Source organism: Nocardia brasiliensis NBRC 14402, assembly GCF_000308475.2.
GTDB lineage: Bacteria > Actinomycetota > Actinomycetes > Mycobacteriales > Mycobacteriaceae > Nocardia > Nocardia brasiliensis.
In genome coordinates this window covers 1-52,303 of the sequence record NZ_BAFT02000071.1, presented here as the reverse complement: position 1 = coordinate 52,303, position 52,303 = coordinate 1, and the positions used below count along the sequence as shown (strand labels likewise).

The 52,303-nt window shown below is 68.8% G+C and carries 52 protein-coding genes and 1 riboswitch; of the genes, 22 read left to right on the top strand and 30 right to left on the bottom strand.

Translation table 11 applies throughout. The features are described from left to right. Positions 1–174 precede the first annotated feature (174 nt). The 5 genes from TY25_RS26435 to TY25_RS26415 all read left to right on the top strand — a co-directional run bounded on the left by TY25_RS26435 (position 175) and on the right by TY25_RS26415 (position 5,473). Positions 175–1,026: an enoyl-CoA hydratase family protein gene (locus tag TY25_RS26435; RefSeq protein ID WP_042260343.1), complete on the top strand. Its 852-nt coding sequence runs from the start codon at positions 175–177 to the stop codon at positions 1,024–1,026. Positions 1,027–1,030: 4 nt separating this feature from the next. Beyond that, positions 1,031–2,203, top strand: coding sequence for an acyl-CoA dehydrogenase family protein (locus TY25_RS26430; protein WP_042260340.1), 1,173 nt, complete (start codon positions 1,031–1,033; stop codon positions 2,201–2,203). Positions 2,204–2,237: 34 nt separating this feature from the next. Continuing rightward, a complete protein-coding gene (locus TY25_RS26425; RefSeq protein ID WP_042260338.1) occupies positions 2,238–3,881 on the top strand; it encodes an AMP-binding protein in 1,644 nt (547 codons plus the stop codon). Next, positions 3,878–4,276 carry a RidA family protein gene (locus TY25_RS26420; RefSeq protein ID WP_042260336.1) on the top strand — a complete coding sequence of 133 codons (399 nt, stop codon included), beginning with the start codon at positions 3,878–3,880 and terminating at the stop codon, positions 4,274–4,276. Before TY25_RS26425 ends, TY25_RS26420 begins: the two co-directional genes overlap by 4 nt. A gap of 288 nt (positions 4,277–4,564) precedes the next feature. Next, a complete protein-coding gene (locus TY25_RS26415) occupies positions 4,565–5,473 on the top strand; it encodes a cutinase family protein (protein WP_081869118.1) in 909 nt (302 codons plus the stop codon). 44 nt (positions 5,474–5,517) lie between these two features. Here the strand turns inward: TY25_RS26415 and TY25_RS26410 are convergent, their stop codons facing one another. Then, positions 5,518–6,261 carry a copper homeostasis protein CutC gene (locus TY25_RS26410; protein ID WP_052383202.1) on the bottom strand — a complete coding sequence of 248 codons (744 nt, stop codon included), beginning with the start codon at positions 6,259–6,261 and terminating at the stop codon, positions 5,518–5,520. Between the two features lie 27 nt (positions 6,262–6,288). After that, positions 6,289–7,521, bottom strand: a complete 1,233-nt coding sequence (locus TY25_RS26405) for an FAD-dependent oxidoreductase (RefSeq protein WP_201773707.1) — start codon at positions 7,519–7,521, stop codon at positions 6,289–6,291. A 383-nt stretch (positions 7,522–7,904) separates the two neighbouring features. Here TY25_RS26405 and TY25_RS41910 point away from each other — a divergent pair, with 383 nt between their 5' ends. Continuing rightward, on the top strand, positions 7,905–8,573 hold the full coding sequence (locus TY25_RS41910) for a TerD family protein (RefSeq protein WP_052383201.1): 669 nt from the start codon (positions 7,905–7,907) through the stop codon (positions 8,571–8,573). A gap of 12 nt (positions 8,574–8,585) precedes the next feature. Here the strand turns inward: TY25_RS41910 and TY25_RS26395 are convergent, their stop codons facing one another. Continuing rightward, positions 8,586–10,700: an acyltransferase family protein gene (locus tag TY25_RS26395; protein WP_042260334.1), complete on the bottom strand. Its 2,115-nt coding sequence runs from the start codon at positions 10,698–10,700 to the stop codon at positions 8,586–8,588. A gap of 213 nt (positions 10,701–10,913) precedes the next feature. Here TY25_RS26395 and TY25_RS26390 point away from each other — a divergent pair, with 213 nt between their 5' ends. After that, on the top strand, positions 10,914–12,074 hold the full coding sequence (locus TY25_RS26390) for an AbrB family transcriptional regulator (protein ID WP_052383200.1): 1,161 nt from the start codon (positions 10,914–10,916) through the stop codon (positions 12,072–12,074). Between the two features lie 10 nt (positions 12,075–12,084). Here the strand turns inward: TY25_RS26390 and TY25_RS26385 are convergent, their stop codons facing one another. Then, positions 12,085–13,104 carry an ABC transporter substrate-binding protein gene (locus tag TY25_RS26385; protein ID WP_226887303.1) on the bottom strand — a complete coding sequence of 340 codons (1,020 nt, stop codon included), beginning with the start codon at positions 13,102–13,104 and terminating at the stop codon, positions 12,085–12,087. A 140-nt stretch (positions 13,105–13,244) separates the two neighbouring features. On the opposite strand from TY25_RS26385, the gene TY25_RS26380 reads away from it, so the two are divergent. Further along, complete coding sequence (locus TY25_RS26380; RefSeq protein WP_042260331.1) at positions 13,245–14,750, top strand: endoglycoceramidase I; 1,506 nt, start codon at positions 13,245–13,247, stop codon at positions 14,748–14,750. Positions 14,751–14,764: 14 nt separating this feature from the next. On the opposite strand, the gene TY25_RS26375 is transcribed toward TY25_RS26380, so the two are convergent. The 15 genes from TY25_RS26375 to TY25_RS26305 all read right to left on the bottom strand — a co-directional run bounded on the left by TY25_RS26375 (position 14,765) and on the right by TY25_RS26305 (position 29,296). After that, positions 14,765–15,601, bottom strand: coding sequence for a siderophore-interacting protein (locus TY25_RS26375; RefSeq protein WP_042260328.1), 837 nt, complete (start codon positions 15,599–15,601; stop codon positions 14,765–14,767). A 37-nt stretch (positions 15,602–15,638) separates the two neighbouring features. After that, positions 15,639–16,634 (bottom strand): Fe2+-enterobactin ABC transporter substrate-binding protein, encoded by a 996-nt coding sequence (locus tag TY25_RS26370; RefSeq protein ID WP_042260326.1) that lies wholly within the window; start codon positions 16,632–16,634, stop codon positions 15,639–15,641. A 48-nt stretch (positions 16,635–16,682) separates the two neighbouring features. Next, positions 16,683–17,531 carry an ABC transporter ATP-binding protein gene (locus tag TY25_RS26365; protein ID WP_014985890.1) on the bottom strand — a complete coding sequence of 283 codons (849 nt, stop codon included), beginning with the start codon at positions 17,529–17,531 and terminating at the stop codon, positions 16,683–16,685. 29 nt (positions 17,532–17,560) lie between these two features. Further along, positions 17,561–18,583 carry a FecCD family ABC transporter permease gene (locus tag TY25_RS26360; protein WP_042260358.1) on the bottom strand — a complete coding sequence of 341 codons (1,023 nt, stop codon included), beginning with the start codon at positions 18,581–18,583 and terminating at the stop codon, positions 17,561–17,563. 26 nt (positions 18,584–18,609) lie between these two features. Further along, positions 18,610–19,620 (bottom strand): FecCD family ABC transporter permease, encoded by a 1,011-nt coding sequence (locus tag TY25_RS26355; protein ID WP_042260324.1) that lies wholly within the window; start codon positions 19,618–19,620, stop codon positions 18,610–18,612. 107 nt (positions 19,621–19,727) lie between these two features. Further along, the gene (locus TY25_RS26350) at positions 19,728–20,684 is read right to left on the bottom strand and encodes an alpha/beta fold hydrolase (RefSeq protein ID WP_042260322.1); all 957 of its coding nucleotides are present in this window, start codon (positions 20,682–20,684) and stop codon (positions 19,728–19,730) included. Positions 20,685–20,915: 231 nt separating this feature from the next. Further along, positions 20,916–21,728 carry an MBL fold metallo-hydrolase gene (locus TY25_RS26345; protein WP_042260320.1) on the bottom strand — a complete coding sequence of 271 codons (813 nt, stop codon included), beginning with the start codon at positions 21,726–21,728 and terminating at the stop codon, positions 20,916–20,918. A 126-nt stretch (positions 21,729–21,854) separates the two neighbouring features. Beyond that, positions 21,855–23,297: an MFS transporter gene (locus TY25_RS26340; RefSeq protein WP_042260318.1), complete on the bottom strand. Its 1,443-nt coding sequence runs from the start codon at positions 23,295–23,297 to the stop codon at positions 21,855–21,857. Next, on the bottom strand, positions 23,294–24,013 hold the full coding sequence (locus TY25_RS26335) for a tRNA-dependent cyclodipeptide synthase (RefSeq protein ID WP_042260316.1): 720 nt from the start codon (positions 24,011–24,013) through the stop codon (positions 23,294–23,296). The genes TY25_RS26340 and TY25_RS26335 overlap by 4 nt, the downstream gene beginning before the upstream one ends. Before the next feature lie 2 nt (positions 24,014–24,015). Then, entirely contained in the window at positions 24,016–24,789 is a 774-nt protein-coding gene (locus tag TY25_RS26330) for a 2OG-Fe(II) oxygenase (protein WP_042260314.1), read from the bottom strand. Between the two features lie 153 nt (positions 24,790–24,942). Then, a riboswitch (SAM riboswitch) is annotated at positions 24,943–25,061 on the bottom strand. An 82-nt stretch (positions 25,062–25,143) separates the two neighbouring features. Then, positions 25,144–25,914, bottom strand: a complete 771-nt coding sequence (locus tag TY25_RS26325) for a phytanoyl-CoA dioxygenase family protein (protein ID WP_042260313.1) — start codon at positions 25,912–25,914, stop codon at positions 25,144–25,146. A gap of 93 nt (positions 25,915–26,007) precedes the next feature. Next, a complete protein-coding gene (locus tag TY25_RS26320) occupies positions 26,008–26,436 on the bottom strand; it encodes a TetR family transcriptional regulator C-terminal domain-containing protein (protein ID WP_146153943.1) in 429 nt (142 codons plus the stop codon). Positions 26,437–27,264: 828 nt separating this feature from the next. Beyond that, positions 27,265–27,453: a hypothetical protein gene (locus TY25_RS26315; protein WP_042260310.1), complete on the bottom strand. Its 189-nt coding sequence runs from the start codon at positions 27,451–27,453 to the stop codon at positions 27,265–27,267. 47 nt (positions 27,454–27,500) lie between these two features. Further along, a complete protein-coding gene (locus TY25_RS26310) occupies positions 27,501–28,439 on the bottom strand; it encodes a hypothetical protein (RefSeq protein WP_146153942.1) in 939 nt (312 codons plus the stop codon). A 77-nt stretch (positions 28,440–28,516) separates the two neighbouring features. Continuing rightward, positions 28,517–29,296: a bestrophin-like domain gene (locus tag TY25_RS26305; RefSeq protein ID WP_042260303.1), complete on the bottom strand. Its 780-nt coding sequence runs from the start codon at positions 29,294–29,296 to the stop codon at positions 28,517–28,519. Between the two features lie 483 nt (positions 29,297–29,779). Between TY25_RS26305 and TY25_RS26300 the strand changes: the two genes are divergently transcribed. Genes TY25_RS26300 through TY25_RS26285 form a run of 4 tightly spaced genes read left to right on the top strand, consistent with a single transcriptional unit; the run spans position 29,780 to position 34,399 of the window. Continuing rightward, positions 29,780–31,168 (top strand): extracellular solute-binding protein, encoded by a 1,389-nt coding sequence (locus tag TY25_RS26300; protein ID WP_226887302.1) that lies wholly within the window; start codon positions 29,780–29,782, stop codon positions 31,166–31,168. Positions 31,169–31,174: 6 nt separating this feature from the next. After that, positions 31,175–32,134, top strand: coding sequence for a carbohydrate ABC transporter permease (locus TY25_RS26295; protein ID WP_042260296.1), 960 nt, complete (start codon positions 31,175–31,177; stop codon positions 32,132–32,134). Then, positions 32,125–32,997, top strand: coding sequence for a carbohydrate ABC transporter permease (locus TY25_RS26290; protein ID WP_029901015.1), 873 nt, complete (start codon positions 32,125–32,127; stop codon positions 32,995–32,997). Before TY25_RS26295 ends, TY25_RS26290 begins: the two co-directional genes overlap by 10 nt. 1 nt (position 32,998) lies before the next feature. Further along, the gene (locus tag TY25_RS26285; protein ID WP_042260294.1) at positions 32,999–34,399 is read left to right on the top strand and encodes a beta-N-acetylhexosaminidase; all 1,401 of its coding nucleotides are present in this window, start codon (positions 32,999–33,001) and stop codon (positions 34,397–34,399) included. 4 nt (positions 34,400–34,403) lie between these two features. On the opposite strand, the gene TY25_RS26280 is transcribed toward TY25_RS26285, so the two are convergent. After that, positions 34,404–35,285 carry a phosphotransferase enzyme family protein gene (locus TY25_RS26280; RefSeq protein ID WP_042260292.1) on the bottom strand — a complete coding sequence of 294 codons (882 nt, stop codon included), beginning with the start codon at positions 35,283–35,285 and terminating at the stop codon, positions 34,404–34,406. Positions 35,286–35,396: 111 nt separating this feature from the next. On the opposite strand from TY25_RS26280, the gene TY25_RS26275 reads away from it, so the two are divergent. The 3 genes from TY25_RS26275 to TY25_RS40770 all read left to right on the top strand — a co-directional run bounded on the left by TY25_RS26275 (position 35,397) and on the right by TY25_RS40770 (position 36,976). After that, positions 35,397–36,296: an SAM-dependent methyltransferase gene (locus tag TY25_RS26275; RefSeq protein ID WP_042260356.1), complete on the top strand. Its 900-nt coding sequence runs from the start codon at positions 35,397–35,399 to the stop codon at positions 36,294–36,296. A gap of 69 nt (positions 36,297–36,365) precedes the next feature. Beyond that, positions 36,366–36,644, top strand: a complete 279-nt coding sequence (locus TY25_RS26270; protein ID WP_014985908.1) for a hypothetical protein — start codon at positions 36,366–36,368, stop codon at positions 36,642–36,644. Next, positions 36,644–36,976: a ribbon-helix-helix protein, CopG family gene (locus TY25_RS40770; protein ID WP_052383199.1), complete on the top strand. Its 333-nt coding sequence runs from the start codon at positions 36,644–36,646 to the stop codon at positions 36,974–36,976. The genes TY25_RS26270 and TY25_RS40770 overlap by 1 nt, the downstream gene beginning before the upstream one ends. Here TY25_RS40770 and TY25_RS26260 read toward each other — a convergent pair whose 3' ends face one another. From TY25_RS26260 to TY25_RS26245, 4 genes are all read right to left on the bottom strand, one after another. Continuing rightward, positions 36,977–37,912, bottom strand: coding sequence for a phosphotransferase family protein (locus TY25_RS26260; RefSeq protein WP_081869114.1), 936 nt, complete (start codon positions 37,910–37,912; stop codon positions 36,977–36,979). 56 nt (positions 37,913–37,968) lie between these two features. Beyond that, positions 37,969–38,532 (bottom strand): PadR family transcriptional regulator, encoded by a 564-nt coding sequence (locus TY25_RS26255; protein WP_042260288.1) that lies wholly within the window; start codon positions 38,530–38,532, stop codon positions 37,969–37,971. A gap of 28 nt (positions 38,533–38,560) precedes the next feature. Beyond that, positions 38,561–39,289 carry a DUF8817 family protein gene (locus TY25_RS26250; protein ID WP_042260286.1) on the bottom strand — a complete coding sequence of 243 codons (729 nt, stop codon included), beginning with the start codon at positions 39,287–39,289 and terminating at the stop codon, positions 38,561–38,563. 119 nt (positions 39,290–39,408) lie between these two features. After that, a complete protein-coding gene (locus tag TY25_RS26245) occupies positions 39,409–40,251 on the bottom strand; it encodes an EamA family transporter (RefSeq protein WP_042260284.1) in 843 nt (280 codons plus the stop codon). Positions 40,252–40,379: 128 nt separating this feature from the next. Between TY25_RS26245 and TY25_RS26240 the strand changes: the two genes are divergently transcribed. The 5 genes from TY25_RS26240 to TY25_RS26215 all read left to right on the top strand — a co-directional run bounded on the left by TY25_RS26240 (position 40,380) and on the right by TY25_RS26215 (position 46,266). Next, positions 40,380–41,252: a LysR family transcriptional regulator gene (locus TY25_RS26240; RefSeq protein WP_042260282.1), complete on the top strand. Its 873-nt coding sequence runs from the start codon at positions 40,380–40,382 to the stop codon at positions 41,250–41,252. A 106-nt stretch (positions 41,253–41,358) separates the two neighbouring features. Beyond that, the gene (locus TY25_RS26235; protein WP_042260280.1) at positions 41,359–41,541 is read left to right on the top strand and encodes a tautomerase family protein; all 183 of its coding nucleotides are present in this window, start codon (positions 41,359–41,361) and stop codon (positions 41,539–41,541) included. Between the two features lie 157 nt (positions 41,542–41,698). Then, positions 41,699–43,999, top strand: coding sequence for a GH92 family glycosyl hydrolase (locus TY25_RS26230; protein ID WP_042260277.1), 2,301 nt, complete (start codon positions 41,699–41,701; stop codon positions 43,997–43,999). A 93-nt stretch (positions 44,000–44,092) separates the two neighbouring features. Continuing rightward, positions 44,093–45,454: a M14 family zinc carboxypeptidase gene (locus TY25_RS40765; RefSeq protein WP_052383198.1), complete on the top strand. Its 1,362-nt coding sequence runs from the start codon at positions 44,093–44,095 to the stop codon at positions 45,452–45,454. Between the two features lie 365 nt (positions 45,455–45,819). After that, the gene (locus TY25_RS26215; RefSeq protein WP_042260275.1) at positions 45,820–46,266 is read left to right on the top strand and encodes a nuclear transport factor 2 family protein; all 447 of its coding nucleotides are present in this window, start codon (positions 45,820–45,822) and stop codon (positions 46,264–46,266) included. On the opposite strand, the gene TY25_RS26210 is transcribed toward TY25_RS26215, so the two are convergent. From TY25_RS26210 to TY25_RS26195, 4 genes are all read right to left on the bottom strand, one after another. Further along, positions 46,263–47,138, bottom strand: coding sequence for a lysophospholipid acyltransferase family protein (locus TY25_RS26210; protein WP_042260273.1), 876 nt, complete (start codon positions 47,136–47,138; stop codon positions 46,263–46,265). The genes TY25_RS26215 and TY25_RS26210 overlap by 4 nt on opposite strands. A gap of 25 nt (positions 47,139–47,163) precedes the next feature. Next, on the bottom strand, positions 47,164–47,889 hold the full coding sequence (locus TY25_RS41905; RefSeq protein ID WP_052383197.1) for a hypothetical protein: 726 nt from the start codon (positions 47,887–47,889) through the stop codon (positions 47,164–47,166). Further along, positions 47,886–48,536, bottom strand: a complete 651-nt coding sequence (locus TY25_RS26200) for a hypothetical protein (RefSeq protein WP_226887301.1) — start codon at positions 48,534–48,536, stop codon at positions 47,886–47,888. Before TY25_RS26200 ends, TY25_RS41905 begins: the two co-directional genes overlap by 4 nt. Before the next feature lie 104 nt (positions 48,537–48,640). Then, entirely contained in the window at positions 48,641–49,525 is an 885-nt protein-coding gene (locus tag TY25_RS26195) for an NAD(P)-dependent oxidoreductase (protein ID WP_042260272.1), read from the bottom strand. A 49-nt stretch (positions 49,526–49,574) separates the two neighbouring features. Between TY25_RS26195 and TY25_RS26190 the strand changes: the two genes are divergently transcribed. Continuing rightward, positions 49,575–49,967 (top strand): MerR family transcriptional regulator, encoded by a 393-nt coding sequence (locus tag TY25_RS26190; RefSeq protein WP_042260269.1) that lies wholly within the window; start codon positions 49,575–49,577, stop codon positions 49,965–49,967. 69 nt (positions 49,968–50,036) lie between these two features. On the opposite strand, the gene TY25_RS26185 is transcribed toward TY25_RS26190, so the two are convergent. Then, positions 50,037–50,228 carry a ferredoxin gene (locus TY25_RS26185; RefSeq protein WP_081869113.1) on the bottom strand — a complete coding sequence of 64 codons (192 nt, stop codon included), beginning with the start codon at positions 50,226–50,228 and terminating at the stop codon, positions 50,037–50,039. After that, a complete protein-coding gene (locus tag TY25_RS26180) occupies positions 50,225–51,658 on the bottom strand; it encodes a cytochrome P450 (RefSeq protein WP_081869112.1) in 1,434 nt (477 codons plus the stop codon). Before TY25_RS26180 ends, TY25_RS26185 begins: the two co-directional genes overlap by 4 nt. A gap of 134 nt (positions 51,659–51,792) precedes the next feature. Between TY25_RS26180 and TY25_RS26175 the strand changes: the two genes are divergently transcribed. Next, a partial coding sequence (locus tag TY25_RS26175; protein ID WP_042260345.1) for a TetR/AcrR family transcriptional regulator occupies positions 51,793–52,303 on the top strand: 511 nt, incomplete at its 3' end.

The following is a 52,303-nucleotide window of genomic DNA, read 5'->3' as shown; positions in this document are numbered from 1 at the left end:
CCGCACGCGCTTCGAGGAGATGGCCGCCGAACACGAAGGCTGGCTCACCGAGATGTTCGCCGGTTTCGGCCGCGCCAACGAGCAAGCGTTGTTCGACCTGCTCGGCAAGCTCCGCATCCACCTCGCCACCACGGCCGAGCTCGACACCGATCCATCGACCCCACGGGACCTCGCATGACCCAGCACCTCGATCCCGCCCTGCGCGCGGCGAACCGCAGCACGCTCGCCGACTACACCGGCGAACACTTCCGCTGGCAGGTCGAAGCCGGTGTCGGCACGATCGTGCTCGACCGCCCCGCACGGAAGAACCCGTTGACCTTCGACTCCTACGCCGAGCTGCGAGATCTGTTCCGCTGCTTGGCCTATGCCGAGGACGTCAGCGTGATCGTGCTGTCCGGCGCCGGGGAGAACTTCTGCTCCGGCGGCGACGTGCACGACATCATCGGCCCGTTGATCGCGCTGCCCGCACCCGAGCTGCTGATGTTCACCCGGATGACCGGCGATCTGGTCAAGGCGATGCGCGCGTGCCCGCAACCGATCGTCGCGGCGATCGACGGGGTGTGCGCGGGCGCCGGCGCGATCCTGGCCATGGCCGCGGATCTGCGCGTCGGCACCGCGCGCAGCAAGACCGCGTTCCTGTTCACCCGGGTGGGCCTCGCCGGGTGCGATATGGGCGCCTGCGCGATCCTGCCGCGGATCATCGGGCAGGGCCGCGCGTCCGAACTGCTGTACACCGGTCGGACGATGACCGGGGCCGAAGCGTACGCGTGGGGCTTCTTCAACCAGCTGACCGAGCCGGAACAGGTACTCGGCGCGGCCGGCGAGCTGGCGCGCCGCCTGGCCGAGGGGCCGACCTTCGCCCAGGGCATCACGAAAACCATGCTGCACCAGGAGTGGTCGATGACGGTGGACCAGGCCATCGAGGCCGAAGCGCAGGCCCAAGCCCTCTGCATGCTCACCCAGGATTTCGCCCGCGCGTACCACGCGTTCCGGGACAAAGCGCGGCCGAAGTTCGAAGGGAACTAGTCCGATGCACGCCGACCATTGGGACTGGCCGTTCTTCGCGGACGAGCACCGCAAACACGGTGCCGCCCTGAGTGATTGGGCAGCGGAACGGCTGGGCGGGGACACCGAAACCGACCTCGACGACCGGTGCCGCCGACTGGTCCGGGAACTCGGGGACGCGGGCTGGTTGCGGCAGGCCGTCGCGGGCACCGACTTCGGCGGCAGTCACGACCGGATCGACACGCGCGCCCTGTGTCTCACCCGCGAGATCCTGGCCGAGCGCGACGCATTGGCCGACTTCGCTTTCGCGATGCAGGGACTCGGTTCCGGGGCGATCAGCCTGGCGGGCACCGACGAACAGAAGCGGCGCTACCTGCCGCGGGTAGCGACCGGCACGGCGATCGCGGCCTTCGCCCTGTCGGAAACCGCCGCGGGCTCCGATGCCGCCGCATTGTCCTGCGCCGCGCGTGCCGACGGCGGCGATATCGTGCTCGACGGCGAGAAGACCTGGATCTCCAACGGCGGTATCGCGGACTTCTACGTCGTGTTCGCCCGCACCGGCGAAGCCCCTGGCGCGAAAGGCATTTCGGCTTTCCTGGTCGACGCCGACAATCCGGGCCTGCACATCGCCGAACGCCTGGACGTGATCTCCCCGCACCCGCTCGCCCGTCTGCGCTTCGACGGGTGCCGGATACCGGCGACACAGCGGATCGGCGCCGCGGGCGGTGGTTTCGGTGTCGCGATGCGCACCCTCGACGTCTTCCGGACCTCGGTGGCGGCCGCCGCGCTCGGCTTCGCCAGGCGCGCACTGGCCGCAGCGCTGGAACGCACCACCTCGCGACGGATGTTCGGCGGCGTGCTGGCCGACTTCCAGCTCACCCGAGCCGAACTCGCGCGCATGGCGACCACGATCGACTCGACCGCGCTGCTCACCTATCGGGCCGCGTGGCAACGCGATCAGAGCCGTCCGGTCACCAGGGAGGCCGCCATGGCCAAGATGGCCGCGACCGAAGGCGCCCAGCAGGTCATCGACGCCGCCGTACAGATGTGGGGTGCGCTCGGGGTGGTCCGCGACCAACCGGTCGAGCGGCTCTACCGCGATATCCGCGCCCTGCGCATCTACGAGGGCGCCACCGAGGTGCAGCAGTTGATCATCGCCCGCGAACTGCTGCGCGGCATCCCACCCGATCCGTCCTGATCTCCGATCACCCTCTCCCCCACAAGGTTCGACCATGACAAGCGCCCACATCGACACCTTCGCCCGCGACCACCTGCCGCCGCTGGACCAGTGGCCCGACCTCGTGTTCGATCGGCCGGAACTCCGCTTCCCCAGCCGACTCAATTGCGCCACCGAACTACTCGACCGGCATGTGCTCGACGGCAACGGCGACCGGCTCTGCATCCAGGCCCCCGGTGGACCTCGCTGGACCTATGCCGAACTACACGACCAGGCCAACCGAATCGCGGCGGTGCTGGTGCACGACATGGGTCTGGTGCCGGGCAACCGGGTACTCCTGGACGCCCCCAACAATCCGATGCTCGCGGCCTGCTGGTTCGCGGTGATGAAGGCCGGCGGCATCGCCGTGACGGCCATGCCGCTGCTGCGCGTCAAAGAACTCACCCAGATCGTCGACAAGGCGCAGATCACCCACGCGCTGTGCGATGTGGCACTGGCCGGTCAGCTCGCGGCGGTCGCGGCCGCCTGCCCCACCCTCGACCGGATCCGCTACTTCCACAGCAGTTCCGGCGACGGACTGGAAGCGCTGATGGCCCGCCACGACGGCTGGTTCGACACCGTGGCGACCGCGGCCGACGACGTCTGCCTCATCGCCTTCACCTCCGGCACCACCGGAGTTCCGAAGGCCACCGCGCACTTTCACCGCGACGTGCTGGCGATCTGCCACACCTTCCCGCGGCACATCCTGCGGCCCGAACCCGACGACGTGTTCATCGGCAGCCCGCCACTGGCTTTCACGTTCGGGCTCGGCGGACTGCTGTTGTTCCCCATGACGGTCGGGGCGTCGACAGTGCTGGTCGAGCAGGCGAGTCCGGCCCGATTGCTGGAGGCCATCACCGAATTCGGGGCGACGGTGCTGTTCACCGCGCCCACCTCCTATCGGATTCTCGCCCGGCACGGGGTCGGACTGCGCGGCACCACACTGCGCAAATGCGTTTCCGCGGGTGAACCGTTGCCGCCGTCGACCCGCACCCGCTGGCGCGAGGCCACGGGGATCGAGCTGATCGACGGTATCGGCGCCACCGAACTGCTGCACATCTTCATCTCGGCCGACGAGGCGCACGCGCGACCGGGCGCGACCGGGTTGCCGGTGCCGGGATATCAGGCCCGGGTGGTGGACGCGGACGGAAACACGGTGGGGCCCGGGGAAGTCGGGCTGCTCGCGGTGCGCGGGCCGACGGGTTGCCGCTATCTCGCCGACGAGCGGCAGACGTCCTATGTGCGCGACGGCTGGAACTACACCGGCGACGCGTACTGGGTCGACGCCGACGGCTATTTCCACTATCAGGCCCGCTCCGACGACATGATCGTGTCGTCCGGTTACAACATCGCCGCGCCCGAGGTGGAAGATGCCCTGGCGGGACATGCCGCCGTGGCCGACTGCGCGGTGGTCGGCGTGCCCGACGAGGATCGTGGTCAGATCGTCAAAGCCTATGTGGTGCTTCGTCCGGAGATCGACGCCACCGACGGGATGGTCGAGGAATTGCAGGACTTCGTGAAACGTACTGTGGCCCCGTACAAGTACCCGCGGGCCATCGCCTTCGTCGCGGATCTGCCGCGCACCCCGACCGGCAAGCTGCAGCGCTTCCGCTTACGCGAAACCGGTGCGATGCACGGTGATTCGGCGGCGACGGCATGAGGGTGCTGCAACCGCCGGGGTGGCCGCGGCCGCGCGGTTACGCGAACGGCGTCGTCGCGCGCGGCGAGCTGGTGTTCGTGGCGGGCATGGTCGGCTGGGACAGCGACGGCGTGTTCCGCGCCCACGACCTCGCCGGCCAGGTCCGGCAAGCGCTGCGCAATGTCGTCGCGGTGCTGGCCGAGGCGGGCGCCGAGCCCGCGCATATCGTCCGGATGACGTGGTACGTCACCGACGCCGACGCCTACATCGCGGCCCAGCGCGATATCGGCACCGCCTTCCGGGAGATCATCGGCACCTTCGACGCCGCGATGACCGCCATCGAGGTCAGCCGGCTCATCGAAAAGGAAGCGATGGTGGAAATCGAGGTCACCGCCGTGATCCCCGACCGCGCGTAGGACCGGACCCCTGCTTGTGCGTACGCCGCATAACCGCAGGCAGGAGCCGTGCATATGGCCGAAATGCGGTCGCCGTGCACAGGATCCGAGCCGATGATCGGCCGAATTTCCGAAGGAAGTGGCCGAACCCGCTGGCGTCGGGCGAACATTCTGGAGACACTGTTCGGACCTCCGGAAAATTCTGGAGGTGGGGGAACACCTGAAGAGAGACAGTCAACGGCGCTCGAAACGGACACCGGGCGCCTTCGCCGACCGGGCCGCGCCCCGGCAGTGCACACGGAGTACACGATGTTTTCGCGATGGAAGAACACCGCCGCCTGCGCGGCCGCCATGGTCACCGCAGTCCTGCCGGTCGGCGCGGCGACGACCGCACAAGCCGCCCCGCAACACTGCCCCGAAATGTACGTGGTCGCGGTGCCCGGCACCTGGGAGACCTCGAACGCCGAGCCGGGCAAGGGGATGCTCGCCGCCGTCGCCGACAACTTGCCCGGCGATGTCGCGACCGACTACGTCGCCTACCCGGCGACCGCGTTCCCGTGGGAAGGCGACGTCTACGGACGTTCCAAGCAGGAAGCCATCAACGGCACCCGCGCACTGCTCACCGGCATGGCCCAGCGCTGCGACTCGACCCGGTTCGCGCTGCTCGGCTACAGCCAGGGCGCGGACGCGGCCGGTGACGTGGCCGCCGAGATCGGCACCGGGCTCGGCGTCGTGCGCCCCGAGCGCGTCGCCCTGGTCGGGCTCATCTCCGATCCGCGCCGCTCGCCCACCGACACGCTGATCGGCCCGCCGGTCCTCGGTGCGGGCGCGGGCGGTCCGCGCCTGGGTGGCTTCGGCTGGCTCACCCCGCAGACCTACACCTTCTGCGCCGCGGGCGATCTGTACTGCGCGATCCCCGACGGTGATTTCGCGGCCCGCATCGCCGGCTTCTTCGCCCAGGTCTCGAACCCCAACCCCGCGCTGCTCGACGTCTACCAGCAGCAGGCCAACGCGCTCATCGCCGACGCGCTCGCCGCCGGTGGTCTCGGGCTGCTGTCCGACCAGCTGAACAACTCGGCCTACGAAGAGCGCAAGCAGCAGATCGACGACTTCCTGAAGTCCGGCATCCACCAGAGCTACCCGCACTACGCGGTCGGCGGCGGGGACACCCCGCTGACCTGGCTGCGTGAGCGGTTGATCGAGGTGTCCAGGGGCTGAGCCCGGCGCGGCGGTCCGGCGCTGAACGCCGGACCGCCGCAACACTATTCGGCTTGCCGCCGACCGTGCACGAGGCGGCAGAGTTCGGCGGCCTCTGCGGGGTCGGTGTCGAAGCGGTCGAAGCCTTGCGGCACACCGGCTCCCGCGAACAACACCGCGCTGCCCTCGGCTCCCGGCACCGGGGTGCGCATCGCCGCGTGCAGATCGGCGACACCGGTGGCGTCCAGCGCCGCGACGGCATTCGACGGGCGGACACCGCCGCACGCCATCACGTCGAGCGCACCCGCGGCCCGCCCCACCAGATCCCTGATCACCGCCGCCCCTTCGAGAACCGCCCGCTGCCTGCCTGCGGTGAGCACCCTGGTGAAACCGAGTTCGATCACCTGATCCAGAGTCCGCTGCGAAGACGCACTGACGTCGATCGCCCGGTGAAAGGTGATGTCCAGGTGTTCGGCCGCCGCGACGAACGCCTCGCAAACCGGATCGACCGCGCCCGACCCGTCGAGCGCCCCGACGACGACTCCGTCGGCGCCGGCCACCCGCGCCGCGGCGATATCGCGGACCATCAGCTCGATCTCGTCGCGCGTGTACACGAAGTCACCCGGCCTGGGCCGGATCAGCACGTGCACTTGGGTTTTCGCGGTGGCGGCGATCGCGTGCTCGAGCAGGCCGAGGCTGGGCGTGAGCCCGCCGTCGGACAACCCGCCGCACAACTCGATCCGATCCGCACCCACCTGTTCGGCGATTCGCACCCCGTTGACCGACTCCACACAGATCTCTACGCGCACAGCAGCGAGTATCCCCCGCCAGTCTGTTCAACTCGGCAGTGGATCCGCACCGAGGGTTTTCGTCCCGTTCGCCGCGGAAAGCCGCACCATCGCGAACCCCTCGTCGAGCATGTCCCGCTCGTAGTCGCGGATCGCGTCGAGTAGTGAGTCCTGATCTGTCGCGGCGGCCAGCGCCGTGGCGAGGGCCGCGGCGTCCCGCAGCGCCATGTTCGCGCCCGCACCGGCCGCGGGGCTCATGGCGTGGATCGCGTCACCGAGCAACGTCACGGTCGAACTCGGCCAAGGTGCGACGGGCACGCTGCTGCGCACGACGATCGGGCGAACGCTCGACGGGATCCAGCTCCCGACGATGCAGGTGACCAGCGGATGCCAGCCGGACAGCTGGCCGAGCACCAGGTTTCGCAGCTGTGCGCCATCCGCCGAGTGAAGGTCGTTGTCGCCCAGGGGGAGTCGGTCGGCGTGGTAACCGAACAGCACGGCGAGAGTGTCCGTCACCGCTCCCAGCCGGAGTCCGGGGGCCAGCCGCGCGGCGGCCGTCGCCGGAGGTTCGCGGTATTGCACGGGCGCGATACCGACGAAGCGCCGGTCCGGATCCACCACGGAATTGAACACGCTGAACATCGTCGGCGGGAGGGCACGTCGTAGTTCGGGCGTGAGCGGCACCCGGCCGTAGATCAGCCGCGTTCGTGTATCGACCACGCGGGCCTGTGGCAGCCGCACCCCTCGAATCGCCGACCCGACACCGTCCGCGGCGACCAGCACCGTGCCGCGCGCCTGTCCACCGTCCGCGAATCGCGCTGTCACACCGCCTTTTTCACTGACGTATCCCACGCAACGTCGCCCGAAATGCACGACGTCGCCGAGACCGGACAGGAGGATGCTCCGTAATATCCGCCGGTCGATCACCGTGTGCGCGGGCATGACCTCGGCCCCGGCGCTCTGCTCAGGTGCCGGTTCGTCCAGAGCGAACACCCCCGTCGGACTCAGCTGCGCATCGAAGCCGTGCACCAGGGGCGCAGGGCGTCCGGCAATCGCACCGATGAGCGAGAACAGCTGCGGCGGAAGGCTTTCCGCCAGTGCCCGCCGCCCGCGCCAGTCGAGGTGCAGCCGATGCCCCTGCGCCCTGACAGCTACCGCAGCATCCCGTTCGTACACGGCGACACCGATCCCGGCCCGCCGCAATCCTTGGGCCAGACAGAGCCCACCCAGCCCCGCGCCGATCACGATGACATCCGGACACACCGAATCGAGCTTGCGCACAACACACCTCACCGAAGTCGATTACGACTCCCACCTCCCCGATGCCGTCGGACATCGAGAAACCGTGCAGTGAGGCCGAAGCCCGCGAGCGTCCACAGGACCCTCCGGTGAGAAGACCAGCCCAGCCTACCATCGGTCGGACGAATACCGCCGCGCCCGTTGGTTGCTCGAGGTATACTGCGGGTACGCGGATGATTGTGCGAGACGAAACCCATTGCGGCGCAAGCACGGTGCGTCACGGGTGGTATCGAGATCGAATCCCTTCGCGGAGAACATGTTCGGCCTCGGGTCGAATTCTGCTGATAGATCGCCACACTGGCTGTTCGGGGGAACTGCCCACTGCATCGGGGTCCGAGTCGGCACGCGGAGAAAAGGAGTTGCCCATGCAGCGAACGAGCAACGATGCGACCACCCGGCTGATGAGTGACCACGGCGTCCGGATCGGACGTTCCCATCAACGGCAGCAAAGGATTTCGCGGATAGCGCACACCGGCGCGTACGCGTCCGGATCCGCGCCGGTCCGCCACATCGAACCACCCGCCGGCCGCAGTGCGACCCTGCGTTACGTTCGCTTGGGGCTCGGCTGGGCAACGTTCGACGGCACGCACCTCGCCGCCGACCTCGACGCCACCGCCCTGCTCTTCGACGGCCGCCGCCTGCTCGACGCCGTCTATTTCGCCCAGCTCACCTCCGGTGACAACGCGGTCCGCCACCACGGCACCGGCCACCTCGGCAGCGGTCCCGGCGACAGCGAGATCATCACCGCCGATCTGTCGCGCGCCCACCCGCGCGTCAGCACGGTCCTGTTCGTCGTCACCTCGTACCTGCGCCACACCTTCGACCGCGTTCCCGACGCCTACTGCCGGGTCGTGGACGGCGTCAGCCGGACCGAGCTCGCCTACCTCGACCTGACCCGCACTGCACACACCGGCATGGTGGTCGCCGCCGTGCACCGCACCGGTCACGGCTGGAAGCTGCGTCGCATCGCCCGTCCGATCACCGCCACCCACCCGCTCGAGGCGGTCCCGCTGATCGGCGCCCACCTCGTGTGAGCTACGGACCGATCACCACCAGCCGAGGATCGGTTGCAGCCGGCGGCCGAGTTCCGGTGCGAGCGAACGGGAATAGCTGGCGGTCAGGTGATGCTCGTCGTGATAGATCAGGATGTTGCCCTCCGCGATCGGGCAGACCTCCGGCTCGCACACCGCGTCGGTGAGGTCGAGCGGGAACACATTCGGATACGAGGCGGCGGGCGCGGCGGCCGGATCGACGGCGTCCAGCGCGTCCGCCCGCTTCATGCCGCAGCTGACCCGGTCGCCACCGTGCGCGAGGCAATCGATGCCGCGGTAGCGAATCCCGTTGCGCCGCAACCACGGGGTGTCCCGCATGGCGAGCAGGTTCAGGTTGCGCTCGGACAGCGCCGACCACACGTCGAGATACTCGGGCGGCGTCTCGTCGCCGATATCGTCGCGCGGGCGGGTGCTGGTGGTGAAGACCCAGTCGGGGCGGTCCGCCCCCAGCCGGTCGAGCACGTCCCGGGACCAGTCGCGGCAGTCCGGGTTCGGTTCCCCTTTGTAGCTCACCTCTTCGGCGATCGTCAGCGGGCACCCCATCTTCAGATACACCTCGACGCGGAACTGGTGTTCCTTCCCGAGCAGGTCGAGCGCGGGCACCCAGTGTTCGGCGTGCGAACTGCCGGTCACCGCGATGGTCCGGGACGCGGCGACATCGCCGTAGCTACAGGTGATCACGTCCCGAGTCAGCCAGTCCGCGATGCACCCGTCGACGCTCGGGTAGGCGGCTTCGGCGGGCGCCTCGAACACCGTCGGCCGCATCCGCGCGGCGGGCACCTCGGCGCCCGAGACCAGCGCTTCGGCCCCCGGATAGTGCAGGGGGTCGAGCAGCGCGGCGGGTTTCGGCGGATTCGCCCGGACCACGATGTGCCAGCCGAATCCGACACCGACCACGCAGAAGCCCACCAGCCCAACGGCGACGCCCGCGGTCCGGCGATAGACCAGCGCGGCACGCAGTGCCGGCGCGCGCCCGGACCGCGTGCGCAACGGCTCTTCGATCAAGTGGTGCGTGAGGTAGGCGAGGACCAGTGACACCACGATGACCAGCGCGCCGTCGGTGAGGCCGATCGCGCTGGTCCCGCGCTCGGTGAGCACGAAGATCAGGATCGGCCAATGCCACAGATACAGCGGGTAGGCGAGTTCCCCCAGCGCGACCATGGGACGGGTGGCGAGCAACCTGCTCGGCAGCGGACGCGCCGCGGGCGGAACTCCGTTGCCCGCCATGATCAGAGCCGCGGCGGCGGCCACCGGGAACAGGGCGGCCGGACCGGGGAAAGAATTCGCGCCGTCGAAGAGCAGCCCGCACAGCAATACCGCAGCGGTCCCGAACGCGGCGAGCAGCAGCCGCACCCACCGACGCGCACGCAACCACGGCACAGCGATCGCGAGCAGACCGCCGGCCAGCAGTTCCCACGCCCGCGCGCCGCTGTCGTAGTAGTTCCAGCCCTGCCGGTGCGCGACGCCCAGGGTGGCGTAGACCAGCGACATCGCCGCGAGCCCGCCCAGCACCGAGGCGAGCACGACGCGTAGGTGCGCGGCGTGCCCGAAGGTTCGGCACGCCGCCGCGACCAGCGCGATCACCAGCAGAATCGCCAGATAGAACTGGCTCTGCACCGACATCGACCACAGATGCTGCAGCGGACTCACCGACGGATCCGCGGCGAGGTAATCCGCCCACGAGAGCGCCAGATCCCAATTCTGGTAGTACAGCACCGAGGCCAGCGTCTGGTCGGCGATATCGGACCACTGGGTGTAGGGCCGCAGCACGACGGTGGCCACCAGGACCGCCGCCAGCACCACCAGCAGCGCGGGATACAACCGCCGTGCGGTCCGGCGCACCGTCCACACCACGCCGAGCGCGCCGGACTCCGCGCGGCGCAACACCATTCCGGTGAAGAAGAATCCCGACAGCACCAGGAATACGTCGACTCCGCCCGACACCTTCCCGAACCACACGTGGAACACCACGACCAGGGCGATCGCGACACCGCGCAATCCGTCGAGGTCACGGCGGTAACGCGGGTCGTCGGCGCGGGCAGGTGCGGGATGGGCCGGCTCGCTCCGCGGCGCACCGGTGACCGTAGGCGCCGCTTCGGATTCCGTCATCGGCGCCGCACGTACCGCTGCGAGGCCGGCGCTGCCGGTCCGGGCGAATCAGGTTTGCGACGCACCCTATTCTCCTATCACGTCGGTCGGACTCCGGTCATATCCGCGATAGCGACGAGTGTGCCCATCGTCTCATTCGCGCGGTGCCAAACGTAGCCTGCCGGAACCATTGATTTGCGAGTTGTTAACTCTACGTCGGTATCGTCCGCACATATGAGTCGTCGACAGGCGTGCACGTGGCTGTTTCTCACCGCGGTAACCGTCGGCGCCGCTTGGCTTTTGGGCAAGGTCGGCTTTCCCGCGCCGCAGATGATCCTCGCGTTGCTGGTCGGCGCGGTGCTGGCGCTGGCAGCCAGACTGCCCGCGCCACTGCCCGCGAATGTGTCGCTCGGCACGCAGGCGATGCTCGGCGTGTTGATGGGCAGCTATCTGCAGGTGAAGCTGCTCGCCCGGATCGGCTGGGCGATCGTGCCGGTCACCGCGGTCGCCGCGGGGAGTCTGGTCGCCAGCTGCGCGGCGGCGTATGTGTTCGCCCGGGTGACCAAGGTCGACCTCGCCACCTCGACGCTGGGCATGATCGCCGGCGGTTCCGCGGCCGTGGTGGCCGCGGCCGACGAAGCGGGCGCGGATTCCCGGATCGTCGCGTTCATGCAGTACCTGCGAGTCGGGATCGTCGTGCTGACCGCGCCGCTGGTCGCCACCGTGATCCGGGACGGCGATCTCTCCGCCGACGGCCCGCACGTCGACGGGCACGCGGCGGTCGACGCGGCCCTGCCGGGCTGGGTGATGGTCGGGCGCGGCGATCAGGTGGCCGGACTATCGATCGCGATCGTGCTGGCCATCGCCGGTATCTGGCTCGGTCGCCGATTGCGCCTGCCCAACGCCCCGCTGATCGGCCCGATGCTGATCACGGCGGTGCTCACCACCACGGGCGTGACGCACGGTTTCGCGCCGGCCAACCTGTTCCGGGATGTGCTGTTCGTGCTCATCGGTTTCGAGGTCGGCGCGCGCTTCACCAAACCGGTGGTGCGGCAGATGTTCCGGATGATCCCGGCGATGGTGGCGGCCATCGTCGCGTTGTGCGCGACCGTCGGCGGGGTCGCCGCGGTGGTCTCGGTCCTGGCCGGTCTGGAGTATTCCGACGTCTACCTGGCCACCACACCGGGCGGCATCAATGCCGTGCTCGGCATCGCGGAGTCACTGAACAGCGACCTCACGCTCATCGCCGGCGCGCAAAGCCTGCGCCTGTTCGCGATGGTGCTGGCGCTGCCGCTGGTCCTGCGGCTGCTGCGGGGCCGGGAGCCGCGCGCCGAGCCGGAGGTCGAATGCCCGGTCACCGCCGAGGCGCAGGCGACGGTGCCAGAGCAGCGCTGAGCGCCGAGCCTCAGGTGACCTTCGCGGAGCGCCGGATGGCCGCGGCCAGATCCTCCAGCAGCGGTGCGGCGCCCGCGTGCGAGAACCGGAACACCGGCTGCCAGTCGGCGACCTGACCCGCGCGCACCGCGGGCAGGCTGCGCCACACCGGATTCGCGTTGAGCGCGTCCAGTGACAGCGCGGCCGCGCGGTGATCGAGCAGGATCAGGTCGGCGGGGTATTTGTCGGTGCGTTCCCAGCTCAACTCCTCGAAGAAGCCGTCACCCGCGACGTTGTCGGGCACCACCATGTGCACGCCGAGTTCCGCGAAATAGCTCAGGTCGGCCGACACCCTCGGGTCGGACACGTAGAAGATGCCGGGCGCGGCCGAGGCAGCCATCACACGCAAACCCGGGCGCTCGGCCAGCGCGTCGCGGACCGCCTGTACGGCGGCGTCGAAACGAGCCTTGGCCTGCGCCGACCGGGGTGCGTTCAGATCCGCGCCCAGCGCCGTGGCCAGCTCGCCGTAGCGGGTGATGAGCTGCGGCAACGTCTTCCGGGCGATCCGCACCGCGACGACGTTCGGATTGATCGCCAGGATCTTGTCCTTGCTCGAATCCGGGACGTACCACAGCCGATCCGGCACGTATTCGTCGGTGATCAGCAGGTCGGGTTCGAGGCTCGCGTATTTCTCCAGATTGAAATCGCCCCAGTTGTTGCCGAGGACGGTCACCTTCTGTACATCCAAGTCGCCGGCCAGCGCGGAGGCCTGTCCGGTGGGGGTCACCGCTTCACCGAACACGCCGACGACCCGATCCTGCAGGCCGTAATCGGCGAGCAGTCCGGCGGAACCGCCGAAGGCGACGATCCGGCTCGGGATTCCGTCGGTGCGGACCGTACTGCCGCGATCGTCGGTGAAGCTCCAGCTGCCGCCTGCCGCGGACGGATCGTCCGCGGGCGACCGGCCGGTGCACGCGGTGACGACGGCACCGAGTCCGGCTGCGCAAGCGGTGGCGAGCAGACGGCGGCGAGATAGCTGGATTGTGTCCATGACGGCCATTAGAACATATCGGTTAGGCAAGCCTTACCTGGATCGAGGACCTGAGCGGCCCGTTCCCCAGCGCGCAACTGGGGAAATCGCCACTAGGACCAGTCGAACTGGACATGTGACCATCAAGCATGCGCACAGCGATGACACGGACACTGGCCACGGCACGAACGCACGGCCGACGATGGGTGGCCGGTGCCGCCGTCGCGATGATCGGATGTTCGACGTTGGTCGGCTTGCCCGCGCAAGCCGCGCCGACCCCGGATGCACCGGCGCTCAGCCGGATTCAAGCCCAAGGCGCCTACCTCGTCGACGCGCAGGGCCGAAAAGTGCTGCTGCACGGCGTCAACAACGTCGACAAGGACGCGCCGTACGTCGAGCCGGGCGACGGTTTCACCGTGACCGACGAAGACGCCGCCCTGCTAGCCCGCCACGGGTTCAACACGGTGCGGCTCGGCGTGAACTTCGCCGGGCTGATGCCCACCCGCGGCGTGGTCGACACCGCTTATCTCGACCGTGTTGCGAAAGTTGTCGATACCCTTGCGGCACAAGGCATATACACCTTGCTCGACAACCATCAGGACGGACTGTCGAAGATCTGGGGCGGCAATGGTTTCCCGGAGTGGTCGCTGCGCGCCCGCCCGGGCAAGCTGGAACCGAATCCCGGCTTCCCGCTGTACTACCTGATGCCGAGCATGAACCGCGGCTGGGACGAGGTGTGGGACAACAGCAATGGCGTGCTGGACCAGCTCGGCACGGCGCTCGCCGCGTTGGCGGAGAAGGTCAAGGGCCGCACCGGCGTGCTCGGCCTCGAACTGCTGAACGAACCGTGGCCCGGCTCGGCCTTCCTGAGTTGCTTCCCGGACGGCTGCCCCCGCTTCGACACCAAATACCAAGCGGCAATGCAGAAGCTGACCGACGCGGTACGGGCCCGCAATCCCGACCTGCCTATTTTCTGGGAACCGAACGTGACCTGGAACGAGACGATGCCCTCGCATCTGGGCAAGAATCCGCCGATCACGTCACCCGATATCGTGTTCGCGCCGCACGATTACTGCATTCCGAGCCAGCTGGCGATCTATCTCGGGCTACCCGAGGAATTGCGCGGGGTGTGCCCGGTGCAGCAGGACAAGACCTGGGGCAATATCGACTCCTTCGCCCGGCGCACCGGAATCCCCACGCTGGTCACCGAATTCGGCGACGGGGATGCGACGGTGCTGCGCAACACGCTCACCCGGGCCGACGAGCGATTCATCGGCTGGCACTACTGGCACTACGCGTCCCGCTTCGGGCAGGGCGGTCCGAAACCCGACCCGTTCCTCGGCGAGATCGGACGCGACCTGGTGCGCACCTATCCCCGCGCGACCGCGGGCACCCCGGAACGCCCGCAATTCGACCCTGCCACCGGAGATTTCGTCTACCGGTACACGCCGCAGGCGCTGTCCGCGCCCACCGAGATCTACGTCTCCGATCTGCACTATCCGAACGGCTACGAGGTCCGCGTCGACGGCGGGAAAGTCACCTCGGCGGCCGGCGCCCGAGTCGTCACCGTCGAAGCGACCGGCTCGGCCCCGGTCACGGTGCAGATCCATCGGCCGGGATCGAAGGGGGCCACCGTACCGGCCGGACCGATCAGCGGCACGCGCTGACCGGTCCTGGCCGGTCACTCCTCCCGGTCGAAGTCCGCGACACCGCGCTTCCAGTACCCGGCGATCAGGAAATCTTTCGGGCCGACGCCGAGTTCGGTACGCACCCAGCGGCGGATCGGGCGCAGACAGCCCGCCTCCGCCGCCACCCACACGTAGATGCGTTGTCCGGCAGGCGGTTCCACGGTGCGGATCGCCCGCTCCAGTGCGTCGCTCTGCCCGGGTGCCGCCGCACCGCGATGCACCCACCGCACCCGCATCCCGGGCGGGGCCGTCAGCGGGAGCTCCGCATCGGCCCCGCCCACTTCGATGAACGCCCAACCGGACGCGTCGTCCGGCAGCCATTCGAGCCAGCGAGCGATGGCGGGCAACGCGGTGATGTCTCCGGCGAACAGGTACCGGTCGTAGTTCGCCGGCACCACCACGCCACCCGGCGGGCCCGCGAGATGGATGCGGGCGCCCGGCCGCACCGTTTCCGCCCAGGCCGAGGCGAGGCCGCCGGGATGGATCGCGAAATCGATGTCCAGCTCACCGTTCTCGGCGTCGTAGCGGCGCACCGTGTACTCCCGCGATACCGGTCGCGGATTGCCCCACTCCAGGGACAACCCGTCCCGGCGCGGCAGGTGCAACTCCCCCGCCGCGTCCGGAAAGATCAGGCGCACATGCTCATCCGGCACATAGCTGTGGAACCCGGCCAGTTCCGGGCCGCCGAAGGTGATCCGCACCAGGCCGGAACCGACCGGCGCCCAGCGCAATACCTCGATCTCGCGCAAGCCGATCGGATAGCCCACCTTCGCGCCGTGCAACCCGGCCGATACCTCCGCGATGCGTTCGGCGTATGCGGCCCGATCCATCAGTCGTCCTCCTTGCCGGACAACGGTCCCGCGCAGGTCACTTGAAGCGCGCCTCGAGCAAGTCGAGAGTGTTCATGGCGTTGCGGTAGTCCGGGCGCTGGCTGGTCGGCGGCAGCTCGTAGACCTGGCCCGACTGGAACGCGGGCAGCTTGGCCATCAGCGGATCCTGCTTCAACTGTTCGACCGTGCGACCGCCGTCGAGCTGCACCACGATCACCGCGGGCGCGTCGACCACCGTGGTCAGCAGTTCCTGGCTGAACGCGACCCAGTCCGCGGCCGCGGCCCGGGTCGGGTTGCCCGCCTTGGCTTCCACCTGGTTGTCGATGGTGAAACCGACGTCGGTGAGCAGCGTGGCCAGCGGCGTGCCGGGGGCGATCACCGACGGCTTCAGATCCTTGCGCGACTGGAAAACGGCGACCGCGCCCTGCGGCGGCTTGATCGCGGACCTGACCTTCGCGACCCGGTCCCGGTACGCGGTGATCAGCGCGTCCACCTTGTCGGCCCGGCCGATGGTCTCGGCCACCACCTTCAACTGGTCCTGCCAGTTGTTGAGGGTGGTCGGCACCAGCACGGTCGGGGCGATGGCGGAGAGCTGGTCGTAGGCCTGCAACGACTGCTGGCCCGGATATCCCTGGCCGCCGCCGATGATCAGATCCGGCTGCTGGGCCGCGATGAATTCCAGGTTGATGTCGTCGCCCGACGGAAGCAGCGCGGTCCCTTGCTTTTTGGCGTCCGCGTCCCAGGCGGCCGGGAACTCGCCCGGCTGCAACGTGACGCCGAGGACCCGCGGATCGGCGGCCTTGACGTTGGCGCCGAGGTCGAAGAGGTAACCCGCGAGCGCGCCGTTGACGACCGCGATGCGCTGCGGTTCGGCAGGCACCGTCACCGCGCCGCGCTCGGTCTGCACCTGCCGGGTGGCGGACTTGTCCGCGGCGTCCGAACCGGAACTGCTACAACCGGCCACCGCGACCAGCGCGAGGATCAGTAGGGCGACGGCGGCGCGCAGGCGGGCCGTCATTCGGGACAGCGTCATGAATCGGTGTTCCTTCTTCTCTCGGTGGTGGGCAGGCTCATACGCGTCTCAGCCGACGCGGGCGGCATTCTCCGCCAGCGGAATGACCAGTGGCGCACCGGTTTCCGGGTCGTCGATGATCCGGCACCCGAGATCGAAGACCTCGCGCACCAATTCGGCGGTGACGATCTGCTTCGGCGGGCCGGCGGCGACCACCCGGCCGTCCTTCATCGCGATGAGATGGCCCGCGTAGCGGAAAGCGTGGTTCAGGTCGTGCAGGACGGCGACCACGGTGCGGCCGGAGTCGCGGTGCAGCGCCCGGCACAGGTCGAGCAGGTGGATCTGGTGCGCGATATCGAGGTAGGTGGTCGGTTCGTCGAGCAGGATCACCGGGGTGTCCTGCGCGAGCACCATGGCGATCCACACGCGCTGGCGCTGCCCGCCGGACAGCTCGTCGACCGGGCGCGCCGACAGTTCGGTGACGCCCGTCGCGGCCATGGCCGCCGCCACCGCGTCCGCGTCGGCCTGTGACCACTGGCGCAGCAGCGACTGATGCGGGTACCGGCCGCGCGCGACCAGATCGGCCACCCGAATGCCGTCCGGCGCGAGGGAAGTCTGTGGCAGCAGGCCGATCCGGCGGGCCACCTCCTTCGCCGGATAGGTGGCGATGGACTTGCCGTCCAGCAGCACCGCGCCGGATTCCGGGGCGAGCAGGCGGGCCAGGGCACGCAGCAACGTGGACTTGCCGCACGCGTTCGGGCCGATCACGACGGTGAATTCACCGTCGGGCACGTCGACGGACAGCTGGTCGCTGATCGTGCGCCCGCGATAGCCCAGCCGTACCCGATCCGCCCGCAGCGCAGCCTGTTTCGCGGCGCCGACGCCCGATTCGACCGGGGCGCCGTTGTTTTCGCTCATCTTCGCTTCCTCAGTTCCTGCACCCGGCACTACGTCCGCCGTGCCTCGGTCACCAGCAGGTACGCCAGATACAGGCCGCCGATCGAGACGGTGACCACGCCGACGGGCAGCTGCGTCGGCGCGAACGCGCGCTGGGCGACCCAGTCCCCGGCGATCAGCAGCAGCGCGCCCATCGCCGCGGCCGGCGCGAGGGCGGTCGACGGGCTGCGCGCCAACCGGCGGCCCAATTGCGGTGCGGCGAGGGCGACGAACGCGATCGGCCCCGCGACGGCGGTGGCGACCGCGGTCAGCGCGACGCTCAACACGATCAGCAGCAGCCGCGTCCGCCCGACCCGGACGCCGAACGAACTCGCCAGATCGTCACCCAGTTCCAGCACGTGCAGCCGCGGCGCGGCCGGAATCACGAGCAGCGCGAGCACTCCCAGCAGGATGAGCGCCGGACCCACTTGCGGCCAGGACAATCCGTTCAGCGAACCCGCGCCCCAGGCCGTGGCCGACATCGCGGAATTCAGATCGGCGCGCAGGATGAGCCAGGTGTTCACCGAGGCCAGCATCGCGCTCACGCCGATACCGATGATGATCAACCGGAAGCCGGTGACGTTGTTGCGGAACGCGAGCAGCTGAATGACCAGGGCCGCCGCCAGACCACCGATCAGCGCGCCGAGGGCGGTCTGGAAGTGCCCACCGCCGACGGCGAGCAGTACCAGCAGCGCGCCGGTGTAGGCGCCGGTGTTGAAACCGACGATATCGGGGCTGCCCAGCGGGTTTCGGGTCACCGACTGCAGGATCGCGCCGCTGAGGCCCAGCGCCGCACCCAGGGCCAGCGCCAAGACCACACGGGGAAAACGCCACTGCCACACTACGAGCCGATCGAATCGGTTGTCCCCGACCAGCAAAGCCCGCAGCACCCGGTCCGGCGGGATCACGTAATCGCCGGTGCCGAGGGCGAGTACGGCCACGGCGCACGCGGCGAGCACCAGCACCACGCAGACCACGGTGGTGCGCACGCTGATTCGCGCGCCGAACCCGCGCGGGGCGCGCAGCACCACCATCGCGCGGCCGAAATCGATCGGCGCGCTCACGCGGCACTCACCCGGTCACGCCGGGCCAGCCAGATCAGCACCGGCGCACCGAGGAACGCGGTCACCAGACCGGCGGGCACCTCGTCGGGCCGAATGATGATGCGGCCGACCACATCCGAACCGAGCACCAGGATCGGTGCGAGCAGCAGCGAATAGGCGATGATCCAGCGCTGGTCGGGGCCGACGATCCAGCGCGCCACGTGCGGCACCGCCAGCCCGACGAAGGTGATCGGCCCCACCGCCGCGGTCGCCGTGCCGCACAGCAGCGTCAGCGCCACCGCGGTGAGCAGCCGGGAACGCCCGACGTGCACGCCGAGCGAACGGGCGAGGTCGTCGCCGAGCGCGAGGGCGTTGAGCGAGCGGGCCGCGACCACCGCGGCGAGCAGGCCGACGACGATGAACGGCGCCGCGCCCGCGATCACGTCGTAGCCGCGTCCGGTCAGCGAACCCGAATCCCACTGCCGCCACTCCTCGAAAGCCTTGGGGTTCAACAGGATCAGGCCCTTGGTCAGGCCGGAGAGCACCGCGGTCACCGCGACGCCGGCCAGGGTGAGCCGGATCGGATCCGAGCCCTGCCTGCCCGCGGTGCCCAGCCGGTACACCACCAGCGACACCAGGGCGGCCCCGGCGAAGCCGAACCACACGTACGCCGTGATCTGGGTGACGCCCAGGAACGCGACCGCGAGCGTGATCGCGAACGCCGCGCCCGCGTTGATGCCGAGCAGGCCGGGATCGGCCAGGGGGTTGCGGGTGAGTCCCTGCATCAGGCAGCCCGCGACGCCCAGCGCGAGCCCGGCGAGCAAGCCGAGCAGGGTGCGCGGCAGGCGATATTCGGTGACGATCAGGTGATCGGGCGAGCCGTCACCGCCCCAGAGCGCGGCCCAGACCTCCCCCAGCGGAATCGCTTTCGTGCCCACGATCAGGCTCAGCAGGCACGCGGCAGCCAGCACCGCCGCCGCCAACAACCACCCTGACCAGCGCAGGGGCTGGTTGCTCGGCAGGTCCATCGGGTTCTATCTCCAGTGCGGTCGGGCGGCAATCAATGCAGCTTAGCCTTACCTACCTCCCCGAATGGAAATTGTCCGAATGAGACCTTCGCAACGCGGTCGCTCCGCTACGCGGCGAGGGTGAGGTGCGCGCCCCGGATCCGGCCGGTCCCGCCCGCCCGGGTCAGCAGGCGTTCGAGCGCCTCGGCGACCTGATTCGGCTGCTCGAGAATCACCGAGTGCCCGGCACCCTCGACCAGCACCAGATCCGCATACTCGACGGCCGCGGCCATCGCCACGGAATGCGCGGGCGGGGTCATCAAATCGGCGGTGCCGCACAGCACCAGGGTGGGGATCTTCGAGAGCAGGGCGAGCGCGTCGGTCTGGTCGTAGACCATGAAGGCGCTCAGGAAACTCGCCATCGTCACGATCGGCGTCTGGTTGTGCATCGCGTTCGCCAGCGCGAGCACCCGCGGGCTCACCTGGCGATCGCCGAACTCGGCGGCCCGGATCACCGGCGCGAACACCTTGCAGGCCACCAACTTCGCGCGCTGCATCAGCCGGGGCGCCCGTCGCACCGCGGCCTGGAAGACCGAGATCACCGGATTGCGCAGCAGGCGGCCGAAACCCGCGTCGGCGAGCCCGCTGGCCGCGGTCGCGACGAGCGCGACCCCCGCGACGCGGGTGCCGAGCACGTGCGGACGCCGGCTGAGGTAGGTCAGGACGGTCATGCCGCCCATCGAGTGACCGACCAGGACGACCGGGCCGTACGGCGCCACCACGTCGAGCACCCGGCTCAGATCATGGGCGAGCTGCTCGAGCCGGTAGGTCTGCCGGGGCGCGACCGCGGAGTCGCCGTGGCCACGATGGTCGTAGCAGACCACCCGGACGCCGGCGTACCGGCGCAGCAGCGCGTCGCGCACATCGGTCCACGACTCCGAGCGCAGGCAATGCCCGTGCACCAGCACCACGGTGAGGTCCGCCTGCCGCGGCCCGTACTCGTGCACCGCAAGGGCCACACCGTCTTCGGCCAGCACCGTGGCACGCCGCGCGGCCGGGACGGCGAAGGTGCTCGAGGTGCGCATCGGTCCCTCCGATTCGAGTAGGTGGTGACACGTCCTACTCTCCGCCGCGCCCGCCCCGCGCAGCAGCACCCCGAGTACTGGGGTCCGTTCCCCAAGGTGGCGCAGACCCCCACCCAGGGTGCGGTTCAGGCACGCGGTTGCGGACCAGCAGCGCCCTTCGGCTCCGGGCAGAAACAAGCCCGCCGCCCTTCTCGAGTGCGAGGGGCGGCGGGCGGTGGTAGGTGTTCGGGATCAGGTCAGGTGGTCGTGGTCGCCGCGGACCCAGGACACGTAGCGTGCGGCGGAGGTGCGGATGGTGGCGCGGGCGTCGGTGTCGAGCGTTTTGCCGAAGTTGTCGTAGAGACGGGTGAACTCGAACTCCTCGACGACCTTGGTGACGCGCTCTACCACGTTGGGCGACAAAGGAATCCGGTTCGGATAGCTGCGCATGAACGCGACCGACTTGCGGTCCGGGTTGGCCTGGATGGTGTCGGCGCTGAACAGCACGCCTTGCCCGCCCGCGCCGGCCGCCCAGTGCGCGACCGCGCTGCCCGGGAAATGGCCGCCGAGCTGGCGCAGGGTGAGGCCGGGCAGCACTTCCAGCCGCCCGGACCAGGGACGGATCACCGGGTCCGGGCGCGCGATCCATTCCAGATCGGCCTCCGCGACGAACACCGGCACCCCGCCGAGTGCCCGGCTCCATTCCACCTGCACGCCGTAATGGTGCGGGTGCGACGGCACAATGGCGACGACTTCGCCGAGTTCCCGGACCCGGCGCACCGCATCCTCGTCGACGTAACCGGTCACGTCCCACAGCAGGTTGCCCGCGGGCGTGCGCACCAGGTGCGCTTCCTGGCCGATGCCGACCTGGGGCTCGGCCGTCAAACCGAAGAGGTCCGGTTCGAGTTCACGCATCGCCACCCTGTGCCCAGCCGCGGCCAGTTCCGCCAAGGTGATCCACCGCTGGCCGTCGGCGGGCATCCACTGCCGCTCGTCGGCACAGATGCGGCAGAGCTGCGCCGCGGCGTCGTGCTCCACCGCGCAGGTCTGACAGATCTTCCACATATCACCCTCGCTATCCGGTACACCCACCCCTGTTTCTACACAGCGGACGAATTCCGTGCAGCGAGTTACGTGATTGCGCGGCCGGTTCGGGTACGGCAGTGCTCGCCTGCGGCACCCGAATCCGCCTTACACAGTGCTCGCCTCGACCGGAACGGGCTCCGACGACGCGGCAGGTTCCGGCTGCGCCGGTGTCTCGGTGCGCCCACGGGCCAGGATCAACACCACGATCGCCGCGACCACGCTGGTGGTCGCGATCAACGCGGCCACCCGCCCGGTCGCGTCGCCGACCGCACCCGACAGGTCCAGGTCGACGCTGCCGAAGGCCACGGTGGCCACTGCCGCGCCGATCGCGCCGCCCAGGTTGTGGAACGTCCACGAGGCGCCGACCGCGAACCCGGTGCGGGTCGGTTCGACCGACGAGATCGCGAGCACGGTCGCCGGACCGAGCACCAGCGCCCAGCCCGCGCCGAACAACACCAGCGCGACCAAGAGCAGTGCCAACCCATCGCCGAACGCCGCCACGGCGATACCGAGCCCCGCCAGGGCCAGCAGCCCGAAACCCCACGGCAGCAACGCAGGTGGGCCGAAGCGATCGACGAACCGGCCCGCGACCGGGGACGAGAGCGCCAGCGTCCCACTGACCAGCAGCAGCAGGAAGCCCGCCTGCCGCACATCGAAATCCCGGCCCTGGGTGAGATAGGTCGGGATCACCAGCAGCGCGGACGCGTAGAACAGACCCAGCGCGAAATCCGAGACGATCGCGGCGACGAATCGGCGCTTGCCGAACAAGGCGGGGTCGATCAGCGGATTCGCCGCGCGGCGTGCCACGAGGATCCCGCCGGCGATCGCGACGACGAGCACGACGGCCGCGGCGATCACCCACGGCGACGAGAACCCGCGCAGGTCGCCGAGCACGAAGATGCCGACCGCAGAGACGACGGCGAAGGCGACCGCCACCTGACCCGGCCAGTCGGTGCCGCCGGTCTTGTCCGGCACGCTCGGCGGCACCGCGAAGGCGATGGCGGCGAGTGCGGCCAGGCCCAGCGGCAAGTTGATCCAGAAGATCGATTGCCAGCCCAGGCTCGGCACCAGCAGTCCGCCGAGCACCGGCCCGATGGCCAGGCCGAGCCCGTTCACCGAGTACAGCCAGCCGATCGCCTTACCCCGATCCCCTTGCGGGAAAAGCGATTCCACCAGCGTCGAGGTGCTCGTGTACAGCACCGCGCAGGCCGCGCCCTGGACGAAGCGCGCGACGATCAGGGCACCGATCGACCACGCCGCGGCCGCGCCCACCGACGCGACCACGAACAGCGCGAGCCCGAACAGCAGCACCCGCCGCCGCCCGAACCGGTCGGCGATACGGCCCGCCGTCACCATGAACATCGACAGCGCCATCAGGAAAACGCCCAGCGTCAGTTCGGTATTCGACGGACCCGCGTGCAGATCGTCACCGATGGCGGGCAACGCGGTGGTGACGATCGTCAGGTCGATGCAGCCGAGGAACGACGCCACCGCGAGTCCGCCGAACCCCACGACCCGGCGCCGCGCGGGAATCTCGGCGGTCGTCACTGCTCCCCTGCCGCGCCGTGCAACGCCGACTTCCGCTTCTTGAAACGCAAAGGGAGCCAAGCGACCCGGTCCGGATGCTCCGGCACGACGAACAGTTCGCGGGTACGCCCCATCGCCGCCGAGATGCGTTGCGGGTAGATCACGAAATCGAAGCCCTCGTGCGCCCACAGCGGCATGATGATCGGGCATTCCTCCAAAAGGTAAGCGCGGCAGGCTTTCCGGACCGACTCCTGATCGACGTCGGGTTCCCGGCTGAGCCTGCGCTCGATAAAGCGGTCGATGGTGCTGTCGACCGCGTGCCGGTATGGTTCGTCGGTCTCGTAGGCGTGCTCGACGGCGTCGTACAGGTCACCGTAGCGTGGATGCGACAGCGCGAAGTCCCAGCGCAGCACGTTGGTGGGGCAGTCGATCTGGTCCAGCAGGGTGCTGTTGCGGGCGATCCATTCGTCACCGGCGATGCGGGCCCGGGCATGCCGGTCGATATCGGTGCCGCCGCTGAGATTGTGCCGTTGCAGCGTGTCCGCGACCGCGATCGAGACCCGGCCGAAATTCGACCTGTTGATCAGATCGATGGTGGCCGCAAGCTTTTCGCCCTCGTGATAGTCGGCGCCGACGCTGACCAGCAGCACGGTGGAGCGGCCGTCGGTGGTGATGCCGTCGGACCGCAGATCGTAAGCGGCCTTGTGCGACGCGGAGAGCAGCGTGGTGGTGGTCATCGTCAGCTCCAAACCTTCAGCGCGGCAGCCGGATCGCTCACCCCGATGAACAGACCGATGGTGATGCGCGGGCGATCCTGCGACGGTGCGACCGCGTGCACGCGGCGCGGATCGATGAAGATCGCGTCGCCGACCCGCGGGGCGATGACCAGCGCGGGCGCACCGACCTGCGCCCGATCGATGCCGTACACCCGATCGCCGGAACGATCCCGATACTCGTGCTCGTCCGGGTAGTCGTCCCAGATCTCCAGTTCCCCGCCCTGCTCAGGCACGTCCAGGTAGACGTTCACCGACAACTGACGCGTGATCCGAACCGCGAAGTCCGCCGGCAGGTTTCGGCTCACGTTGTCGGTATGCGGCTCGAGATCGACCCCCTCGAGTTGATAGCGCGCGACACCGGCGAAGAAGGCTTGCCCGTCCTGGCGCAGCAGACTCGCACCGGTCGGCCAGATCTCGTCGAGCAGCAGCCGAAGATCGTCCGCGGGATACGAATACGGCGCGGCGATCTCCCGCAGGCGCTCGATATTGTCCCGCGCGTGCTCGAAATACTGCGCCCGGCCGCTGTCGGTGCTCGTCTCAGAGAAGGCGTGACCAATCCGGCGGAACTGCGGGTCGGTGGCCAGCGGGCCGTGGTCCTGCCTGCCCACGAACGCCTTTCGCAGATGTGCGCGCGCGTCCGGCCGGACGAACCCCGACAGCCGCACGGCGTGCACGTCTCCGTTCAACAGTGCGGTCAGGGACGCACGGTCGAATCCCTGCCTGGTGGTGTCCAACACGCGTTCTCCGAGAGATGGCGTGGCCGTAGTCATGTCGTTCCCCTCTGGTTGTCGCTCGGTGGACCGGGCACAGGCCCAGGCAGGAGAGGAGAGTTCGGCCAGTAGACATGGTTCGACCCCCAATTCTCTCGAGAGGGCCCCAGTTCTCGACGGAGCCCGCGCTTGCCCGGGCCGCGGTGAGCGGCTCGGCCTGGTCTTGACCCGGGGCACCCCGCCGCGGATGGAGGGTTGCCGGCCAGCTAGCCGGGGACTTGACGCTGGCACTCTTGACCTGGCTCAAGAATCCGGCACGGCAGAACCGTTGTCACGCTTTAGAATCGCGCTGAGTTTCAAGATCCCGAAGAGGGCCGCCCGTCAGGTATTCAGGCCCGCCCGGATCGCCCGCTCCACCGGGGAGTAGTCGCCGTCCGGCCGATCCAGCACGCACGGACCGCGCGAAAGCAGCGGCGGCTGTGCGAGAAAACGCGGCGTGTGACCCCGATGTCGTTGTGCGGCATGCACCAGGAACGGATGGCAGAGGTAGACGTCGCCTGCTCGGCCGGTGGCGGTGGTGACCGGCAGGTCGGCCGTGGCCCGTACGTAGTCGAATCGGGCGAGATCCGCGCCGGGCGCCCCGAACGGCGCCAGCAGTGGTGGTATACGCAGATGTGAACCGACCCGGATGCGGGTCGGTGCGTCCTGCTCCCCCACATCCGAGAACAGGAACAGCATCAGCAGCGCCCGGCCCCGCGACCACAGATTCACCCGCCAGGTCAGGTAGTCGGCAGGGTCGTCGCCGGGAAAACTGACATCGATATGCCAACCGTCGTCACCCGGCGCCCCGCCGACCGGAAACCGAATCGGGAACGTGCCGATACTGTTTCGCGGCAGCCACCGGCCGACCCCCACCAACTGGTCGAACGCCGCCGTCAGCGCGGGCGAATGCACCGCCGCCGCAAAAGGCGCATCACCACGATCCCCCACCCGCACCACCGGCTGCGTCCACGAACTCCGATCCTCCGGATCACACCCACTCAACCCCCACAGGATCTCCCGCCCCGCCGCAGCCACCTCCCCCGAAAACGCCCCCGCCACCTTCACGAACCCCTCAGCCACAAACGACTCGACCTGCCCACCGTCCAACATCCGAACCTCCCACCCCCACCCTCCCCCTGACGACAACCCCACGCCACCGAATTTCAGGCGGTCGATACGAAGAAGAGAACTGCGGCTGGCGGTTCAGGCCGATGCTGCGGTCCAGGTGTGGGTCCAGGTGCGGGCTATGCGGCGGGCTCGTTCCGGGGAGATGCGGGTGGGTTCGGTGATGGTGGCGATGGCCAGGCCGTCGAGTAGGGCGAGGAGTTCGGCTGCGGCGGCGGGGGATTCGGCGGCGCGGGCGACGAGCGCCAGCCACACCCGGGTCAGGCGGTCGTCAGGGGTGGGGCTGAGTAGCAGTTCGGTGAGGCCGAGCAACTGATCCGCGGGGGCGAGGTCGGCGACGCCGGACTGCCGGAACCGTTCGGCGGCCTGGGCGCGCACGTGATGCCACGCGGAGAGGAGCAGTTCGGTCTCTCGACCCTCTCGCTCCACCTCGAAGCGGACCCGTCTCAGTGCACCGTAACGCCTGCCGCCGTTCCAGCCGAGGAAAGCACTACCAATGGCTCTCATACGTACGTCCGACAGCAACACATAATCAAAGCTAGTGTTCTAATACGTTCTATGGTGGCGTGCTTCCACGGCCCGATACGCGCGCAGATCGGACCTCTTATGCATGTCCAGCGCACCCGCTGACACTGCCGGCCATCCTCGCGGCATGGACGTTCTGGTACCGCAAGCGTCGGCGAGCGAGGCAATCCGCAGTCCTCGCAACAGATTTCGAGATGAGCCGGTGAGCTAGGTTCTAGTGAGGCGGGCCATCAGCAGCTGCACCGCTTCTCGGGATTTGCACCTTTTCTGGGCGTCCGGAAGGGGTGTGAATCTTGAGAAGTGTTGCAGGTGTGTGGCTTTCGCGTGTCGACACGGGGCTAACTGTCGCTTGGTTTGCTTGCGTTCGGGGTTGTCGGCTGGCTGCCAAGTGTTACTTGCCCGGATTGGTGTGCCTGCCGCGGGAGTTACCGGGATAGCGCCGAGCACGTCGGGTGAGGTTCCCGGCTTTAGGCGCAGGCCAGGTGCGTAAAGGTGGGGTTCCGGCGTAGTCGCCTGGCTGTGGTGCTGTTTTCGAGAGTTCCTTGACGAGGTGTCAGCGGTTTCGGGTGGGTGACGTTGTGGCTCGGCGTGTTTCGCTGGGCGCGTCGCGGGGTCACAGACCTTCCATACCCTTCACAGCAGCTACAACCCCTGTGAACCGTAGGAAACCCCTGTGACCCCCCACCTATCTGTCGCTTGGTCCAGACCAACCGGTCCGCTCCCCAACCGCCCTCTCTTTCCCAAGCCGCTCGAGACGCCACCACAGCCAGATGACCACGCTGGAACCCGCCTCATACATCTGACGTGCACCTAGTGCCGAGCCGGCGTGGTCGTGGGGACCGTGCTCGCCGGCAACTGACCGACGACGGCGGTCAGCGGCGTGGAGACCGGGGGCAGCGGCTCCATCTGCTGGTCATCCCACCGCACGACGAACAACGCGACGAATACGAGCAGAAAGGCCGCACACCCACCGAGCAGGGGTCGGAGGTAGGCGCGCACAAGCGGACTATCGACGTCCGGGACGGCTACGTTACGCCACCGTAGGTTCAGGGTTTGCGCTTGCGCGTGGCAGCCGCCGACGAGGCGGACGACACCAGCACGATCACCACAAGGAAGGTGACCAGCTCGAGGGTGTCCCAGCCGAACGGATCGGGGATGATCTCGACCGGACTGTACGGAAGCGCGGCGACCGGGGTCGCCGGTGGCGGGGCCGGTACCGCCACCGGCGCGGCCACCGGAACCGGGGCAGGCACCCCAGGAACGCCCGGTACCAGCGACAGCGGGATGAGCAACGGCGGGAACGCCGGGATGGGTGGCGAGCCGGCCGGGATCGCGAGCAGACAACTCGTCGCCGCACTACCGCTGAGCAGGCCACCGACCACGCTGCCGCCGAGCGCCGAGCCGCTCGAGCCGAGCGCGGCACTGCCGAGACCGGTCACACTCGAACCCACGACGGCGCTACCGATCGCGGAACCGCTGGAACCCGGTCCGATCATGCCCGGCCCGATCAGCGCGGAGCCTGTCGCCAACCCGAGCACGGTCGCGCCGCTGCTCACCGTCGAGCTCCCCGCGCACGGCGCGGCGCTGCCCGCCTCCAGGCCCAGCAGAACGGGAGTCGCCAGTTCCGCCGGGTCGACCCCGATCTCGTCCCCGGCCTCGGCCACCGCCTCGAGATCGAGTGGCCGACCGACGGAAGGCGGCCTCGGCGGCTCGAGCGCCAGCTCGATTCCGGTTGCGGCACTTCCGGTTGCGGCGAACTGCGGGTCCGCGCTGCCGGTCTCGCCGAACTGCGGGTCCGCGCTGCGGGTCCCGGCCGTCCCTGAGTCCGGGCTCACACCATGTGGCGGGGCCGCGCCGCTCGTCGTGACCGATCCTTGCGCGACCCCCGCAGCACTACCCGTAGCTACCTCGCCGAGGACCGGCACCACATCCTCGGCAACAGCTGGCCCCGTGCACAGCACCGCCATCGACAGAAGTGCGCTCACTATGACGAAAGCCTTTGCAACACCTGGCATTCCAACGAAACGCCCACCCCGGGACGGGCGATCCGGCGGCGCACCGCTCATTGCTGCTCGGGCCCGCGTACGGTGCCCTCGTAGTGGGATTGGACGTAGGTGAAGGCATCCTGCGGAATCCTGATCGCCCCCGCGAACGGCCGCTCCAGGTCGTGGATGGCGAGCAGGACGCCGCCGATCACCAACCCGAGCAGCGCGGTCATCGCGATGCTGCGCCAGGTGACCTGCATGCCGGACAGCACCGGATTCAGCATCACCATGATGGCACCGAGAAGTAGTGTGATGTAAAGGAATTCGGGAATGCGGCGTTCCGCGTCGATCGCTCGGTCATGCCTGGCCTGGGTGACCCGATCGATGCCGGCGAGCGCGCGGGACCTGGCCTCGGTCACGGCCGGATCGGCCGAATGCAGCGACACCACATCGGCCCGCAGCGCGTTGAGCGTCTCGCCGGTGGCCGGACTCAGCCGGTTCTCGTTCTCCATCATCGGCCATTCCTGACCGATGACCTGATCGGTGTAGGCGCGCAACTGGGCCTCGAGCCTGCGCTGCTCCGGCTCCGGCATGGCCTTCGCCGCCCAGTAGGTGTCGACGAGCCCCTTCGACTCGGTGATGGTGTGGGCATAGGCGTTCTGATTCTGCTGCCAGCACGTCACGAAGACGAACGCGACGACCGCGGTGAAGAACGTCTTGGCCAGGTCGAGCGCGAGCGTGCTCGCGGATTCGTCGCTGACATGCCGCCACGTGTTCGGCCGCAACATATCGCCGACGACGAATATCGATACGGCAATGGTCGCGGCACCGATAGCGACGAGCAATTCCTGAGCCATCTCGCTTCACTTTCCCGGTCAGAGTCGGTGACAACCTAATTCCGAGCGTATGTTCGAGCGGCCGGATACTCACGGCACTGGCACCATAGCAAGAGCTAGGGTGGAACATTAGACCTGGCCAGGCGACCATATATCGCACCGTTACCGAACTGTTACCACAATGGCGGGCGTAGCGATTCGGCAGCAAATACCTGGATCTCGCACCATTCCACCAATCGCCACCGCGCGGATAGATGCCACCCTCCGTTATCACCGAGAAACACGCGAACCATCCCCGGTTTCGCGAAGTCCGCACCGCACCGGAGTGCATGAATCGCAGGCGGCAAACAATGAAACCGCCATAGTCGCGCGAATCGACGCGAAGTCCGGGCGACAACTCCGCTGATCCCGCACACCCCGCCAAGACCCTGTCGCGACCGCAGTCGGCGCGTGCGATCTGGGTCACATCAACCCCTTGAATGTGACCCACGTTGGTGCTAAACATTGTGGCACACAACGCAATATGCGTTGCATATATTGCAACACAACGAAGTGGCTCTCCGAAGGAAATCGATGGTGCACCGTAGGCTCCGGCCCAAACCCGTTGGCGGGCAAGTACAACGAGCACTCATCGGTGCGGCCGCGGTCCTGCTGCTCGCGGGTTGCGCACCGGTACAGTCCGATCCGGCCGGGATCGGCGGCGACGAGCAGACCGGGACCGTGCGCGTGTGGCTCTTCGACGAGGCGACGCGCGCGCCGAAGGAAGCCGTGATCGACGAGGCGATCGCCGAGTTCACCGCGACCAGGCCCGATGTGCGCGTCGACGTGCAGTGGGTACCGGTCGCGGCCCGAGCGGAGAAGTTCGCCGGCGCCTTCAACGATCCGGCCAGCGCGCCCGACGTCGCCGAGTTCGGCAACACCGACCTCGCGGGCTACGCGGTGAGCGGCGCGTTCGCGGATCTCACCGCCGATCTCGCGGCCTGGCCGGAGGGCAAGGACCTGGTGCCCTCGGTGCTGGACACCGCGAAATCGGGCGGCAAGGTCTACGGCCTGCCCTGGTACACGGGCATCCGGGCGCTGTACTACCGCACTGACATCTTCGCCGAACTCGGCCTGCGACCGCCTGGCACGCTGGCCGAACTCACCGAGACCGCGAGGCGCATTCGCGCGGCCAAGCCTGAGCTGTACGGGATTTCGGTGGGCGGCAAGTACACCTTCGCGATGCTGCCGTTCCTCTGGGCACACGGCGGCGAGATCGCCGAGTACGACGGCACGATGTGGAATTCGACGATCAACTCCGATCGGGCCGAGGAAGGCGTCACCCGCTACGCGGAGCTCATCCGCGACGACATCTGCCCGCCCGCCCAGTGCGTCGACTTCACCGGGACGCAGAGCGTCCAGGCGTTCGCGGGCGGCAAGGCCGCGATGACGGTCGGCGGCGACTTCAACCGCAAGGCGGTCGAACAGGGCGCGGCCAAGGGCAAGTACGCGGTGGTTCCGCTGCCCGGCGTCCAAAGCGGTTCGGTCGCACCGGCGTTCGCTGGCGGCAATCTGCTGGGCGTGTTCCGGGCGAGCAAGCACCGCGGCCTCGCCCGCGATTTCATCGAATTGCTGGGCGGGGCACGGTATCAGGAAAAGATGTACCGCGCGATGGGCAACCTGCCGACCCTGGCCGGCGTGCAGCGGCAGCTCGCCGCGAACGACCCGTTCCTCGCCCCGTTCGTCGAGTCGCTCGGTGCCGGAACGAAGTTCGTGCCGAGCACCCCGGCCTGGTCCAAGATCGACAGCCAGAACGTGCTGCCGACCGCGGTGCAGCAGATCGCCACGGGCAGCAAGGCCCCGGGAGCGGCACTCAATGCGGCCGCCGCCGTGATGAACAAGGCATTCAGGTAGGCACACATGGCTATTCGAGAACTACCGACTACCGCACCGGCGCCGCGCATCGCGCCGAAACCACGCAGGCTGCGCCGGGACACGATCGCCGCCTGGCTCTATCTCGCGCCCGCGGGCCTCCTGCTCGCCGCCGTGCTGGTGTACCCGATCTATCAGATCGTGCTCATTTCGTTCTACGACTACGGGCAGGCGCAGGCGACGGGCGCCGCGCCGCTGGAGTTCGTCGGCCTCGGCAACTATCGAGAACTGCTCGCCGACAGTCAGTTCTGGATCGTGCTCGCCAACACCTTCGTGTTCGGCGGAGTCTGCGTGATCGGCGGGCTGGTGGTCGGCACGGCGCTGGCGGTGCTCGCCACCCGGGTCCGGCCGCTGCCGCGGATGCTGCTGTTCCTCGCGGCGCTCGGCGCGTGGGCGACCCCGGCCATGGCGGGCTCCTATGTCTGGCTTTTCCTGTTCGACACCGACTTCGGTGTGGTGAACGAGGCGCTGTCCGGCCTCGGGTTGCGCTCGATGGAGGGCCACTCGTGGACCTTCGGCACCCTCAGCGCGTTCGGTGTGGTTGCCGCCGAGGTGATCTGGTGCTCGTTCCCGTTCGTCATGGTGACGATGTACGCGGGCATCAAGGCCATCCCGGAAGAGGTGCTCGAGGCCGCGGCGCTGGACGGCGCGTCCGCGTGGCGCTCGGCCCGCTCGGTGATCCTGCCGATGCTGCGCCCGCTGCTGCTGATCGCGACGGTGCAGTCGATCATCTGGGACTTCAAGGTGTTCACCCAGATCTACGTGATGACCAATGGCGGCGGCGTGGCCGGGCGGAACCTGGTGCTCAACGTCTACGCCTACCAAAAAGCTTTCGCCGGGCAGGAATACGGGCTCGGCTCCGCGATCGGAGTCCTGATGACGCTGTTGCTGTTGTCGATCACCGGCCTCTATGTCCGGTCCCAGCGCAGGAGCACGAAGTGGGTGTGACGACAACGGTGCGCCGCACCCCGCGCAAACCGGGCCGCCTGATCGCCGAGGCTGTCACGGTGGTGATCGCGGGCCTGGTCGCCTTCCCGCTGTACTGGATGGTGCTCTCGGCGATCAAGCCGCCGGGTGAGATCCAATCGGCCGATCCCAAGCCGTGGACCCTCGCGCCGAGCCTGGACAGTTTCAGCCGGGTGCTCTCGATGAACGGGTTCGGCCGCTTCTTCCTGAACAGCTTGCTGATTGCCGTTGTGGTGGTGCTGTTCTCGCTGCTGCTGTCGTTTCTGTCCGCGGTGGCACTGACCCGGTTCCGCTTCCGCGGCCGCACTGTGCTGCTGGTGATGATCCTGGTCGCGCAGATGGTTCCGGTCGAGGCGCTGACGATCCCGCTGTTCTTCCTGATGCGCGAGATCGGCGGCACGGTGCCCGCGCTCGGGCTCAACGAACTCGGCTCGATCATGCTGGTGGACCTGGTGTTCAGCCTGCCGCTGGCGATCTGGCTGCTGCGCGGTTTCGTCGCCGCGATACCGGACGAGCTGGAGGAGGCCGCCAAACTCGATGGGGCGAGCCGGATCCGGTTCGCCTGGCAGATCCTGCTGCCGCTCGTCGCGCCCGGTCTCGTCTCGGTGAGCGTGCTGTCGTTCATCCACGCGTGGAACGACTTCCTGTTCGCGAAAACGTTCATCATCTCCAAAACCGAGAATCAGACACTGCCGCAGGCGATCCTGGTCTTCTTCAAGCCCGAGGACACCGACTGGGGCGCGGTGATGGCCGCCTCCACCCTGATGACAATTCCGGCTCTCGTCCTGTTCATCCTGGTGCAGCGCAAGCTGGTCTCGGGCCTGGGCGGAGCGGTGAAAGGCTGACATGCCCGGTTTCGACACCCTGCTCCCCCGCCCGGTCTCGGCGACCCCGATGCCCGGCACCTGTCCATGGCCCGCCACGGCCGATATCCGCAGCGGCACAGGTCTTCCGGCCGAGGGCTACCGACTGGAGATCACCCCGGACGGCATCACGCTCACTGCCGCGGATCACGCGGGCCGGGTCTACGGAGAGCAGACGCTGCGCCAGCTCGCCGGTCCGGAAGCGTTGCGGGCCGCCCCGATCGGCGGACGGGAGCTGTCGGTGCCGTGTGGTGTCGTCGAAGACTATCCGCGCTTCGCTTGGCGCGGTTGCCTGCTCGACGTCGCCCGGAACTTCCGGACCAAGGCCGAGGTGCTGCGGTTCCTCGACCTGCTGGCCGCGCACAAACTCAACGTCCTGCACCTGCACCTGACCGACGACCAGGGCTGGCGATTCGCGGTGCCGGGCTATCCGCGATTGACCGAGGTCGCTTCGTGGCGAAGCGGATCGATGGTCGGCAGGCACGACGGCCCGGAACGGGACGGACGCCCGCACGGCGGCTACTACACCGACGACGACCTCCGGGAGATCGTGGCCTACGCCGCGGAACGCGCGATCACCGTGATACCGGAAATCGACGTGCCCGGTCATGCGCGGGCGCTGCTCGCCGCCTATCCCGAACTCGGTCCCGATCCCGAAAAGCAGTGGGAGGTATGGACTTCGTGGGGCGTCAGCACCCCGCTGCTCGATCCGACACCGGACACCATGGCGTTCTTCCGCCGCGTCTTCGACCACGTGCTCACCCTTTTCCCCGCACCGGTCATCGGCCTCGGTGGTGACGAGGTGCCCGGTGCGACCCCGGCGCACGGTCGTTTCGTCGCCGACCTGGCCGCCTATCTGACGACCCAGGGGCGGCGGGCGCTCGGCTGGGACGAGGTCCTCGACGCCGGCGAGCTGCCGCCGATGGTGATCGGGGCCTGGCGTGACGAGGCCGCGGCCGAGCGGGCCGCCAAGGCGGGCCACGAGGTCGTGCTGTGCCCGGAAGATCAGGTCTACCTCGATCATCGGCAGTCCGATCACCCGGACGAACCCATCCCGGTCGGCTACCTGCGCACGCTCGAAGACATGTACAGCTACGAGCCCGCCTACACCGGGCCCGGCGTCATCGGCCTGCAAGCCCAGATCTGGAGCGAGCACCTCGACACCGTGCGGCGGGTCGACTACGCGGCCTTCCCGCGGCTCTGCGCGATCGCCGAAACCGCTTGGAGCCCAGCCGATCGCGACCTCGCCGAGTTCCTGACCCGGCTCCGCGAGCACCATCTCCCTCGCCTCGACGCCCTCGGGGTGGAGTATCGGCCGCTCGACGGGCCGCACCCGTGGCAGACCCGGCCCGACGTCCCCAGTTCCGCGCACCGGCCGCGCTGAACGCTCAGGGGCGGAGTCGATGGAAGGCGGCCACCCGCTCTCGGTGGTACTCGAGGTCGTCCGCGTCATGCTCGACGCCGCGGGCGACCGCGAGGTCGAAATAGACTGCCTCTCTGCGTAAGCGGTGCCGCATCAGCTGTGCCAGGGCCACCTCGTCGAAGGGGACCGCGGTGCCGCCCGCCGCGTGATAGGTCTCGACGAACGCCCGGACGCCGGACAGGTCGCGGCCGTACTCGTCACCGAATTCCAATGCGGCGGAGGCCAGTTCGACCTCGGGCGGGGCGACGAGCGCTTCGTCCCAGTCGAGCACCGCGGTGACGTGACCGGCGCGCGCGAGCAGATTGCCCTCGTAGTAGTCCCCGTGCAGCGGCTGCGGGCGCGCGGCGCGGGTGAAGTCGGCGAGCCAGCGGTCCAGGTCGGGGTCCGGCAGTTCCGCCGACGGTGCACCGTCCAGTCCGATCTCCAGGAACGATCGGGTCGGCCGCGGCGGCGGCCGGTGCTCGGCCAGCGCGCGGTGCACCCGTGCCAGCAGCACGGCCGCCTCCTCGCGCTGCACCGGATCTTCGCTACTCGCCCACTCGCCTTCGATGAAGGGCCACACCGTGATCGGACGACCCGCGACCACGTACACGGTCGAACCGTCGGCACGCGCCAGCGGCGCGACCGCCTCCGGAACCTGACGGGCCGCCGCGGCGGCGATGCCGTTGCACCATTCGAGCTGCGCCGGATCGCGGTCCTGCGGGCCGATCCGGACGACCACGTCGCCCACCCGGTAGGCCGCGGACTCCTCGCCGCCGAAAAGCCGTACGCCGTCGCCTTTGTGCCCCCATTCGGCCGCGACGGCCGCTCTGATGTCCTCGGTCAGCGGGATCTCGACGTAAACCACGCGACAAGTTCTACCAGTGCCCGCGCGCCCGACGCAGGTGGATTTCCGCCGCCCCGGCGGATAACAGACCGGTTAGTGCACTATTTCCATTCGGGAGGTACCTTGGCGATCGTGCGTACCGAGGGAGATACCTGGGACATCACCACCAGCGTCGGGTCCACCGCGTTGTTCGTCGCCGCGGCCCGCGCACTCGCCGGTCGGCGACCCGACCCGTTGGCGGTCGATCCGTTCGCCGAGATCTTCCTCCGCGCCGCCGGCGCGGAATGGGCGGACCTGCTCGACGGCAAAGCTCCGGACCAGCCGCTGCTCGCGCCCGGATTCGGCGAGGTCTTCCAGACCTTCCTGGAAGCCAGGACCAAGTATTTCGACGACTACTGCGCCGCGGCGTCCGCGGCCGGGGTCCGGCAGGTCGTCATCCTGGCCGCCGGCCTCGACGCGCGCGCCTATCGGCTGCCCTGGCCCGACGGCACCGTCGTCTACGAACTGGATCAACCCAGCGTGCTGGCGTTCAAACAGCAGACCTTGGCCGCCCACGGCGACGAGCCGCGCGCCGAACGTCGCGAGGTGCCGGTCGATCTGCGCGAGGACTGGCCGAAGGCGTTGCGCGCGAAGGGTTTCGACGTGACCGCCCCGACCGCGTGGCTGGTCGAGGGGCTGCTGCCCTATCTGCCCGCCGTCGCGGTGGATCAGCTTTTCGAGCACATCACCCTGATCAGCGCTCCCGGCAGCCGGGTCGCCATCGAGGAACTGGACGTCGTACCCGAACCGACCCGCGCCGCACTCGCTGAGCAACCGGAACTTCCGTTGAACGGCGGCGCCGACTGGGTGCACCTGATCTACAACGAACAGCGCAGTGACGCGGCGCAGTGGTTCGGCGCGCACGGTTGGCACACGGCGGGTCGCACCCTGCCGGACTACCTGGCCGCGGTGGGCCGGGACATCGGCGCGCCCACCTCGGACGCACCGGTACTGCCCGCGCTGGTACGCCTGGTGACCGCGATCCGGCCCTGAATTTCGCCACGCTCGTCGTCCCGGGTAGCTCGCTCCCTTTCGGCGTACTACGCGCGTATTATGTTGTCTGTGGGTTTCGAGTGGCCTGACTGGGCACTGGACATGCTCATCGGGATCACGCCGGACGAGGTGATGCAGGTGCTGACCAGACAACGACGATGGCCCCGCCGTGGTCGCGGCGTCGAAGGCATCCAGCTGCTCACCATCTGGGGCCGTACCGCGGCAGGCCGGCCGCTGATCGTCGGTTTGCGGCAGGCCGAGTCCTGGCAATGGCAGATCGTCGCCGCTCGCCCGATGAGCCCGGAGCAGGTAACCGAGTTCGAAAAATGGGAACAGGAGAACCAGTGATGGGCGACAACAACTTCCCGGCCACCCCGCAGGGGGTGGACGAACTGATGGACAGCCTCGTGTTCGACGACCGACCCGTGCACGAGGCCGACGTGCCGCGGCCGCTCGCGCCCGGCGAGGACATCATGGTGGTGCGCTCGCTGCGCATTCCGCTCGATATGGATCAATCCCTCAAGGCCGAGGCGCGCCGCCGCGGCGTCACCATGAGCGAACTCATCCGGGACTGGCTCGCCGTGGAACTCGCCGCGCTCGCCGACGACCAGCCCATCTCCCGGGCCGACGCCCTGCGCGCCCTCGCCGGCGTCCGCCCCATCCATCCCCGGGCGAGTTGACTACCCGGCGACCAGCCACTTACCGAGCCGCGCCCGATACTCCCCCACGAGTTCCGGTTGCCAGCGCGCGAAATACGCGGTCTGGTTCAACGCGTACAGGCCGACGCCCAGCCGCAGCCGCACCTCGTCGGCCGGGTCCGCCGGGAAATGGTCGCGGTACGACTCCAGGAACGGTTCTTCCGCACCCGGCCACCATTCGAACAGCAGCTCGCTGAGCTTGCCGAAATCGGCGAATCTGTCGTAGTAGTGCGCGTGTTCGAAGTCGAGCAGTGCCGCGGGTGCACCGTTGTCGACCAGCATGTTGTCCAGGTACAGATCACCGTGCACCAGCGAGGCGGGCTCGCCGGGGCCGAGTTCGGCGATCGCCTGAGCGAAGGCCGACGCGATCGTCGCGGGGGCGGCGGGCAGCGCCGCTTCGGGAACCGCGCGCAGTGCGGCCTCGACCTGATCGGTGGCAGCCGACGCCCAGGTCGTCCGCTGCGCCGAACCGGTGACCGCGCCGAAGGTTTCGCGCCGAACGCCGTGCAGGGTGCCCAGCCAGTCGCCGAGTGTGCTCGCCAGCAGGCGCAGATCCGCCCGGTCCGCGCGCAGCGCGGCGGTCCCGCTCTCGCCGGGCAGGTATTCCTGAATGGTCACCGGCAGGCCGAGCGGGGTGTGCGGAACGAATTCGTGATAGCGCACGGTCGGCACGCCGGCCTCGCTCGCCAGCCGGGTCGCCGTCACCGTGGCGCGGACATATTCGGGATCGGTGCTTCGCCCGGGAATGCGCACGAGCAACCGGCCGTCGACGGTCTCGGCCAGCCAGAGACAGTTGCTGTAGCTGGGCGGACCCGGTCGGATCGAGGTCACCCGAGCCGCCGGGCAAGCCTGCGCCAGCACCCCGGCGACATCCCCCGCCGTCCACTCGGCGGCGCTGCGAACCGGCTGACTGACCACGCTCCAGTTCTACCAGCGCGCGCCCGGGTCCCGCAGATCGGTTTCGCCGTGCCTGCTCAGCGGTCGTCGGCCATCTCGAAGGCGCCTGCGGCCAAGCGATCGATCAGGCGCTGCGTCCATTCGGCACGGCTGTCCGCCGTGTGCAGCCACAGGCCGAGCACCTCGCCGACCGGGCCCCAGGTATCGAGATCGGTACCGGGCGAGAGATGTTCGGTGATGCTCGCGCGCCACCGTGCCATCTGCTCGGCGCGCTGCCGGAGCAGCTCGATGGCTTCCGCGCGCGGCAGATCGTCGATCAGCCCGACCGCGGCGGCGAGCACGTCCAGCCGCGGATCACGCTGGGCGAGCGCCGCGCGCAGCAGGCCGAGATAAGCCTGCTGCCCTGCGTCGGTGGTCTCGTATTCGATGCGCGGCGGACCGCCGGTGGTGCTCGCGGTGGTTTCGTGCGCGATCAGCAGGTGTTCGGCCGTCATCGCCTTGAGCGCGTGATAGACCGACCCGGATTTGACCCCCGCCCATTCGTGGGCGCCCCACGATTCCAGATCGGCCCGGACCTGATAGCCGTGCGCGCGTCCGCGCCGCCGCACCGCGCCGAGCACCAAGAGCCGAACTGCCGACATCGGTCCTACCTTTCGCACCGGGAGCGTGTCACTGATCGGCTCGCCACGCGGCCAGAATACGGCGCAGCTCCGCGACCCCGGCCATGGCGTCGGCCAGCGCGGCACGGTCCTCGCCGGTCAGCGGGATGGCTGCGATCCGTGTGAGCAGGGCCTCGGCACAGGCCGGATCATCCTGGCGCACAGCGAGTTCGGCACGATAGGCGAGCGCATCGACCAGATCGACCGTCGTCGCGCTGCCTTCGGTGCGCCGCAACGTCGCATCGAGGATCTTCGCCGCCTGAGCGTCCTCGCCGCGCGAATCCGCCTGCACCACAGCGTCATCGATCGCCTTGCGGAGTCTCGACGTCGGGCCCGCCGCATCGGTGGCGCGCATCGGGAAGAAGCGGATCCAGTTTCCACCGGGATCGACCACGAGGAAACCGGTGAGATTTCCGGTGTTCTTGCGCCGCCGGGGACGGGTCATCCGCGGCGTCCCGGCCACCAGCAGTTTGCCGTGCTTCGCCCGCATTCCGGCCGCGAACGAGTCGAACAGTGCGCCGATATCGGGCACCTGCACCACGCACGACCCATAGGAGTCGGCGGGCACGAAGCCGGGCATCCCGAAGAACTGCAACCCGATGTCCTCGCGCTGCATCCCTATGGCGGGATTGGGCCGGGTCTGACGGTAGGTCTGCTCGAACCCGAGCATCCGATAGAACTCGCCCATCTCGTCGATGTCCACGCAGGGCAACAGCGGCGTGGTGATCTCTCCGGCCATCTCGGCACATCCTTCGCGGCAAGACTCGATTACTAGCCAAACTTGGCTAGCAAGTCGAGCGTAGCCGCAGCTGGCCCACTAAGCAAACTTGGCTAGTCCGTCGATCGGTGGCCGGTCGGTCAGGCCAGTGCGATCCCGGCGATCGCGCCCATGGCCAGCACCAGCCCGAAAACCTGGGTGCGGGTGAGGCGTTCGCGCAATACCGTGAGGCCGAGTACTACCGGAATGACGGGGTACAGGGCGGCGAGTACGACGGCGATGGCGAGCAGTTGCTGCCAGGTGGCCCAGGTGTAGAGGGCGATCGCCAGTGTGCCGAGCGCGCCGGTGCCCAGCGTGCCGAGCAGCAGCGGCGGCCGCATCCGCAGCGGGGCGCGCGCGCCGATCGCGAGCGGCACGATCGCGAGCACCGACGCGAACCGGCTGGCGACCAGCGGCCACAGCCCCGCATCCGAACCGACCCGGGCCAACGCGATGAATTGCAGCGCGAAACCGGCCCCCGCGATCAGCCCGGCCACGCTGCCCGTGCCGAGGTCGCCGTCGTCGTCCTCGGCGGACCGGGAGACGAACCACAGCGCCGGGACGGCGGCCGCGATGCCGAGCCAGCTCAGCACCGACGGACGTTCCCGCAGCAGCAGCACGCCGACCAACACCGGGAGCAACAGCGCACCGACGTCACTGAGCGGCACCACCACGCTCAAGCGTCCCGTGCTGACGCCGCGGTACAGGAAGGTGACGCCGATCCCGGTGCCGACACCCGACAGCGCACCCCAGGCCAGCGCCGCCGCGCTGATATTCGGCGCCGCCACCAGCGGGGCAGCCGCCACGATCACGGCGCAACCGCCTAGTTGCGCGTACAGCGCCACCGTCGTCGCGTCGGCGTGCCGGGCGAGCAGCGCGCTCAGGAAGTGCGTGATGCCGAAGAACACCGCGGAGGCCAATGCCAGCGACTCGCCTGTGCCCATGATCCGTGCCTCCCGCCGTTGGTGCCCGTCGCGATCCGAGCCGCGCGTCACCCAGCCGAGATCAGGTCTGGGTGGGGCATAACCGGCTGACGGATGTCGAAACCCCGGCCGGCCGTAGGGTCGAGCCGGTGGAACTGCGTCAACTCCGGTATTTCGTCACTGTCGCGGAGGAATTGCACTTCGGGCGGGCCGCCGAACGGCTGCACATCGTCCAGTCGGCGGTCAGTCAGCAGGTGCGCCGGCTCGAACGCGAGCTCGGCGTCGAACTGTTCGATCGGTCGCCGCGGCGGGTGGTGCTGACCGAGGCGGGCGTGCACTTCCTGCCCGGCGCCCGGGACGCGCTGGCGGCGGCCGCTCGCGCGCAGGCCTCGATCACCGGGTTCGTCGCGGGCGCCACGCTGCGGCTCGGCACCGGCACCGGGCTGGGCGACCACTTCGATCGCATCGTGGCACGGCTGGTGCCGCAGGTGCGGGTCGAGCCGGTGTCCGCGTCCACCCGCGTCCGGGTCGAGCAGGTGCTCGACGGCCGCCTCGACGCCGCGTTCGTCCGCGGTCCGTTCGAGCATCCCGGCTTGCGTCGCATCCCGGTGTGGGACGACCCGTTGCTGGTCGCGATCTCGGCCCGGCATCCGCTCGCCGCGGCACCGGAACTCGCGCTGGCCGACCTCGCGCCCTACCCGCTGCGGATCACCGAGCGCCGGCTCAATCCCCCGCTGGTCGATCTCGTCGTCGGCGCCTGTCACGACGCCGGATTCGAGCCGGTGCCGGGTCCGGTCAGCGCCGCGCTACCGGACACCCTGGCGATGATCGGCTCCGACAGCAGCTGGACCGTCGTGTACGCCGCACACGCGCGCCAGCTGCGCAGCACCAGGGTGGTGTTCAGTTCCCTTGCCGCGCCAGGACTTTCGCTGGAGACGGCACTCGTGGTGCGGGCCACGCAAGCGCCGCCCGCGTTGCCGATCCTGCTGGCCGCCTGCGAATTCGACGATCGCGATCGGTGATCGCAGCGTGCGCGGACTGCTGCTTGGACCGGCCGCGCGGGTGCAGCAGATTGGTCGGTAGGCCCGCCCGAAACCGCGCGGGGCACACCGAGAAAGGGATTCCACCATGCCGAATGTCGTCGTCCAGCAGCTGCCCAAGACCGACGAGGCCAAGCGCGAGCTGGTGCGCCGGATCACCGACGCGTTCGTCGACGCCTACAAGTCGCCGGCCGAGTCGGTGCACGTCTGGATCGAGGAGTACCCGGCCGACGGCTACGCGGTCGGCGGAAAGTTCATCGCCGACAAGTAGACCTGCACGTCGAGGCGACCGCCCCCGTCGCCACCGACGGGGCCGGTCTCGACAAAAGCGCTGATCAGCGGCGTGTCGGCGGGTTAGCGCGGACCACGCGATGCCACGATGAGCAGGCACTGGGCAACGTTGTCGGAGGCTCGTCGAGGGAGCATGCATGTCGCGTCGCCGTCTGGCCTGCCTCGTTGTCCCGCTGTTGCTTCCGTTCGTCCCCGCTGCGGCGCACGCCGAAACCGCGGTCGATACCAGCCGGTACGTGAATCCGTTCGTCGGCACCCAGGACGGTGGGCCCGATTTCGGGCACGGCGGCGGCGCGGGCATGACCTTTCCCGGCGCGGTGGCCCCCTTCGGGATGATGCAGTGGAGCCCGGACACCGTGCGCACCGCGGGCGGCGGGTACAAGTACGAGGACAACCGGCTGTACGGGTTCTCGATGACGCATATCTCCGGGCCGGGATGCACTGGCGCGCAAGACTTTCCGGTACTGCCGATCAGCGGCTCGATCGGCCGGTCGCCGGCCGTCGACGGCGTGGGCTATTTGCAGACCTTCGACCACGCGAACGAGCGGGCCGACCCGGGCTACTACGGCGTGACCACCGATTCCGGCGTGCGGACCGAGCTGACCACCGCCACCCGCGGCGGCGTCGCCCGGTTCACCTTCCCCACCGGTCGCCCCGGCACGGTGCTGCTCGACGTCACCGGCTCGGTCAACGGCGTCGAGGACGCCGAGATCACCCTCGACGGCAATGCGGTATCCGGCTGGGCGCACACCGGCGGGTTCTGCGGCGCGAAGAGCCGGTACCGGGTGCACTTCCACGCCACCTTCGATCGTCCGATCACGGCGTCGGGCACGTGGCGCGACGATGTCCTGGAGCCCGGCAACCACTCCGTCACGGGTAAGGCGCAGACGCGCCGCACCCGGTCCGGCGAGATCGCCGCCAACGGCCAGGGCAGCGGACTGTTCCTGCAATTCGACTCCGACCGGCCGGTGCAGATGCGCACCGCCATCTCCTATGTCAGCGTCGAGGGCGCCCGGCGTAATCTCGCCGCCGAGATCGGCGCCAAGGATTTCGACACCGTGCGGGCGGAGGCGCACGCAGCCTGGCAGCGCAGACTGGACCAGATCGCGGTGACGGGCGGTGCGCCAGATCGGTTGCGTACCTTCTATTCCGCGCTCTACCACGTGTTCTTGCAGCCGTACATTTTCGACGATGTCGACGGTAACTACACCGGGTTCGACGGTCGTGTCCATCAGGTGCGCCCCGGCCATCATCACTACGCCACCTTCTCCGGGTGGGACATCTATCGCAGTGCGGCACAACTGCTCGCCTGGCTCGCACCCGACGTCGCCTCGGATATCGCGCAGTCCATGTACGACAACGCGCACGCGCTCGGGGACGTGTGGGACCGGTGGTCGCATCAGAACACCGTCACCGGTGTGATGAACGGCGACCCGTACCATTCGATCCTCGCCAGCGCCTACGCTTTCGGCGCACGGGATTTCGCGGCCGCGGCCGCACTGGCGTCGATGATCGCCGGCGCCGAGCGCGTCGGCGAGCTGTCCGGTTATACCGAGCGCCCCGGCAACGACCAGTATCTGCGGCTCGGCTGGGTACCGGATCAGGTGTCGGACACCCTGGAATACAACATCGCCGATTTCGGCATCGCCCAACTGGCCGCGCGACTGGGCGAAATCGAGCAGCACGACACCTTCCTGCGCCGTGCCGGCGGGTGGGAGCATCTGTTCAATCCGTTCACCGGCTGGCTGCAACCGCGTTCCGCGCTCGGCTTCTTCGGGCTCCTGTTCGATCCGGCGGCCACCGGGGGGTACGTGGAAGGCAATGGGGCACAATACCATTGGATGGTTCTGCACGATGTGGGTGCGCTCTTCGCCAAGATGGGCGGCCGGGACCGCGCCGCCGCCCGGCTCGACGAGTTCTTCACCGAACTCAACGCGGGCCCGCACGCGCCGCACGCCTACCTCGGCAACGAACCGTCGTTGCAGACCCCGTGGCTGTACGCCTGGGCCGGGCGGCCGCACCGCACCCAGGACGTGGTGCACCGGGCCCGCACCGAACTCTTCGGCCCGGAGGCCGACGGCCTGGCGGGCAACGACGACCTGGGCACGATGTCGGCCTGGTACGTCTGGGCCGCGCTCGGGCTCTACCCCGTGATCCCGGGCCGCGCCGAGCTTTTCGTGCACGGGCCCGCGTTCGAGTCCGCGGTGGTGCGCCGTTCGACCGGCGCCGAATTCACCATCGTCGCGCCCGGAACCTCCGATGCCGACCGCTACATCCAGTCATTGCGGGTCGACGGCGCGGAAACGACGCGGGCGTGGCTGCCCGAGTCGTTCGCGCTGTCCGGCGGACGCCTCGACTTCAGCATGGGTCCGCGACCCGCGCCGCGGTTCGGCGCCACGGACGCCGACACGCCGCCGTCGTTCGGCGCGCTGCGGTAGCCACTGGGCGCGGCGCTGGGCGCGGCGCGATGGAATCGCCTTTGCTGCGGACGAACCGACCCGTTCACGTCGGCATCGATCCCACTATTGACTATGGACACAGACGAAGTGGCGGCGGACGAAGTAGGCAGGCTCGTCGGTGCGGTGGCACCGACCGATTCGTTCCCTACGGTCGAGGAATTGGACCACTTCGTCGACGCGCTGGCCCGCGCGTTACCCGATCGGGTCACCGTCACCGAAATCGGCGGGTCGCGCGGCGGGCACCCGATCAGGTGCGTGCGAGTCGGCGCCGGGCCCCGGCAGGTGGTGGTGGTCGGTAACCCGCATCCGAACGAGCCGATCGGCATGGCGACCATCCGGCACCTGCTGGGCAGGCTCACCCACGAAGACGACCGAACCCTCGGCGCGACTTGGCATTTCGTGCTGTGCCTGGACCCGGACGGCACCCGGCTCAACGAGGCCTGGTTCGCCGGGCCGCGCACGAGAACCACTGTCGCACACGGCTTCTATCGGCCACCGGCCGCCGAGCAACCGGAGTGGTGCTTCCCGACCAGCTGGCGCGGCATCGCGGTGGGCGTGCCGCTGCCCGAGACGAAAGCGCTGATGGATCTGATCGATCGAACCCGGCCCGCGCTGATCGTGTCGTTGCACAACGCCGATTTCGGCGGCGGATTCTTCTACACCACCGGCGGTGACCCCGAGTACTGGTCCGGGTTGACCGGACAGCTCGCAGCCGCCGGCGTGCCGATCTACACCGGCGAGCCCGACGTTCCCGGCGCGACGACCTGGCAGCCCGGGATCTTCGAACTGCCGTCGTTCCAACGGATCGCCGAGGCGCTGGCCGGCGACGGCATCGAACCGCTGGCGATGATGTACGGCGGCGGCATCCGCGACTACGCCGCGTCCCACGGCACCGCCATCCTGGTGTGCGAACTGCCGCTGTGGGTGGACCCGAGGGTCGCCGACGAGACGCCGAGCGGCAACCGGGTCGCCGATGTCCTGCACGCCACCGCGACCGACTACGAGGAAATCGCCGACCTGGTGAGCGGGATACTCGGTCGCCTCGGGGCGCACCTGGACAACAGCAGCCCTTTCCAGCGGGCTTTGACCGACACGGTCCGGGCCCTGCGCGGAAACGCGATCGCCAAACGTTCGGCCACGGATACGCGGCAAGCCACCGTCGGCGAGATCTTCATCGAGAAGTATGTGTGGGCGGGGGTAGCCCGGCTGCGGGCCGGCGGCATGTTGCTCCGGCTGCTCGAGTCGTACGCGGGCACCGGGCCGGAAGACGTGGTCGCCGAACGCCTCCGCTTCGCGCCGATCTTCGACAAGTGGTGCGCCGATATCGAGACCAACGCGCCCGGACTGCCCGTGCCGATTCCGCACCTGGTCGCCGTCCAGTCCGCTGCCATCGTGACCGCCGTGACCCGGCTGCGCGACGGCCGTCCGATCTGACCCTGACCGGCGGATACGCCATCGATTTCGAAGTCACGGTTTCGTAACGGGCGGCGTTGGGTAATCACAGATACATGACATCGACGGATAACCGACCCAGCCGCATCGCCGGCCTGGAGTCGGGGACCGCGGTTTTGGCATTCGCTACGTGCCTTGCCTTTTCGATCGGCATTGCCACTCTTACGCAGTCTGCTGTCACCACGGTCCTCGCCTGCCTCAGCATCGCGGCCGGACTCGTACTCGTACTGAACATCTTGCCGCACAAGGCCTGACACCCAACTCCCCCGCTCGCGGCCGGGTCTTGCATCCCGCGCACAACCCTGGTGCCATTGCGCCGAACCGTTCGGCGTAATTCGGAGGCGAGCATGCTGTCCCTGCAAGAGATTTCCGATCGCATGGAGATCCAGGACCTGATGGTCCGGTATTCGCACGCGGTCGACACCGGGCAGTGGGACCTGCTGGACGACATCTTCACCGGTGACGCGCACATCGACTACGCCGCGATGGGCGGTCCCGCGGGCGACGTGGCGGCGACGAAGCAATTCCTCGCCGCCATGCTGCCCAACTTTCCTGCGTTCCAGCACCTCATCAGCAATTCCTCGATCACCGTCGAGGGTGACACGGCCACCGGCCGCACCATGTGCCACAACCCGATGATGATGTCCGGCGGGGGCGGTCCGTCGAGCCTCATGCTGTGCGGGCTGTGGTACCTGGACACTTTCGTCCGCGTCGACGGGCACTGGCGCATCGCGCGCCGGGTCGAGGAGAAGAGCTATATGTTCGTCGCGCAGCCGCTGCCGGGCACCGGTTAGCCCAGGATCGGCAAGCCGCGCTCGGCGCACAGTCGCGTCAACGCGTCCTGCATGACGCCGGTGACATGGTCGTAGGCGGCGTCGAGATCCAGTTCGGGCCCGTGCTCGGAGCGCAGATCGATGGGCGGGAGGAATTCGATCGTCACCTTGCTCGGCAGCGGGATGTGCCCGGCGAGATCGCCGATGTTGAGGCCCCAGGGCAGCGCCAGCGAAATCGGAAACACCTTGAGGCGCAACATCTGATCCAGCCGCAGCAGCCGCGCCAGCCGGTCCCCGCGGCTGAGCATCAGGGCGGTCTGCTGCGCACCGGCATTGACAAAAGGGACGATGGGAACGTGTGCGTCCCAGGCCAATCGGAGAAAGCCCGTGCGGCCCGCGAAATCGATTTGGTCTTCCTCCCAGGTCGGTCGATGCACCTCCCAGTCGCCGCCGGGATACACCAGCACCGCCGCGCCGTCCCGGAGCACCTGGCGCGCGCGTTCCGGATCCGCGCCCACCGTGCCGAAGCGCCGCAGCAGCGTGCCGATCACCGGATAGGCCATCACCATGTCGTGCGCGAGTTGAAAGAACGGCCGATGCGGCCCGAACCGGCGCACGAACGCCAGCGTGGTGACGAGCACCTCCGGGGAAACGTTGCCCCCGGAATGATTGCCGACCAACAGGACCGGGCCCTCGTCCGGGATGTGATCGAGGCCGCGGACCTCCGCCCGGAAGTACATCCGGGCGAACAGCCACGCGGGACCCACGGTGTCGATGATGAATTCGGGATCACGGTCGGCCGGGTCGGCCGCCGGGACCCGCGACTTCACCTGGTGGGCGACCCAATCGGCGAGTCGGTCGATCCGATCGGTCGGCAATCCGGGCAACTTCATGGGCAACGATTCCGTCGTTCGGTGTCTACGATTCGATGGTCAGCAACCGCCGGAAGAACCCGCGGTAGCCGCGCAAGGCCTGCCGCAGTTCCTCGGTGTCGGCGTCCTGTAAACCCGAGCTGTGCTCCTCGAGCAGGCGCTTACGTTCGGCGTACGCGGTGGTCAGCTGGTAGATGACGTCGCTGACGATCTTGTCCGCCTGCGTGACCGCGTCGCGCGGACTGTCGACGAACGCGCCCTGTACCTCGCGCCACTGGGTACGCAGCCGATCGAGATCGGCCTCCCCGAACAGCGCGGCGCCGACGCCGTCGAGCGAAGTTCGCTGCCCCTCAGTGGTATTCGCGGTCGACCCGGGATGCCCGATCTCGGTGTCGGCGGTGGTCCCGGGATCCGCAGCGGGCTCGTCGAGGCGTGCTTCGGTGGCCGCGTCCTGCTCCGAATCCGTGGTGCTCGCCGCGGTGGCGTGCGGGTCCACATCGTCTTCGGTCAGCGCCTCGTCGTGCTGGTCCGCGGCGGATACGTGCCCGCCGGAATCGCTTTCACCGAACACGTCGGCACGCTGTGGCGAGCCCACCGTGCTCGACGCGGTCAACGTCTGTTCCGTTTCGGTGCCGTACTCGGCGGCCGCCGCTGCCCGCTCGTCCGCGTGCGCTTCGGATTCCGCCGTGGCCCACCGATTCTCGTGTTCTTTCGGCGAGTCCGCTGCGGTGGCTCGCTCGGGCTGCACGGTGCGGTCGTATTCGGTGCTCATGACAGTGCCTTCTTGTCGTGCTGGGTCTGCTCGGTCGTCTCGTGCTGCGCCTGCTGCTCGGCGGCGGTCGTGTCCCGTTCGGCCGTCTCGACGGGTGCGGTCTTCTTGTTGTCGGACGCGCCGTTCAGCAAGTCCTGGAACAGATCCCGGTAGTGCACGATCGCGGTGCGCCGGTCCTCGGTGGACACCGCGGTCCCGCTGGGCCGGGTCGCGATCTCGTGCGCGGCCCGGTAGTGCCCGAGCGGTTCCGCGTGCTCCACCGACAGATCGGCCACCTGCTGATCGAAATTCTCGGTGGGATAACCACGTTCGGCCATCACGGTGGTCAGCAGGCGATCGGCGGCGAGCAGGGCCGCCGCCGGATCGTCGATGAACTGCTCCTGCACCTCGACCCAGCGGGCCGTGTACAGCTGCTTCTGCTCGTCGGACAGCGTGCGCAGTTCGAGCTCGGCATGGCGGCGTTCGCGTTCGGCCAGTTCACGTTCCGCGGCGCGGCGATCGTCGTGTTCCTGGACCGTCCGGTCGTATTCCGGTCCGAATCGGCTGCGCAGCCGTTGCCTGCGCACCATCGGCCACACCAGTAAGGCGATGACCACCGCAGCGAGGACGACCAGAACGATCACTGTGATCAACACTCCAGACGACACTTGAACCTCCTTGCCGAGCCTGTCGTATCGGACAGGTAATGCCTCGCCGCCGAGGTTCCAAACTCTTGATCTCCCGCAGTCACTTTCGCGCCGCTACCCGATGATCACCGCGGCGGCGCACTCGCGGCTTTGGCGAATTCCTCGATCAGCACGGGATATTGCTCGGCGCCGTGCCCGGCCGCGATCGCCCGGTCCGCCATCGCCTTGATCAGTTCGGGCAGTTCGGTATTGACGCCGACCGCCGCGCTCTCCTCGAGCAGGTGTGCCATCGCCCGCACATCGGTCTCCAACGCGGATACCTGCGCTGGGAAGGCGCCCCGATCGATCTGCTCGGCATAGCCCGGCAGCCAACTCGCGACGCCGGACGCGATCTGTTGCGCGAACGGCGCGTACGCCGCGGCGTCGACACCCGCCGTGCGGAGCATCGCGGTGCCGTGCAGCCACGCGTTCAGCACGCTCCACATCATCGCCAGTCCCGCCACGTCGTACAGGGACGCCAGTCCGTGGTCCGCACCGAGGTAGGTCACGGTGCCGAGCGCGTCGAGGGTCGGCCGGTGCGAATCGAAGTCCGCCTGCGGTCCGCTGTGCAGGATGACCGCTTCGGCGGTGCCGATGGTCGACGGGATCGCCATGACGGCCCCGTCCAGATACCGCGCGCCGCGCGCAGCGGCCCACGCGGCGGCGGTTCTGGCCTGCGCGGAGTCGCCCGAGGTCAGGTTGATCAGCGTCGTCGCGCCGAGATCATGGGTGTCGAGTAGTTCGCGCACGGCCTGGTAATCGGTGAGGCAGATGATCGTCAGCGGGCTCGCCGCGAGCGCGTCGGCGAGGGTAGGCGCCTGCCGGGCACCCTCGGCTACCAACTGGTCGGCTTTATCTGTGGTGCGATTCCACACCGTGGTCGGATGGCCTGCCCGCAGGAACGCCGCGGCGAGTGCCCGGCCCATCAGTCCGAGTCCGAGGACGGTCACCGTGGTCTGTTGTGTACTCATGGCAGCATCTTCAACGTTGATATCGGTGTGAAGGTCAAGTGAGGTTTCGATGCGAATCGGCGAACTGAGCCGTCGGACGGGCGTCAACGCCCATCAGCTGCGGTATTACGAGGCTCAGGGCTTGTTGGCAGCGGCGCGGGGCGCGAACGGTTACCGCGAGTACGACGAGGACGCCCTGCTGCGCGTGCAGCAGATCCGGCACCTGCTCGGGGCAGGCCTGTCCTCCGAGGACATCGCCTACTTGCTGCCGTGCGCCGTCGGCCCGGCCCCGGAACTACTCGGGTGCCCGGAGTTGTTGTCCGCCATGCGGTCCCGGCTGCAGCGGCTCGACGAGCGGCTGCGCGGGCTCGCGCAGTCGCGCGATGCGCTCGCCCGGTACATCGCCGCCGCCGAGCAGACCGGCGCCGAGCACTACCCACCGTTCGACGCGGTCCCGGCCTGACTTCCCGCGTTCCCGCACCCGCTACCACGGGCCGGAGCGGGTGCGGGAGGTCAGCAGGGGTGCGTGCGGTCAGGGGGTGCGGCGCAGGGCCTCGACGGGACAGCTGTCCACGACCAACTGGACGAGTTCCGGGTCGGACTCGGTGGCCGGCTCCGCGAGCGGTTCGACGATGCCGTCGTCGCCCACGCGGAACAGGCTGGGGGCCAAGGCTTCACACATCCCGTGGCCCTCGCAGCGGGCGCGGTCGGCGACGATCCTCACGACAGCCGTGCCAGCCGGATCGGGAGACCGTCCGCGGGCATCGGGCCGGTGCCCGCGACGAGCGGCACCTCGTAGCCGGGCCGCAGCGACCAGCGGTAGCGCAGCAGCATCTGGTGCAGCACGGCTTTCACGGTCATGCCGCCGAAGTAGAGGCCGATGCACTTGTGCGCGCCGCCGCCGAACGGGGCCCAGGCCAACCGATGCGATTTGTCCTCGCGCCGGTCCGCGGCGAACCGTTCGGGATCGAACGCGTCCGGATCGTGCCAGTAGGCCGCGGTGCGCATCATCGGGTAGGCGCCGACGACGACGAGCGTGCCCCGCGGCAGATAGTGCCCCAGGATATCGGTGTCCCTGGTGGTTTCCCGAACCTGCTGCGCCACCGGCGAATACAGCCGCAATGCCTCCTTGAACGCGAGATCGAGCCCGGGCAGGCGGTCGAGGTCGGCGTAGTCGAGCGTGGGTTTGCCGAGCGCCAGGGACTCGGCCCGCAGCCGCTCCTGCCAGTCCGGATGGCGGGCCAGCTCGTAGGCCAGCATAGTCGCGGCGATCGTGCTCGTATCGTGCGCGGCCATCATTACGAAGATCATGTGCTCGATCACTTCGCGATCCGAGAACGTATGCCCCTCTTCACTTTCCGCCGTGCAGAGCACGCTGAACAGGTCCTTGCCCGCACCCGCGCGTTTGGCGGGCAGTTCGCGCCGGAAGTAGTCGGCCAGCATGCGGCGACCGCGGAGGCCACGCGACCACACACCGCCGGGCACATTGGTCCGCAGCAGCGCGGTCGCGCCGTGCACCGCGTCTTCGAAAGCCCTGCTGAGCATGACGCTTTCGGGCCCGAGTTCGGCGCCGGCGAAGACCTCGGTCGCCTGCGCGAGCAGGATCTTCTTGACCTCGTCGTACAGCGCGAAGTGCGCACCGGGCCGCCACTGCGCGATCCCCCGGGTGATCCGCGGCGTCGTCAGCTCGAGGTAGCCGACCAGGCGCGGCCTGGTGAACGCCTGCTGCATGATCCGGCGGTGGAACAGATGCTCGTCGAAATCCCGCAGCAGCAGACCGCCGTGGAAGAACGGGCCGATCACGAATTCCCAGCCGCGCTGTGCCGAGAACACCTTGTCCCGGTCGAGCAGCACCGCCTCGACCGCGGCGGGACTGAACACACCGACCGTCCGGCGACCGAGCAGACCCATCCAGCTCACCGGACCATAACGGTCGAATCGGTTGCGCGCCAGCCCGATCGGGTCGCTCAGCGCATGCAGGGTGTAGCCGATGCCCGGCGCGCCGAAGTCGCCGAGGACGGGCCGCAGGTCACTGCCCGCCGGCGGTGGCGCGAGCGGCCGCGCCGTGGACGGATAGCGCTCGACGACCCGGGCGCCGAGAGTTTGCGCCTGCCTGGCGAGCCGCGCCCGCAAGTGCCGGACATCCCCTGACACATCGGTAATTCTCTGGGGCACAAGAAGACTCATTGCGGCCGTCCCTTCGCGACGCTGCGATGCTCCGACCATACCGGAAACATGCGTTTCCGTAAACACTTGTTTCCCGACTTCTGCTGTGCGAGGCTCCTGAGGTGACCCGAGCATTCAGCGGCACCTATCGCGGCACGTCCACCGCCGAGCGCCGGGAAGATCGACGCAGGCGGTTGATCGACGCCGCCCTGGACATCGTCGGCACCCAGGGGTTGTCGGCGCTGACCGTGCGCGGGGTCTGCGAACAGGCCAAGGTCGGCCCGCGCTTCTTCTACGAGGCCTTTCCCGACCTGGACGTGCTCGCCGCCGAGTTGCTGCTCGAGGTCCAGGAGGCCGCCCTCGAACGGGCCCGGGCTGCGATCGCGGACACCGCGGGCACCCCCGCCGACCGGATCCGGGCGGGCGTCGCCGCGTTGATCATCGAGGTCACCGACGATCCGCGCCGCGCGCAGATCATCTTCGCGCAGGCGTACGGCAGCGAGGCGCTCATGCGCTCGCGGTTCGCGGGGATGCGCCGGGTCGCCGACGTGATCATCGAGCAGACCCGGCTGGTGCTCGCCCTACCCGCGGGCCAGGACACGGCCGTGGCCGCCACCTCGCAGCTGATCACCG

Coding starts and splice junctions, on each gene's coding strand:
- TY25_RS26250 (WP_042260286.1), bottom strand. CDS start 39,289: ATGGCCGGAGAGATCACCACGCCGCTGTTGCCCTGCGTGGACATCGAC.
- TY25_RS26235 (WP_042260280.1), top strand. CDS start 41,359: ATGCCGAATGTCGTCGTCCAGCAGCTGCCCAAGACCGACGAGGCCAAG.
- TY25_RS26215 (WP_042260275.1), top strand. CDS start 45,820: ATGCTGTCCCTGCAAGAGATTTCCGATCGCATGGAGATCCAGGACCTG.
- TY25_RS26345 (WP_042260320.1), bottom strand. CDS start 21,728: ATGTGGAAGATCTGTCAGACCTGCGCGGTGGAGCACGACGCCGCGGCG.
- TY25_RS26305 (WP_042260303.1), bottom strand. CDS start 29,296: ATGGCTCAGGAATTGCTCGTCGCTATCGGTGCCGCGACCATTGCCGTA.
- TY25_RS26350 (WP_042260322.1), bottom strand. CDS start 20,684: ATGCGCACCTCGAGCACCTTCGCCGTCCCGGCCGCGCGGCGTGCCACG.
- TY25_RS40765 (WP_052383198.1), top strand. CDS start 44,093: ATGGACACAGACGAAGTGGCGGCGGACGAAGTAGGCAGGCTCGTCGGT.
- TY25_RS26325 (WP_042260313.1), bottom strand. CDS start 25,914: ATGTTGGACGGTGGGCAGGTCGAGTCGTTTGTGGCTGAGGGGTTCGTG.
- TY25_RS41905 (WP_052383197.1), bottom strand. CDS start 47,889: ATGAGCACCGAATACGACCGCACCGTGCAGCCCGAGCGAGCCACCGCA.
- TY25_RS26245 (WP_042260284.1), bottom strand. CDS start 40,251: ATGGGCACAGGCGAGTCGCTGGCATTGGCCTCCGCGGTGTTCTTCGGC.
- TY25_RS26195 (WP_042260272.1), bottom strand. CDS start 49,525: ATGAGTACACAACAGACCACGGTGACCGTCCTCGGACTCGGACTGATG.
- TY25_RS26210 (WP_042260273.1), bottom strand. CDS start 47,138: ATGAAGTTGCCCGGATTGCCGACCGATCGGATCGACCGACTCGCCGAT.
- TY25_RS26295 (WP_042260296.1), top strand. CDS start 31,175: ATGGCTATTCGAGAACTACCGACTACCGCACCGGCGCCGCGCATCGCG.
- TY25_RS26380 (WP_042260331.1), top strand. CDS start 13,245: ATGACACGGACACTGGCCACGGCACGAACGCACGGCCGACGATGGGTG.
- TY25_RS26370 (WP_042260326.1), bottom strand. CDS start 16,634: ATGACGCTGTCCCGAATGACGGCCCGCCTGCGCGCCGCCGTCGCCCTA.
- TY25_RS40770 (WP_052383199.1), top strand. CDS start 36,644: ATGGGCGACAACAACTTCCCGGCCACCCCGCAGGGGGTGGACGAACTG.
- TY25_RS26435 (WP_042260343.1), top strand. CDS start 175: ATGACCCAGCACCTCGATCCCGCCCTGCGCGCGGCGAACCGCAGCACG.
- TY25_RS26395 (WP_042260334.1), bottom strand. CDS start 10,700: ATGACGGAATCCGAAGCGGCGCCTACGGTCACCGGTGCGCCGCGGAGC.
- TY25_RS26230 (WP_042260277.1), top strand. CDS start 41,699: ATGTCGCGTCGCCGTCTGGCCTGCCTCGTTGTCCCGCTGTTGCTTCCG.
- TY25_RS26430 (WP_042260340.1), top strand. CDS start 1,031: ATGCACGCCGACCATTGGGACTGGCCGTTCTTCGCGGACGAGCACCGC.
- TY25_RS26425 (WP_042260338.1), top strand. CDS start 2,238: ATGACAAGCGCCCACATCGACACCTTCGCCCGCGACCACCTGCCGCCG.
- TY25_RS26375 (WP_042260328.1), bottom strand. CDS start 15,601: ATGGATCGGGCCGCATACGCCGAACGCATCGCGGAGGTATCGGCCGGG.
- TY25_RS26360 (WP_042260358.1), bottom strand. CDS start 18,583: ATGGTGGTGCTGCGCGCCCCGCGCGGGTTCGGCGCGCGAATCAGCGTG.
- TY25_RS26385 (WP_226887303.1), bottom strand. CDS start 13,104: ATGGACACAATCCAGCTATCTCGCCGCCGTCTGCTCGCCACCGCTTGC.
- TY25_RS26335 (WP_042260316.1), bottom strand. CDS start 24,013: ATGACCACCACCACGCTGCTCTCCGCGTCGCACAAGGCCGCTTACGAT.
- TY25_RS26420 (WP_042260336.1), top strand. CDS start 3,878: ATGAGGGTGCTGCAACCGCCGGGGTGGCCGCGGCCGCGCGGTTACGCG.
- TY25_RS26320 (WP_146153943.1), bottom strand. CDS start 26,436: ATGAGAGCCATTGGTAGTGCTTTCCTCGGCTGGAACGGCGGCAGGCGT.
- TY25_RS26365 (WP_014985890.1), bottom strand. CDS start 17,531: ATGAGCGAAAACAACGGCGCCCCGGTCGAATCGGGCGTCGGCGCCGCG.
- TY25_RS26255 (WP_042260288.1), bottom strand. CDS start 38,532: ATGTCGGCAGTTCGGCTCTTGGTGCTCGGCGCGGTGCGGCGGCGCGGA.
- TY25_RS26285 (WP_042260294.1), top strand. CDS start 32,999: ATGCCCGGTTTCGACACCCTGCTCCCCCGCCCGGTCTCGGCGACCCCG.
- TY25_RS26415 (WP_081869118.1), top strand. CDS start 4,565: ATGTTTTCGCGATGGAAGAACACCGCCGCCTGCGCGGCCGCCATGGTC.
- TY25_RS41910 (WP_052383201.1), top strand. CDS start 7,905: ATGCAGCGAACGAGCAACGATGCGACCACCCGGCTGATGAGTGACCAC.
- TY25_RS26190 (WP_042260269.1), top strand. CDS start 49,575: ATGCGAATCGGCGAACTGAGCCGTCGGACGGGCGTCAACGCCCATCAG.
- TY25_RS26355 (WP_042260324.1), bottom strand. CDS start 19,620: ATGGACCTGCCGAGCAACCAGCCCCTGCGCTGGTCAGGGTGGTTGTTG.
- TY25_RS26390 (WP_052383200.1), top strand. CDS start 10,914: ATGAGTCGTCGACAGGCGTGCACGTGGCTGTTTCTCACCGCGGTAACC.